The sequence below is a fragment of the Agarivorans sp. Toyoura001 genome (assembly GCF_005405585.1).
In the GTDB taxonomy this organism is placed as follows: domain Bacteria; phylum Pseudomonadota; class Gammaproteobacteria; order Enterobacterales; family Celerinatantimonadaceae; genus Agarivorans.
Window position 1 is genome coordinate 1 of record NZ_BJEQ01000002.1, and the last position, 57,671, is coordinate 57,671.

51 protein-coding genes and 1 pseudogene are annotated in these 57,671 nt (G+C 43.3%); 20 read left to right on the forward strand and 32 right to left on the reverse strand.

Annotated elements, in window-relative coordinates; all coding sequences use genetic code 11:
- Positions 1-165: 165 nt before the first annotated feature.
- From cynS to FFR00_RS03325, 3 genes are read right to left on the reverse strand one after another with little or no spacing between them, the layout of a single operon-like run.
- Positions 166-615 (reverse strand): cyanase, encoded by a 450-nt coding sequence (cynS, locus tag FFR00_RS03315; protein WP_137671957.1) that lies wholly within the window; start codon positions 613-615, stop codon positions 166-168.
- A gap of 48 nt (positions 616-663) precedes the next feature.
- Entirely contained in the window at positions 664-2,385 is a 1,722-nt protein-coding gene (locus FFR00_RS03320; protein WP_137671958.1) for a bifunctional protein-serine/threonine kinase/phosphatase, read from the reverse strand.
- Between the two features lie 13 nt (positions 2,386-2,398).
- Positions 2,399-3,256: a formate/nitrite transporter family protein gene (locus FFR00_RS03325; RefSeq protein ID WP_137671959.1), complete on the reverse strand. Its 858-nt coding sequence runs from the start codon at positions 3,254-3,256 to the stop codon at positions 2,399-2,401.
- A 507-nt stretch (positions 3,257-3,763) separates the two neighbouring features.
- Here FFR00_RS03325 and FFR00_RS03330 point away from each other — a divergent pair.
- Positions 3,764-5,482, forward strand: coding sequence for a sulfotransferase (locus FFR00_RS03330; protein WP_137671960.1), 1,719 nt, complete (start codon positions 3,764-3,766; stop codon positions 5,480-5,482).
- Positions 5,483-5,559: 77 nt separating this feature from the next.
- On the opposite strand, the gene FFR00_RS03335 is transcribed toward FFR00_RS03330, so the two are convergent.
- Complete coding sequence (locus FFR00_RS03335) at positions 5,560-6,579, reverse strand: endonuclease/exonuclease/phosphatase family protein (RefSeq protein WP_137671961.1); 1,020 nt, start codon at positions 6,577-6,579, stop codon at positions 5,560-5,562.
- 167 nt (positions 6,580-6,746) lie between these two features.
- On the reverse strand, positions 6,747-7,316 hold the full coding sequence (locus FFR00_RS03340) for a phosphoribosyltransferase (protein ID WP_137671962.1): 570 nt from the start codon (positions 7,314-7,316) through the stop codon (positions 6,747-6,749).
- A gap of 89 nt (positions 7,317-7,405) precedes the next feature.
- On the opposite strand from FFR00_RS03340, the gene FFR00_RS03345 reads away from it, so the two are divergent.
- On the forward strand, positions 7,406-8,011 hold the full coding sequence (locus FFR00_RS03345) for a phosphoribosyltransferase (protein ID WP_137671963.1): 606 nt from the start codon (positions 7,406-7,408) through the stop codon (positions 8,009-8,011).
- A gap of 72 nt (positions 8,012-8,083) precedes the next feature.
- Here FFR00_RS03345 and FFR00_RS03350 read toward each other — a convergent pair whose 3' ends face one another.
- The 9 genes from FFR00_RS03350 to FFR00_RS03390 all read right to left on the reverse strand — a co-directional run bounded on the left by FFR00_RS03350 (position 8,084) and on the right by FFR00_RS03390 (position 22,993).
- Positions 8,084-9,175: a hypothetical protein gene (locus FFR00_RS03350; RefSeq protein ID WP_137671964.1), complete on the reverse strand. Its 1,092-nt coding sequence runs from the start codon at positions 9,173-9,175 to the stop codon at positions 8,084-8,086.
- Positions 9,176-9,317: 142 nt separating this feature from the next.
- Positions 9,318-11,045, reverse strand: a complete 1,728-nt coding sequence (locus FFR00_RS03355; protein WP_137671965.1) for a DEAD/DEAH box helicase — start codon at positions 11,043-11,045, stop codon at positions 9,318-9,320.
- Positions 11,046-11,133: 88 nt separating this feature from the next.
- A complete protein-coding gene (locus FFR00_RS03360; protein WP_137671966.1) occupies positions 11,134-12,066 on the reverse strand; it encodes a glycosyltransferase family A protein in 933 nt (310 codons plus the stop codon).
- A 318-nt stretch (positions 12,067-12,384) separates the two neighbouring features.
- Positions 12,385-15,207, reverse strand: coding sequence for a glycoside hydrolase family 9 protein (locus FFR00_RS03365; RefSeq protein ID WP_137671967.1), 2,823 nt, complete (start codon positions 15,205-15,207; stop codon positions 12,385-12,387).
- Between the two features lie 446 nt (positions 15,208-15,653).
- Positions 15,654-17,816, reverse strand: a complete 2,163-nt coding sequence (locus FFR00_RS03370; protein WP_235836149.1) for a cellulase family glycosylhydrolase — start codon at positions 17,814-17,816, stop codon at positions 15,654-15,656.
- Positions 17,817-17,878: 62 nt separating this feature from the next.
- Positions 17,879-20,812, reverse strand: a complete 2,934-nt coding sequence (locus FFR00_RS03375) for a glycoside hydrolase family 9 protein (RefSeq protein WP_235836150.1) — start codon at positions 20,810-20,812, stop codon at positions 17,879-17,881.
- Positions 20,813-21,102: 290 nt separating this feature from the next.
- Entirely contained in the window at positions 21,103-21,291 is a 189-nt protein-coding gene (locus tag FFR00_RS03380; RefSeq protein ID WP_137671968.1) for a hypothetical protein, read from the reverse strand.
- 253 nt (positions 21,292-21,544) lie between these two features.
- Positions 21,545-22,510, reverse strand: coding sequence for a sensor domain-containing diguanylate cyclase (locus tag FFR00_RS03385; protein ID WP_137671969.1), 966 nt, complete (start codon positions 22,508-22,510; stop codon positions 21,545-21,547).
- 264 nt (positions 22,511-22,774) lie between these two features.
- Entirely contained in the window at positions 22,775-22,993 is a 219-nt protein-coding gene (locus FFR00_RS03390; protein ID WP_137671970.1) for a hypothetical protein, read from the reverse strand.
- Between the two features lie 245 nt (positions 22,994-23,238).
- On the opposite strand from FFR00_RS03390, the gene FFR00_RS03395 reads away from it, so the two are divergent.
- Complete coding sequence (locus FFR00_RS03395) at positions 23,239-23,514, forward strand: nitrogen fixation protein NifW (RefSeq protein ID WP_137671971.1); 276 nt, start codon at positions 23,239-23,241, stop codon at positions 23,512-23,514.
- Positions 23,515-23,535: 21 nt separating this feature from the next.
- On the opposite strand, the gene FFR00_RS21615 is transcribed toward FFR00_RS03395, so the two are convergent.
- Genes FFR00_RS21615 through FFR00_RS03405 form a run of 3 tightly spaced genes read right to left on the reverse strand, consistent with a single transcriptional unit; the run spans position 23,536 to position 24,970 of the window.
- Complete coding sequence (locus FFR00_RS21615; RefSeq protein ID WP_154675869.1) at positions 23,536-23,685, reverse strand: hypothetical protein; 150 nt, start codon at positions 23,683-23,685, stop codon at positions 23,536-23,538.
- Complete coding sequence (locus tag FFR00_RS03400; protein ID WP_137671972.1) at positions 23,682-23,951, reverse strand: hypothetical protein; 270 nt, start codon at positions 23,949-23,951, stop codon at positions 23,682-23,684. The genes FFR00_RS21615 and FFR00_RS03400 overlap by 4 nt, the downstream gene beginning before the upstream one ends.
- On the reverse strand, positions 23,948-24,970 hold the full coding sequence (locus tag FFR00_RS03405) for a pentapeptide repeat-containing protein (protein WP_137671973.1): 1,023 nt from the start codon (positions 24,968-24,970) through the stop codon (positions 23,948-23,950). Before FFR00_RS03405 ends, FFR00_RS03400 begins: the two co-directional genes overlap by 4 nt.
- 302 nt (positions 24,971-25,272) lie before the next feature.
- Between FFR00_RS03405 and malE the strand changes: the two genes are divergently transcribed.
- A complete protein-coding gene (gene malE, locus FFR00_RS03410) occupies positions 25,273-26,451 on the forward strand; it encodes a maltose/maltodextrin ABC transporter substrate-binding protein MalE (protein ID WP_137671974.1) in 1,179 nt (392 codons plus the stop codon).
- Positions 26,452-26,516: 65 nt separating this feature from the next.
- Here the strand turns inward: malE and FFR00_RS03415 are convergent, their stop codons facing one another.
- From FFR00_RS03415 to FFR00_RS03430, 4 genes are all read right to left on the reverse strand, one after another.
- Positions 26,517-27,530: a M48 family metallopeptidase gene (locus tag FFR00_RS03415; protein WP_137671975.1), complete on the reverse strand. Its 1,014-nt coding sequence runs from the start codon at positions 27,528-27,530 to the stop codon at positions 26,517-26,519.
- Positions 27,531-27,535: 5 nt separating this feature from the next.
- Positions 27,536-28,732, reverse strand: coding sequence for a YjgN family protein (locus tag FFR00_RS03420; RefSeq protein WP_137671976.1), 1,197 nt, complete (start codon positions 28,730-28,732; stop codon positions 27,536-27,538).
- A gap of 264 nt (positions 28,733-28,996) precedes the next feature.
- Positions 28,997-29,815 carry a hypothetical protein gene (locus FFR00_RS03425; protein WP_137671977.1) on the reverse strand — a complete coding sequence of 273 codons (819 nt, stop codon included), beginning with the start codon at positions 29,813-29,815 and terminating at the stop codon, positions 28,997-28,999.
- A gap of 25 nt (positions 29,816-29,840) precedes the next feature.
- The gene (locus tag FFR00_RS03430) at positions 29,841-30,857 is read right to left on the reverse strand and encodes a DUF2860 family protein (RefSeq protein WP_137671978.1); all 1,017 of its coding nucleotides are present in this window, start codon (positions 30,855-30,857) and stop codon (positions 29,841-29,843) included.
- Positions 30,858-31,109: 252 nt separating this feature from the next.
- Between FFR00_RS03430 and FFR00_RS03435 the strand changes: the two genes are divergently transcribed.
- From FFR00_RS03435 to FFR00_RS03450, 4 genes are all read left to right on the forward strand, one after another.
- Positions 31,110-31,859: a response regulator transcription factor gene (locus FFR00_RS03435; protein WP_201798685.1), complete on the forward strand. Its 750-nt coding sequence runs from the start codon at positions 31,110-31,112 to the stop codon at positions 31,857-31,859.
- 15 nt (positions 31,860-31,874) lie between these two features.
- A complete protein-coding gene (locus FFR00_RS03440; RefSeq protein WP_137671979.1) occupies positions 31,875-33,197 on the forward strand; it encodes a cell wall metabolism sensor histidine kinase WalK in 1,323 nt (440 codons plus the stop codon).
- A 77-nt stretch (positions 33,198-33,274) separates the two neighbouring features.
- A complete protein-coding gene (locus tag FFR00_RS03445; protein ID WP_137671980.1) occupies positions 33,275-33,898 on the forward strand; it encodes a PolC-type DNA polymerase III in 624 nt (207 codons plus the stop codon).
- 110 nt (positions 33,899-34,008) lie between these two features.
- Positions 34,009-34,299 (forward strand): RNA-binding protein, encoded by a 291-nt coding sequence (locus tag FFR00_RS03450; protein ID WP_137671981.1) that lies wholly within the window; start codon positions 34,009-34,011, stop codon positions 34,297-34,299.
- A gap of 29 nt (positions 34,300-34,328) precedes the next feature.
- Here the strand turns inward: FFR00_RS03450 and FFR00_RS03455 are convergent, their stop codons facing one another.
- The 3 genes from FFR00_RS03455 to FFR00_RS03465 are packed head-to-tail and all read right to left on the reverse strand — an operon-like array spanning position 34,329 to position 38,781.
- Positions 34,329-34,616, reverse strand: coding sequence for a hypothetical protein (locus tag FFR00_RS03455; RefSeq protein ID WP_137671982.1), 288 nt, complete (start codon positions 34,614-34,616; stop codon positions 34,329-34,331).
- 8 nt (positions 34,617-34,624) lie between these two features.
- On the reverse strand, positions 34,625-37,750 hold the full coding sequence (locus tag FFR00_RS03460; RefSeq protein ID WP_137671983.1) for an efflux RND transporter permease subunit: 3,126 nt from the start codon (positions 37,748-37,750) through the stop codon (positions 34,625-34,627).
- Positions 37,750-38,781 (reverse strand): efflux RND transporter periplasmic adaptor subunit, encoded by a 1,032-nt coding sequence (locus FFR00_RS03465; RefSeq protein WP_137671984.1) that lies wholly within the window; start codon positions 38,779-38,781, stop codon positions 37,750-37,752. Before FFR00_RS03465 ends, FFR00_RS03460 begins: the two co-directional genes overlap by 1 nt.
- Positions 38,782-39,186: 405 nt before the next feature.
- On the opposite strand from FFR00_RS03465, the gene gltS reads away from it, so the two are divergent.
- The 6 genes from gltS (at position 39,187) to FFR00_RS03495 (ending at position 42,771) form a co-directional block, all read left to right on the forward strand.
- Positions 39,187-40,416, forward strand: coding sequence for a sodium/glutamate symporter (gltS, locus tag FFR00_RS03470; protein WP_201798686.1), 1,230 nt, complete (start codon positions 39,187-39,189; stop codon positions 40,414-40,416).
- Positions 40,417-40,598: 182 nt separating this feature from the next.
- Positions 40,599-40,907, forward strand: a complete 309-nt coding sequence (locus tag FFR00_RS03475; protein WP_137671985.1) for a hypothetical protein — start codon at positions 40,599-40,601, stop codon at positions 40,905-40,907.
- Positions 40,908-41,019: 112 nt separating this feature from the next.
- Positions 41,020-41,451, forward strand: coding sequence for a DUF3429 domain-containing protein (locus FFR00_RS03480; protein ID WP_161985081.1), 432 nt, complete (start codon positions 41,020-41,022; stop codon positions 41,449-41,451).
- Between the two features lie 12 nt (positions 41,452-41,463).
- Positions 41,464-41,865 carry a thiol-disulfide oxidoreductase DCC family protein gene (locus FFR00_RS03485; RefSeq protein ID WP_137671987.1) on the forward strand — a complete coding sequence of 134 codons (402 nt, stop codon included), beginning with the start codon at positions 41,464-41,466 and terminating at the stop codon, positions 41,863-41,865.
- Between the two features lie 28 nt (positions 41,866-41,893).
- Positions 41,894-42,148: a DUF3081 family protein gene (locus FFR00_RS03490; protein ID WP_137671988.1), complete on the forward strand. Its 255-nt coding sequence runs from the start codon at positions 41,894-41,896 to the stop codon at positions 42,146-42,148.
- 131 nt (positions 42,149-42,279) lie between these two features.
- The gene (locus tag FFR00_RS03495; protein WP_137671989.1) at positions 42,280-42,771 is read left to right on the forward strand and encodes a DUF962 domain-containing protein; all 492 of its coding nucleotides are present in this window, start codon (positions 42,280-42,282) and stop codon (positions 42,769-42,771) included.
- A gap of 233 nt (positions 42,772-43,004) precedes the next feature.
- Here the strand turns inward: FFR00_RS03495 and FFR00_RS03500 are convergent, their stop codons facing one another.
- The 3 genes from FFR00_RS03500 to FFR00_RS03510 form a co-directional block, all read right to left on the reverse strand.
- Positions 43,005-44,573: a polysaccharide lyase family 7 protein gene (locus tag FFR00_RS03500; RefSeq protein WP_137671990.1), complete on the reverse strand. Its 1,569-nt coding sequence runs from the start codon at positions 44,571-44,573 to the stop codon at positions 43,005-43,007.
- Between the two features lie 897 nt (positions 44,574-45,470).
- A complete protein-coding gene (locus tag FFR00_RS03505) occupies positions 45,471-45,650 on the reverse strand; it encodes a hypothetical protein (RefSeq protein WP_137671991.1) in 180 nt (59 codons plus the stop codon).
- A 91-nt stretch (positions 45,651-45,741) separates the two neighbouring features.
- A complete protein-coding gene (locus FFR00_RS03510) occupies positions 45,742-46,662 on the reverse strand; it encodes a hypothetical protein (protein ID WP_235836151.1) in 921 nt (306 codons plus the stop codon).
- Positions 46,663-46,799: 137 nt separating this feature from the next.
- On the opposite strand from FFR00_RS03510, the pseudogene FFR00_RS03515 reads away from it, so the two are divergent.
- The 6 genes and pseudogenes from FFR00_RS03515 to bluB form a co-directional block, all read left to right on the forward strand.
- Positions 46,800-47,000: pseudogene (locus FFR00_RS03515) on the forward strand (VF530 family DNA-binding protein); the annotation flags it as partial.
- 120 nt (positions 47,001-47,120) lie between these two features.
- Positions 47,121-48,056, forward strand: a complete 936-nt coding sequence (gene yegS, locus FFR00_RS03520; RefSeq protein ID WP_137671993.1) for a lipid kinase YegS — start codon at positions 47,121-47,123, stop codon at positions 48,054-48,056.
- 46 nt (positions 48,057-48,102) lie between these two features.
- A complete protein-coding gene (locus tag FFR00_RS03525; RefSeq protein WP_137671994.1) occupies positions 48,103-48,789 on the forward strand; it encodes an adenine nucleotide alpha hydrolase in 687 nt (228 codons plus the stop codon).
- Positions 48,790-49,024: 235 nt separating this feature from the next.
- Positions 49,025-49,648: an NAD(P)H-dependent oxidoreductase gene (locus FFR00_RS03530; protein WP_137671995.1), complete on the forward strand. Its 624-nt coding sequence runs from the start codon at positions 49,025-49,027 to the stop codon at positions 49,646-49,648.
- On the forward strand, positions 49,645-51,588 hold the full coding sequence (locus FFR00_RS03535) for a monovalent cation:proton antiporter-2 (CPA2) family protein (RefSeq protein ID WP_137671996.1): 1,944 nt from the start codon (positions 49,645-49,647) through the stop codon (positions 51,586-51,588). The genes FFR00_RS03530 and FFR00_RS03535 overlap by 4 nt, the downstream gene beginning before the upstream one ends.
- Before the next feature lie 143 nt (positions 51,589-51,731).
- A complete protein-coding gene (bluB, locus tag FFR00_RS03540) occupies positions 51,732-52,385 on the forward strand; it encodes a 5,6-dimethylbenzimidazole synthase (protein WP_137671997.1) in 654 nt (217 codons plus the stop codon).
- A gap of 697 nt (positions 52,386-53,082) precedes the next feature.
- On the opposite strand, the gene FFR00_RS03545 is transcribed toward bluB, so the two are convergent.
- From FFR00_RS03545 to FFR00_RS03565, 5 genes are all read right to left on the reverse strand, one after another.
- Positions 53,083-53,445 (reverse strand): YgiW/YdeI family stress tolerance OB fold protein, encoded by a 363-nt coding sequence (locus tag FFR00_RS03545; protein ID WP_137671998.1) that lies wholly within the window; start codon positions 53,443-53,445, stop codon positions 53,083-53,085.
- A gap of 248 nt (positions 53,446-53,693) precedes the next feature.
- Positions 53,694-54,935 carry a HAMP domain-containing sensor histidine kinase gene (locus FFR00_RS03550; RefSeq protein WP_137671999.1) on the reverse strand — a complete coding sequence of 414 codons (1,242 nt, stop codon included), beginning with the start codon at positions 54,933-54,935 and terminating at the stop codon, positions 53,694-53,696.
- Positions 54,904-55,575, reverse strand: a complete 672-nt coding sequence (locus tag FFR00_RS03555) for a response regulator transcription factor (protein WP_137672000.1) — start codon at positions 55,573-55,575, stop codon at positions 54,904-54,906. The genes FFR00_RS03550 and FFR00_RS03555 overlap by 32 nt, the downstream gene beginning before the upstream one ends.
- Before the next feature lie 80 nt (positions 55,576-55,655).
- Positions 55,656-56,018: a YgiW/YdeI family stress tolerance OB fold protein gene (locus FFR00_RS03560; RefSeq protein ID WP_137672001.1), complete on the reverse strand. Its 363-nt coding sequence runs from the start codon at positions 56,016-56,018 to the stop codon at positions 55,656-55,658.
- 153 nt (positions 56,019-56,171) lie between these two features.
- Positions 56,172-57,319 (reverse strand): IS3 family transposase gene (locus FFR00_RS03565; RefSeq protein ID WP_137672002.1). Its coding sequence is split into 2 segments (ribosomal slippage): positions 56,172-57,082 and positions 57,082-57,319, totalling 1,149 coding nucleotides; the frame shifts between segments, so codons are not numbered across the junction.
- Between the last annotated feature and the right edge of the window lie 352 nt (positions 57,320-57,671).

Genomic DNA, 57,671 nt, shown 5'->3' on the forward strand with positions numbered 1-57,671 from the left:
CTAAAGAGACTTGTAAAAGAATCGATAGCGATATACAACACGATGAGACCGCACCTGAGTTTAAATATGGAAACGCCCAATCAGGTGCATAATAGAAAAGGCCAGCTACTGGAGCTGGCCTAAAAACTGTCAACCTATTTTAGGACGGGTCATCTTAGATAGCGCTTAATAGGTTTTATAAGGTAAAAACTTACCCGATAACACGACGTTTACTCGGTCACCATTGGGATTTTCTTCACGCTTAATATCCATAGAAAAATCAATCGCGCTCATAATGCCATCGCCAAACTCTTCGTGAATAAGTTCTTTAATGGTGCTGCCATACACATTGACCACTTCGTACCAACGATAGATAAGCGGATCGGTTGGCACCGCAGTAGGCAGTGAGCCTTTATAAGGCGCTATTTGTAACCAAGCGATAGCTTCATCAGTTAGCTCGAACATATCGCCGACAGTCTCAGCCTGCGCTTTATCAAAAGTCATTTGCCCTAAACAAGCGGCAGTAGTCCACTCTTTAGACAAGCCAATAGCGGCCGCGACTTCACTCCACTTAATGCCTTTTCTTACCTTGGTTGCCACAATTAGCTGAGTGACGTCTTCTCTACTAGTAATCATTTGCGTTTCCTTCCCTTTTCAGTAAATGAAGTCTATTTTCACGACGCGCTAACGGCTTAACAAGTAAACCACTAGCGCAGCCAGAATGGCTGATATGCCCTGCCATACGGCCACTGGATTTCGCTCCACTAGCGGCGCGCGAGTTTTGTTTAAAAAAGCGTTATTGGGCTGGCGTAAATCACACAAAAACTCGGTAATTTGCTCATACCTCTTAAGGCGATTCACCTGCAACGCTTTTTCTAAAGCATCATCAATCCAAACGGGTATTTCACTGTCTGTGTCGAGTACCGACTGATAAACCAAGCGCCTTTGCGCGGCCTGGCTTTTTGCGCCCGCCACTTTGGTGCCGTACGGGTAGCGCCCACACAGCATGAAATAGGTAATAACGGCTAATGAAAACAGCTCGGCACGCGTGCTACCGCACTCACCCAAAAACAGCTCTGGTGCCGAATAAAGTGCAGTGCCGAGTAAATGCTGTTGAGTTAAATCATGGGTTTGCTCGGCTAAACCTGCCGCCCACACCGAGCCAAAGTCGATAATTTTTATGGTGCCGGTGTTATCTATCATGATGTTGTCGGGTTTAAGATCTTGGTGCAGCATATCCATGCGGTGAAAAGTGCGTAGCCCTTTAGCAATTTGCTCAACTATTTCTCTCACCCTGCTTAACTCAGGCTTTGGGTTGTCGGTTATCCACTGCGCTAGAGTTTGCCCTTCAACATACTCAAATACGGTATACAGGTAATTACGCTCCCGCGGGTCGAGATTGGCTTTTAGTACATAGGCGCTATTAATGCGGCGAGCTATCCATTCCTCAGTGAGAAAGCGCTCTAAGTATTCAGGGTCATCGCGTAAATCTATTGAGGGGGCTTTTAGTATTACCTGTTGCCCCGATTGTTCGTCTAAGGCTAAGTAAACATGGCTGCGGCTGCTGGCGTGAAGTTGGCGAACAATGGTGTAGCCATCAAACTGCATTCGCGCTTCTAACATGGGCGGAAAGGGCAGCCTATCTACTTGCTGCTTTAAGTGCTGAGCACTAGCCTTTGCCAATTGGTCAACGCGAATAATCTGTAAGCTTAAATTATCGTCGCTGCCTGCTTCATAAGCTAACTCTACTATCTTGTTGGCTGCGGCTTCTAATTCATTGGGATACTGTTCAATAGTGCTGTTGACTAGAGCTGCATCAATAAACTCATAAACCCCATCGGTGGCTAATAAAAAGATGTCACCTGGTTCTACGCGCAAGCTTTGGTAGTCAAATTCACAATATTCATCTATGCCTAAAGCTCGACTTAGGTAGCTTTTATTTTCATTCACCCATAGGCGGTGATCTTTAGTGAGTTGCTCTAAACCGTTTTGATTTAAACGGTAAACGCGGGTATCACCCACGTGAAAAATGTGTGCGGTATTGCCTTTTATGACTAAGGCACTAAAAGTACAAACGTAACCCTTGTCTTTGTCGTAATGGTAAGGGCTTTGCTGTGACTGGGAATACAGCCAAGCATTGGTGGCGTCTAATACTTTTTCGGCTGAGTGCTGAACCGACCAAACTTCAGATGTGCAGTAGTAATCGTCAAGAAAGCTTTTCACTGCGGTTTCGCTGGCCACTTGGCTCACTTCGCTGCTGCTAATGCCGTCGGCCATCACAGCAGCAAAACCTTTGTGGTTTAACTGCGAGCCTCGCGGAGTGGATACACCGTAACAGTCTTGATTAATGGCCTTGCGGCCTTTATCAGAACATTGACCAATGGAAACACTCAGCTGGCTCGTCATATAGTATCAGTGATTAAGCGTTAGCCGAAGCGGTTTTACTTGGTGCTTCTACAGCAGATTTAGCCACTTTACGCTTAGGTGCTGTTCTTACGTGTGTGGTGTAAAGAGTTAGACCAGTAAAGGCCAAACCACCCACTAAGTTACCTAATGCCGTTGGAATTTCATTCCATAGAAAGTAATCCATTACAGAGAAGTCACCACCCATAATTAAACCAAATGGGAATAAAAACATGTTCACTACTGAGTGTTCAAAACCCATGTAGAAGAACAAGAATATTGGCATCCACATAGCGATAACTTTACCGCTAACATTGGTAGAAATCATCGCGCCTACTACACCCATTGATACCATCCAGTTACACAACATGCCGCGAACAAAAATAGTAAACCAACCTGCCACACCGTGTTCTGCATAACCTACGGTACGCGCTTCACCAATGGCTGCTGCTTTAGCACCCACCGCACCAGCTTCGATGTTAAAGCCGTAAGTGAAAATGAAGGCCATCATCACCGCAACGGTTAAGGCTCCACCAAAGTTTCCTAAAAACACTAAGCCCCAGTTACGCAACAAGCCAGGTACATCTACGCCGGGCCGTTTATCTAACAGCGCCAACGGCACTAAAACAAACACTCCAGTTAATAAGTCAAAACCCATCAAATAAAGCATACAGAAACCCACAGGGAACAAGATGGCTCCAATTAAAAAGTTTCCGGTATTTACAGCAATGGTAATAGCAAAAATAGCGGCTAGGGCCAAAATGGCACCGGCCATAAATGCACGAATTACCGTATCGCGGGTAGACATGAATACTTTAGATTCACCCGCATCCACCATTTTTGTAACAAACTCTGAAGGAGCTAGATATGACATAATATTTCCCTATATTGCTTAGTAGTAAATTGAATCCTACGGCTTGGAGCAGTGTTATCGGCGGTAACTACCGCAGCGTACCTTTCACAAGTAGAGCTCTAGGCTCTTTGTCAACTTGCTGCTTGGGTCTGTCCTTGACCATCAATAGGGAAATAGCAATTGTTGCGCCAAACGACACACAAAAACACACAAAAACACACAAAGCCTTAACAAATAGGCAACCCAGCGCTATTTATCATTAATATTTAGCATGCTCTTTAACTGAGCCTCTTAAGGATTTGCACTGTATTAGTCTATAAATGCACCATTGCATAGCGCTTACAGTTATATGCATCAATTAAGGGCAACGACAAAGTGCCTAAGTAAAAAGGTAAATCCACCTTGCCTTAACGTTTTGTTATGAAACTACTGCGTTTTTTTGCAATGAGATAAATCACGCATCAAATCTCCCGGCCTTGCGATACAGTAAAGATTGGAAGAGGTATAAAGTGAGTAATAGGAAGTAGTATGAAGCCCGAGCAACGGCACAGCATTATGGAAAAAGCCGTAAAGGCCTTACAAGCTGGCAAGTATAGCCAAGCTATTTCTACCGTAAATAAAATTAACAAGCTTAAATCTCAACAAGACTATAAAAGCCTTGAGCTAGAAGCTTATGCGCTATTTCATATGCAAAAGTTAGAAAAATCACTAGAGAGTTACCAGCAACTGCTAGGGTTTTGCCAAGACAATGAACAGCGTAACAGCACCTATCGCAATATCGCTAAAACACAAAAAACACTGGGCTTAACTCGAGTTGCTATCAGCTCTTTTGAACAGTGTTTTTCACTAGATAACAGTATCAATAATGCGCCAATCGCGGCTCAGTTAGGTGAATGCTACCTAGATGAAGACTGCTATGGCGAACTCGACAAATTGACGGCGCTGATGCAAAGCTGGCCAGGGTATTACGCCCCCGCCCAAGCCCTATTGATTTCAGCTGCGAAAAAACAAGGTAACAAACAGCTTGCTCTAGAAAGAATTAACGCTTTTCTAGCGCATTCAAGCTTTATAGAAGAGTGGCAGCTGGAGTTTGCTATAGACACCTTGATGTTTATACGAGAACACCAGAGTGCAATTAAAATACTTAAACAAGCCGAAATAGACTTTGTTAACAAGCCTTGGATTCGTTACTACCAAGCAGAAGTAAAAGCGCGCCAAGGAGAACACGAGAGTGTAACGCTATTACTGAGTGATGAGCTTATAGAGCGCTTAGATTTTATGCGCCAAAAGGCCGCTTATAAGCTTCGAGCGGAAGCATTTGATAAACAACAGCGTTACTCCGACGCCTTTATTGATTTCACCGCTATGGCTAATTTGAATCACCAACGGGCTCAGGCGTCTAGTCATACAGACAATGTAGCCAGCTTACAAAAACTCGATTTGTCATTTCTACATAATGTAAAAAACATTCACACGAAAGAGCATCAACCAGTGTTTATGATGGGCTTTAATCGCTCTGGCACCACCTTATTAGAGAACATACTCGATACCCAAGAACAGGTTATTGCACTTAGCGAAACCCGCTCACTGTTTAACGTTACCGAAGCCTTTAGCTACAAACTTAACAAACGCTATCCGCAAGACTTACCTAAATTAAACGAGCAAGACTTAAACATATTGCACCAAGAGTACTTTGATTACTTTACGCATAACGGGATTCAGCTAAAAGATAACAGTGTCGTCGTCGATAAGTTTCCTTTATACACCATAGACTTGCCCTTAATACTAAGCTTATTCCCTAAAGCAAAAATCATCTTTTGCTTACGCCACCCAGCTGATACTTGTTTGAGTAACTTCCAGCAAAACTCAGCAAACAACCAACAACAAGCTAAATTGAACCGCTTGGAAGACTGCTTTAAACGCTACCAACAAGTCTTCACTCTATTTCAGCGCTACCAAACAGAATTAGATTTAAACATTCATTTTGTACGGTATGAGGACTTAGTCAGCGATCTTGAAAAAGAAGCGAAGAAGGTATTTGAGTTTTTAGAGATTGATGCCAACAACGATTATCTAAATTTTAATCAACATGCTAAACAAAAAGTGGTGATGTCTGCTTCCAGCAACCAAGTGGTTAAACCTATTTACACCGAGTCATGTTACAAATGGCGCAACTACCAAGAGTTTATAACCCCACACCTTGCTATGGTTAAGCCCTTTATCAAAGCCTTTGGCTACAGCGACTAATAACTTACCTGATGGTGGATAAGCGAGAGTGCCCACTCTCACTTATCCGTAACTCACAAGCTGCAATGCAGTTAGCTTTAATCAAAAGGCCGATAAACAAAGTTCGCTTTAATAATGCCGTGATCAGTAGCACCCAACGACTCGTAGTGTTCATCGTTTAAATGGTCGTTAATCACCTCTAAGCCTTTAAAGGCCCAAACCCTATCTCGGCTTCTGTCATAGAACTGCTCACTCACTAAAATGTGGTCTAAAGACTCTAAATGGTTATTGTGAATATGGGTGTAATACACGTCGCGCCTGCTACGATATTGCTGCATCACTCCCGCAGAATATAAAGCGTTATCCGCCCCTCCTCTGGCATCGCCATCTAACAAAAAGCGCGGCTGCTCGGTAAGAATGTTTAAAGTATTACTGCCTTGACCATCATTAAAATCACCCAATACAATCACAGGCGTATCAGTGTGCTTCATTTGTTCGGTGAGTATCATTCGCAATGCCACTGCCTCAGCGGTGCGGCGCAACGTGGAAATAGCATAACCCAGAGCATTTGCATGTACCTTATGTTGCGCTGGGTCGTACCAATCTTCTCGGCCGATCCAAGTGGGACGTTTTGATTTAAAATGACATACATAAACATGCACATTTTCTTCATCGGCATGAGGCTTGATTTGAAAATGTAAAATAGGTCGAGAGAAACTATCGATATCTAAGTCTAACGCGCCAGTTTGCGCGTCGTCACCTTGGCTAGCAAGCTTGAAACTACCGGGGAAATTTTTGATCCACTCAGGCTGCCCTACCATCAGCTCACTACGTACCGCAGCTGCACAAGCAATTTTACCTTGGTGGCCACTTGGCACTAACAATTGGTATTGATTGTCTAAGCCTGCGAGTTCAAACACATCTTGCAAGGCTTGCTCGTGCCAGAGCTCTTGAAAGCCCCACACATCGGCTTGTACTGCATTTAGTTGACTAACCAACCACTTTACTTTTTGATCGTATTCATTGGGTAGCCACCCATCTCGATTACGATACATAGGCAAATTGGGTCGATTAAGATTGAGGGTGTTTGCTGTCGCAATCGAGAGTTTTACCGCCATAACTTGCTCCGCTTAATTATTGGTCACTCATTAAGCAAGTATGGTTCAAATTGACTATTTTATTATTGTAAATTTATGACTAGTCATCGCCCAGTTTATTTCAATGTAATCCAGTGGTGTTCGCTCAAGTTACAGCATGCATATTAAAATGAGCGACCAACATACGCCTACTTAGGCAGGTGCGCTTTAATGATGTGGTAAAGCTCTGGTCTATGTTCAGCAATCTCTGCCGGACTTAGGCCTTCTAGTGAATGCGGATACTTTAACCATTGTGTTGTTTCATGCAAAAAGTAATCAGGCTCCCGGCTAGTTTTGTTTCGCTCTGGCTTGAAATACGGCACAGCGACACGAATATCACTGGGCGTATTTAGTCTGGCTAAGCGGCTTAATTCATTAATTATCGCTTCAATAGAACGGCCAGTATCAAATACGTCATCAACAATCAGCAATCTGTCGTGTTGCTGCACATGTTTAACTAAGTAATTCAGCCCAAATACTTGTACTTGCTTGGCTTGCTGGTCAATGCCTGCGGCATAGGAGGCGGTGCGTATTGCAATGTTGTCAGTATCTATTCCGTGATAAGCCAAAAACTCCTGTACCGCAATACCAATAGGTGCGCCACCACGCCAAACAGCTATGATAAACGTAGGTTTAAAGCCGCTTACCAATACCTTTTCTGCGAGGCGAAATGAGTCTTCTAACAACTCCTGCCCAGTGATATAACGTTTATCACTCATTGATCCCCCCCTTAGCATTGCCGAGCTCTTCATAATAGATATAGTATAAAATTAACACTGTAGAAGCCTTTAACTCAAGGATGTTGTTTATGCCAATGAGCCAGCCTACCGCACAACTTAAAAAGCACTATTTAGATGAAGATGCGCTTATTCAAGACTCGTTTCGTTTAGCGGTAAATATTTTTGAAAGCGGCTTTCGCCCTAGCTTTATTGTTGGGCTATGGCGTGGTGGCAGTGCAGTGGGTATTTATGTGCAAGAGTGTTTACAAACCTTAGGCGTGAAAACCGACCATATCTCACTGCGTACCTCCTACCAAGGACAAGCTAACTATCATCAAATACTCGAAGCACCAGAATCGATTCGAGTACACGGCATTCAATATCTATTAGAAAACCTAAATGTCGATGACAGCCTGCTAATTGTTGATGACGTATTTAGTAGCGGTCACAACATTGAAGCAGTGTTAACTCGCTTACAAAGCAAGCTAAAACGCAATATGCCTAGCCAAGTAAAAATAGCCACACTATGGCAGAGACCGGCGTTTAATCAAACTCAGCTAGAACCTGATTATTGCCTTCACCAAACCGAAGATTGGTTAGTATTCCCCTATGAGTTAACTGGATTAAGTTATGAAGAAATACAGCAACATAAGAGCTTTGTGGCGCCGTTGGTCACACCACCATCACAAGGCTAATTTCACTTAAAAGATGAAATTAGAAAAGCTTGTAACAATACAAGCCTTTTACAGTTTCGAATATAAAAAGCCTTAGTTTCTATCGAGCATGTCGTAGTTTTCAGGTACATCAAAATTACTGTTATGCGCCAGCTTATTCTCTACCGTTTTCACTTCGTAGATATAACGTATACGAGCATCTCTCATCCACTCATCAACTTTTTCGTCAATCATGTCATCAGCGGCATTTTTAACGATATTCCCCAACAAATTAGTTGCAGCGTCTTCTAAGCCACCAGAAAAGTCGATGCTAGTATCGCGCTTCTCTTTCTTTTTGTTATCAGCACATGCTTGCATGTTCTGAAACCATTCCAGCTTTATCGACAAAGGATAACCTTTAATTTTTGCCAGTTCTTGCTGAAACGCGTTTAAGCCTAGGTGATCAGCTTGTTCAGTATCACCAGTAAATGCACTGATCGTTTTAAACCCTTCTCGCCCTAGAAGACGTACTAGAGGGTTATTCTCGCCAACCGAATCCAAGTATTTATTAGTTGCAATTTCATGCACACGCCATGCTTCTTTCATTTCAGCATTAGGATCAGCGGTCCAGAATACAAACTGAAGTAAGTTTAGATCTTTTTTGCCTTTCTCATCAGTGAATTCAGTTGACCATTTTACCTTATACTCTTCACTTGCTTGGCCACCAATTTGACGTTTATGACCTGTAGACAATACTTCAAACTCATTTTTGGTAAGCTCGACTTTACAACCTAAGTCTTCGTAGCTTTCATACTCTTCTGAACCTTCATCTGATTCAAGCATATCGGCATAGCCACTTACGCAGCCTGATAAAGCACATTCTTGGTATGTTTTATTTTTATGGTCCAGTTGCCATAGCAAATTTTTGTCCATACGAAAAATACCGCTAGCATCAATACTCGCCCACTTCATATAAAAGCTATCAGGCTTCAATCTGTCATGAATAGTTCGCATATTTTCACGAGTATATACAACTTGTTCACCTTGAGCATCTGGCACATACAGACCATTTAGGACAACTTTTGCCGTGACAACAGCGGTTTGCTCTTTAGGCGTTTCATCTACCGGAGTGGATGCGCATGCACCTAACAATAATGCGCTAGACAGCAAGGTTAACTTAGGGTTTATTGAATAACAGCGTTTCACAATGAATCCTTTCACCAAAAAACAAACGAGTCTATCAATAAAGCACCGCCATAGATACAAACAAAACTATAAATAACAACGGTAAGCCACTGTTTTTGATAAGTAGTTTCACCTTAATGAGCCTTCAGAACTTTCAGCCTAACTAATACTGCTGATTGGCTTTGCGGTAATTCCCCTGATAATCAAAAATATGATGCTCAACTTGCCAGTAGTGCTTTTGTTTTTTGGCAATCACAAAGTCTGGGGCAACAATTTGTTGGATAGTTTTTTCAGCTTGTTTGGCGTTAGTGACTTCAACGTTATTTCCTTCAACTCTGCGAGCGAACACAGTATTAAATTGCTGCTTAGCTTTTGAATAAGCAAAGTTAAAATGTTCACTAAGCTCAGCGCCATCTTCATCGTGGTAGATGAGCTTTAGTTTGTCACCCTCACAACTTGCCGACATACCACTGCACCTCAGTACTTTTCGATCTTTTAGCTGCAAGGCATCTTTCAGTTGGTTGTCAGGGTCAATTAACTGATAACCACAACTATGGCATTGCCGAGCCGCAATATCATTCTCAGCGTTACATTGTTGGCACTGCTTATATTTATAGCGGTAACTGCATTGCACTTGCTTGGTTTGGTCATTTGGGTCTTCAACCAAACCTTGGCACCGACGACCATAATGTTCGAGAATGTCACCGTCTTTATCGGTGATTCCCCAAAACATGTTGGCAAATTCACATTGCGGGCAACTCACTTGTACTAAAGTGCTATTGGGGTTGGGTTTAGTTTCGCCAATTTCTGGTTGGTATAGGTCGTAATTACTACCCGCGTAGTCAACAATTAAGCAATCGGTTTTCCCCTCATACAGTCGTAGTCCACGGCCAGCAATTTGTTGATATAAACTGACCGAGGCAGTGCGTCGTAATATCGCAATTAAATCCACATGGGGAGCGTCAAAGCCAGTAGTTAATACTGATACATTCACCAAAAATTTAAGCTGTTGGCGCTTAAACTGTTCAATTAGCGAGTCACGCTGTTGGTTAGGCGTTTCAGCCGTCACTACTGCTGTTTGGTCATCTGGTAAGTAGTGAGCTATCTCTTGAGCGTGCTTTACCGTTGCTGCAAACACCATCACGCCTTTACGGTCTTCTGCTAGCTGAACTAACTGCTTACATATGGCCTGAGTCACTCGTGGGCAGCCCGCTAAAAATTGGTCTAGCTGCGCCTCACTGTACTGAGTCGGCAACTCATCAAACTGATAACGCGCAGCAGGGGCATCTACCAGCAAAGGCTGAGTAAGATGGCCTTTACAAATCAGGTGGCGTAAAGGCAGTTCGTAAATACATTTTTTAAACCAAGCATCTTCTTTACCTCGCGCATAACCGTGGTAATGCTGCTGATAAATCCAACCCTTATCTAAGCGATAAGGCGTGGCGGTTAAACCGAGTACTTTTAGCTGAGGGTTTTGCTGCTTTAGGTGATTAATAATCACCTGATATTGGCTATCACTATCATCATTTACGCGGTGGCATTCGTCAATTACTACCAAAGAATAGAAGCCCGAAAACTGGTCAAGATTACGGCTGAGCGATTGCACGCTAGCAAAGGTGACTGAATATTGGTTTTGTTTAAGCCCTAAGCCTGCAGCAAATACGCCTGACTCAAAACCATAGGTAGTAAATTTACTTTGGTTTTGCTCCACTAACTCTTTTACATGGGCTAATACCAAAATGGGGTATTTAGCTAAACGCGCTAGTTCAGCAATGACTATGCTTTTACCGGCCCCTGTGGGTAATACAACTACTGCAGCGTCATCACTTTGTCGAAAGTGTGCCAATACGGAATCAACCGAAGCTTGCTGGTAATCTCGCAGCTGTAACATGTTTATCCAATAAAATAGTAACTCTAATAGCTACATATATTATCTCATAGGATTGATGTTACAACGCGAGTTCCTATCGATAACAGTGTTAACTATTTATTTTTCTTTTAGTTTGCTGCATAAAATTCCAAACGCAGTTTGGAATTAACTTAAAAAGCCACCCCTTAAACCATAGCTTTCTATTGGATAGCACACTGTGGGCTTTAAGATAAGTTTCACCCGCTAATTGATAAAAACCCGAAAATACATAAGAACTTGCATACCTAGTATGTAACGTCTGAGTTATCAGTGACCAATCTGCTGACTTGTTATACCTATCTGCCAAAGCCTCTATTTTATCAAGGCAAACTAACTCAGCAGCATGCATTTTTTTATCGTTCAGAGAGTAATTATCACCATGAAACACGTGAATAGCTAAAGGCTCAGCCACAAACTCAAACTTCGCGACTAACGCAACTTTTAACCAAAGATGCCAATCATCAACCCCCATAAGAGCTCTATCAGGATCAAAGCCCCCTATTTTGGAGAGTGCTTCTCTTCGCACCACAGCTGTACAGCACGTAAGCATATTTTCTTGAACTAAACTGTCGAAAACCCAACCTTTTTTATTCCTAGAAAAATCAGGATTCACCGTCTTATTTAAATCGGTGTAATGAGCAAAAGAACCACAATAAACTAATCCTATTTGAGGCTCAGCAAACAATGGCACTTGCTTCTCTAATTTCTCAGTCAACCACAAATCATCTTGATCGCAGAAAGCAATAAGTTCACCTGAAGAATTCTTAATACCTACATTCCGAGCTGCAGCGACTCCCCCGTTAGCACAGTGCAGAGCTATTACTCTTGGGTCACTATCTGCCATAAGATTGATTAGCTCTTTAGATTCATCTATCGAGCCATCATTGATTAATACCAATTCAAGGTTTTCATATGACTGAGATAGAATAGCATCGACGGTTTTATTTAAATAAGTTGCACCGTTGTAGACTGGCACAATTACGGAGACTAGCGGCTTAGACACAGTTACATCCTTTTACAACCAAGTTTAGTTTGTCAATCAGTGTTAGAGGTAAGTGAGTATCTTGAGAAAGAGCACGATATCATCTGACTGGGAATAACACTTAGCTTCCTGCTAATCATACAGGTTATTTAATTTAGTGATTACTGTCTAATTTTTTATCCACTTATTGGCAATAAACCAGATATTTATTAGAAATATTAGACACTCTACTTTTGACAATTTCATTGTTCTGAAACCAAATATTCTGTCTTAGTGCTTCTTTATAGATGCTGCATTATAAAAAGGCGACCGAAGTCGCCTTAAATATTTATGGATTACTTATGGAAGCACTTCACACGTAGGTGCTTCAAAGTTGCCACTGTAGCCACCTTGCATACCAAACGAAGTACTCGCATTCGGACCTAAGTTACCGTTATATACTTCATTTACAGCAGTAAGTCCTAAGCCATCACTAGCTGCTTGATACTTAGCGTTCCAACCGTTTACCAAACTAATCGGTTGAGGGAAGCTTAAATGAACCTTCCACCCGCTTACATCTTCGCCACCAGCATTAGTCACTTTAATATTGCCTAATACAAAGCCGCTATTCCACACGTTAGCTTCACCTACGGTACAAGTAAGCTCAGACTCGCCGCCAACTGGAGGTTGTTCACCCGCTTTAACGGTTAAGGCTAAAACAGCTTCAGCAGACAACTCTGCCGCTTGCTCATCTGTAGCAATAACCAGTACCACTACTTCACCTTCACTCTCAGGCATAGTGATACTTACATTGCCGCTACCTACTCGGCTCGTCACTAAAGCGCCATCAAGGTAAACATTTGCGCCATAAGCGTTGGCTAAGTCTAAGCGAACTTGTACGTCGCTAGCTGGGCTAACTTCACTGCCATTTGCAGGCGAACTGATCGCCACTGCAGGAACAATAGGCGCCGCTACATTCACGGTTACTTTTGCTTCAGTGGAGTTTGCACCTTGGTTATCGGTAGCGAAATAAGTGAAGCTATCAACACCAAACGAACCAGTATTAGGTACATAGTCCGCTACGCTGCCATTTAAGCTAACAATACCGTTAGCTGGCTGACTCGCGATAGTGAAACTAGTGACTTGACCGTCGGAATCTGTTGCGGTTAATTCAATAGATACAGGCGTATCAGAAGCCGTGTTTACACTTTGATTTTGCGCCACAGGTGCACAGTTAATGCCTGTATCTGCGCCACATGCCGCACTTGGCTCAGTTCCCCACACTAACTCGCCGTTATCGTATAATGCGATTTTACCCGCAAGCTTGTAGGCATTGTTGTAGTTATCCCACGACGGGTCGTTAGCATTATCCCAATCGGGGTTGTTGGTATTGGTTGGTAATGATAAACGGAACTGCACTTCCTTTTTAGAGGCCGATTGACCACCAGGGTAAATATCTATGCCATCAAAACTAATTTCTGCGTAATAGATGTTATCCGCTTCGTCACCCCAAGCATGTAAACCACTAAAACCGGAACCTTGGCTGTAAGCGGTTGATAACTTTACATCATTTAGCGAGTAACCCGCCTCAAACACTTCACTCAAATCAACCCAGTAACGATAGCTTAGTTGATCAGTTACGCGAGATGGCCAAGCCGTATGGTTATGTACTCTAGTCGCTAACTCAATATGGCGTGTACCTTGCGAGTTGATTTTAGCTTCTACAAATAACTCGGTATCACGTTGCTCTTTAGCCGGGAAACTAGCCTCGGCAATAGGATCTCCGCCATGGTCGAGCCACAAGCGCGCTAACGCCGAAGTAAAGCCTGCGTTGTAGTCGGTAGCCACTTCGTTTTTAACGTAATCGCCGCGATCATCGACCCAAGAATCATCTAACCCAGGGCCGCCCACCAATGCGCCTACCAATAAGTGGCGGTTTTCTACAGGGTCACCCGAATTATCATTCCATGTTCCGTGAGCGGTGCGGTGATGAGGCTTAGTTGGGTGGTAATCACCGTAGCCAATTTGGTAAGAAATATTTAACGGATTATCTCCCAAAATATAATCTAACTGGCCTTTAGCAAAGTTATAGTAAATTTCAGCCTTAGCATCTTTATCGGTATTTTCTCTTAAGTAATCTGAGTACACCAAGGCTAAGAACGAGGTATTAGAACTGTAACGGGCTGCGCCCCATGTATCTAAAAAGGCTAAACCACCGGGCGTATAACGAATTTTTTCACCGTTGTAACCTACCGTCCAGTAATCAAGCCAACGCTCTGCGTCAGCTTGGTAGCTAGCCTCACCGGTAAGGCTAGCCATTAATACATAAGCGCCGTAAGACTTATCATCCCAGGCTTGGCCCCACTTGTAAGAGCGTGTATCCGTTTGCGGTTCAGTGCCTAAAGAGCCATATTCCGTTTTAGCTTTATTCAAATAGCTAGCGTCTTCAGTGGCGCGGTACAACCAAATGGCACCCCACACTAACTCATCTTGATAACCACTCCATGAGTTATAAAACGCTTTGGCATCGGTAATGGCGTCTGAATATTTACCACGGTATTTATCGGCAAATGAATATAGCTCTTTGGCGTGCTCAAGTAGCATTGCTGCATAACTTGGGTCGCTGTCTTTAAACACCATAGAAATAGCGGCTAATGCTGCAGCAGTTTCACCAGCCAAATCAGAGCCTGGGTTAGCGGAATCAACCTTGTAAGAAGGGCGCTCCATTTGCATTACTTCAGCCGATCCCCACCAAGCGTGGTCTACCGAGCCTTTACCTACTTGGCCATAAAGCTCGTTTGGTGCGGTGTGAGCGCTAACAAAGTAGTCTGCCACAAAACGCAGGTTATTTTTGATGTGAGTTAGTTGGTTGGTTTGCTCGTAAGCTTGCGGATAATCTACTACGCCCCACGCTAACATGGTGGCGGTGGCTGCCATTGGGAAGCCAAATTTAACGTGGTCGCCGGCATCATACCAGCCGCCAGTTAAATCAACATTGTTGTCAGCGCCGTCTTGTAATGCCGAGTCACCTCGCCACTCATTTCGGTTCCAACTAGGAATTACGCCCGATTGTTGGGCTTCGTAAAAATAAATAGATTTTTGTAAGGCTTCGCCATAATTTGCGGCTTGCGCCGACATTGCACTGGTAATTACTGCGGTCGCGAGTAAAGTTTTCCTTAACATCTTTGCTGTCTCATCATTTAGTCAAAAGTATTAAGCCTCCTTCTGCCATTCTATGTAGCGGTAAGAAGTACTGCTGTTTACAGAAACAGACACTCTTTACAAAAGATCCCAACCGCGTTGTGCAAGTCCACGTTGGTAACTTTCAAGTCTTTGCTTCCTGCGATGGCCGCTATAAATAACACATCCACCAGTAAACGAGCGCAAGCTTACCTTAGTTCTGATAAAACTGTTTATTAATAAGTGACAATTTTACCAAAAAGGACTTAACCTTTGATATACATAACAAAAATGGAATTATTTACTAAAGTAAACATTACCAATCGGCACTAACAGAGAAATAATCTAAATCGAAGTAGCAGATTGCCACAAAAACAAAAAGCCCTTAATAAAGTGTATTAAGGGCTTTACAGTTAAGCGCGTTCTTAGCGCGATGACTTATTTATAAATTAGCGCATAGTACATGTAGGTGCGCCAAAGTTACCTGAATGCCCCCCTTGCAGACCAAAAGACAGACTGCTACCTGGGGCAATGTCGGTATTATAAGCTTCATTGCTCACTTCAATACTCTGGGCTGTCGCAGTAAATACGCCCCCCCAACCGCCCACTAAGCTAACCGCACTAGGAAAATCAAGTACTGCCGTCCAACCAGAGATGGTTTCGGTACCCGTATTGCTAACCGTAATGCTGTTAATCACAAAACCACTGCCCCATGAATCTGCAGGCCCAACCGTACAACTTAAGTTAGCTGCTGCCGGCTCAACAACATTAAGCGCCACACTGTCTGAAACACTCAGGTTTTGGCCTTGTTCGTCTTGCGCTGTCACTTTCAAGGTGTAGGCGCCAACTACACTAGGCGCTGTTAGTTCGGCACTGGTGCCAGTAAACGACAGCACTTGTCCCGCTAAGTTGGTTTCAAAACCTGCGGCATCTTTAAGGTTCACGCTTACCGCAAAGGTACTAGCAGCTTCTATACGGCTATTGGCATTTGGCGAGCTTACGCTAATTTCAGGCTGCAACGGTACTTCGTTTAACGCACTGAGCGCAATACTATCGCTCACCGCCATTTCACTACCGGCACTATTTACTGCCACGAGAGAAACGGTAAAGTCACCTTCAGCGCTTGGCGCGGTTAAGTTCACGCCACCTGAAACCGGCCCGGTTTTCACAAAACTACCATCTAGATAAACGTTCACCGATGCCGCTTTGTTCACCGAATAACTTACGCTAAAACTTGAACCAGTTAGCACGATGCTATTTGCGGCAGGTGAGCTAATACTTACCGACGGATTCAAACCTTGGTAGTAATCATTCAGGCTAATACCGGTAGCACTGTTAGCGCCCCCTAATGCCACTTCGTGATCCAAGCTAATAAATTTACCTGCATCATTGGCCCAAAGAGATGGTAGAAATAAGGCGTATTTCTCTTCATCCCAAGTCGTCCAGTCGTGACCGAGTAAGCCACCTGTATCACCCGAGTTAGGATTAATACACCAGAAGGTGTGGTGTAGTTGGTGTTCGATAATCAAGTCACGAATCGCCACCATCCAGGCCTCATTGGGTCCGCCATCCATAAAGCCGCCCCACTCGCCAATCAATAGCGGAGATATGCCTTCTTCATGAATAAACATCCAGTTATCTTTCCACACATCTTGATACAAGGTGTCTTTATTAAAGCCTGGGTAAAACCAATCTTGAGCAAATACTAATGGGCCATAATCATGCGGTGAGTACATAAACTGCTGCTGGCGCGCCCCTAAATCGATAGGGAATTCGCGCACGCCGCGCAAGTTTCCGCCCCACCAGTTAAAGTGAAAATCGTCTTTGCCTTTGCTTTCCCAGTTTTTACCCTCTACCGGATAGGCTTCAATCCCTTCACACATCACCAACATATTGGGGTTAATATCTAACACGCGGTTAGACACCACCTCACAAGCATGTTTCCAGTTGTTCTCGTCGGTTGAGTTATCCCATTTAGCAAACTCACCAGCAGCGCTTTGTTTAGGGTTGCCATGTGGTTCATTTTCTAAATCAAATGCGATAATAGTGTCATCGTTTTTGTAACGCTCAGTCACCCACTCCCAAGTAGAGAAGAAGTCTTCTGAGGTAATGTCGCCTTTGTACCAAAGTGGCGCGATGTGCCCCATGTTATCCGCTTCAGCGCCGTGCACATCTAGTAGGATTTTCATGCCACTGGCCTTGGCGGCAGCGATCATTGCATCAAATACTTCTAAGGAAGTGGCCGAGGCTAAATCAGGATTAGCCGAAGCATTCACTTGAATCGCCACAAACTGGCCATTTTTCCATTCTTTTAGCAGTTCGGTTGAAATCGGCACTCGCAGTAGGTTCACCCCACGCGAGGCGATATCTTGAATAGTATTTTCCAAATTCACCGACCACAAACCATGTAATACCCGCTCGGTAGTATTAAAGCCAAACCAATTTGCGCCGGTTAGCCACACGGTATTGCCTTGCATATCTTTAATTTGGTTACCTTCAACATGTAACCAATCATCTCCCGGTAAGGGAGCGGCCATTAAACTAGTGCTTACCAGCGAAGCAGCGGTAAACCCTAAACATTTAGCGAGAAAGCTTTTTTTAGTATTCATCATAATTCTCCGTACATATTCCCTATGAAAAAAGCGGCCGAAGCCGCTTTAAATGGAGTTAAGTATTAAGGTAAAACCACACAAGTTGGTGCTACAAAGTTGCCTGAATGCTCGCCTTGTAAGCCAAACGAAGCACTAGCACTCGGCGCTAGTTGCCCGTTATGAACCACATTGCTAGCACTAATACCTAAGCCATCACTGGCGAGATTTAGCTCTGCATTCCAGCCATTGGCCAAAGATACTGCTTCGCTGAATGCTAGGTTAACTTTCCAACCGGTTACCGCTTCAGTCCCACCGTTCGTCACCGTGATAGCGTTGATAACAAAACCGGTAGACCATGAGTCAGCTTTACCAACTTCACAAGTAAGGTCTCCAACAGGAGTCACCGCACCTTGCTTAACCACCAAGCTTAAACTGGCTTCGGCACTTATTTCTGTACCTTGTTCATCAGTGGCAATCACCGCGATGGCAACCGTGCCTTCGGTATCCGGCATGGTTAAGGTCACTGCTCCGCTACCGACACGGCTAGTGGCAAGCGTGCCATCTAAGTACACATTGGCTCCATGAGCGTTTGCAACATCGAGCTGCAAGTTCACATCGCTTGATGGACTCACTTCAGTGCCATTGGTTGGCGAACTAATGGTTACTGCGGGAATGATCGGTGCTGCTACATCTACGGTTACCGTAGCCGCTTGCGATACTGCTGCTTGATCGTCACTGGCGGTAAAGCTAAAGCTGTCACTACCAAAGTAACCAGCGGTAGGCACGTAACTGGCAACATCACCGCTTAAGGTGACAGAGCCATGTGCTGGCTGGCTAGCAATGGCATAGCTGGCAATAGTGCCATCGCTATCAGTTGCGGCAAGAGTAATTGAAGCAGGGGTATCAAACGGTGTAGCCACTGTTTGACTTTGCGCGATTGGCGCACAATTTATACCGGTCGCTCCGCCACACTCAGCACTAGGTTCCGCTCCCCATACCAATAAACCTGCGTCGTACATGGCAATTTTAGGTGCAAGTTCATGCGCATTACTGTAGCTATCCCAAGAAGGGTCGTTAGCGTTATCCCAATCAGGATTGTTGGTATTGGTTGGCAATGCCAAACGGAACTGCACTTCTTTTTTCGAAGGAGACTGGCCGCCAGGGTAAATATCTACACCATCAAAACTAATCTCGGCGTAGTAAATGTTATCGCCTTCATTACCCCATGGGTGTAAACCACTAAAACCAGTACCTTGTGAATATGCCGTGCTTACTGTTACGTCATTTGCGGTATAACCTGCAGCAACAACTTCAGTTAAATCAACCCAGTAACGTAGGCTAAGCTTATCGGTAACACGTGATGGCCAAGCAGTATGGTTATGCACACGCGCACTAATTTCTATATGGCGCGGCCCTTCGGAGTTAACTTTGGCGTCTATGTAGAGTTCGGTATCGCGTACTTCTTTAGGCGGGAAATCCGCTTCAGCAATCGGTGCACCGCCATGATCTAACCACAAGCGGGCCAAGGCTGAAGTAAAGCCAGCGTTGTAATCGGTGGCCACTTCATTTTTGTAGTAATCACCGCGATCGTCTGCGTATGAATCATCTTTACCTGGCCCACCCACTAGCGCACCAATCAGTAAGTGACGATTCTCAACGGGATGGCTGGATAAACTGTCTGCCCAAGCACCATGTGCGGTACGGTGATGCGGCTTAGTCGGGTGGTAAGAACCATAGCCAATTTGGTAAGAAATGTTGAGTGGGTTATCCCCTAAAATGTAATCTAGCTGACTTTTCGCAAAATCGTAGTAAGTAGCAGCCTTGGTTGGTGCCAATGCATTCGCTTTAAGAAAATCAGAATAGATAAGCGCTAAGAATGAAGTATTAGAAGTGTAACGGGCTGCGCCCCATACATCTAAAAAGGCTAAGCCGCCTGGTGTGTAGGCAATTTTCTCGCCATTAAAGCCAGTGGTCCAGTAATCCAACCAGCGCTCGGCATCATCTTGATAGACTTGCTCACCAGTAAGTTTGGCCAACAATACATAAGAGCCATAAGATTTATCATCCCAAGCTTGGCCCCATTTGTAGGCACGGTACTCCGTTTGACCTTCGTTACCGAGGTTAGGGTATTCAAGCTTAGCTTTATCCAAATACGCAACATCATTAGTGGCGCGGTATAACCAAATTGCCCCCCACACTAACTCATCTTGATAGCCACTCCAGGAGTTGTAAAAGGCTTTAGCGTCGGTAATGGCATCTGAATATTTGCCGCGATAATTGTCAGCAAAACTATAAAGCTGCTTAGCGTGATCTAACAACGTGGCCGAATATACTGGGTCACTTTCTGCAAATACCATTGAAATGGCGGCCAGCGCTGCAGCGGTTTCACCGGCTAAATCTGAACCAGGATTGGCTGCATCAATTTTGTAAGAAGGACGCTCCATTTGCATCACTTCTGCAGATCCCCACCAAGCATGGTCGATGCTACCACCGCCCACTTGGCCATATAATTCATTAGGTGCGGTATGCGCTTTTAGAAAATAATCGGCCACAAAGCGCAGGTTATTTTTAATATGTTCAAGCTGATTAGTTTGAGAATAGGCTTCTGGATACTCAATAACCCCCCACGCCAACATGGTCGCAGTAGAGGCCATTGGGAAGCCAAATTTAACGTGGTCACCGGCGTCATACCAACCACCAGTGAGATCTACATTGTTATCGCTACCATCATTTAAGGCTGAATCGCCGCGCCATTCGGTACGGTTCCAATCAGGAATGACACCCGATTGCTGAGCTTCGTAAAAGTAGATGGATTTTTGCAAGGCTTCACCATAATTGGCCGCTTGCGCCGACATTGCACTCGTTACTATCGCCGTGGCGAGAAGTGTTTTCCTTAACATCATGTCTTGTCTCTCTTTGTTTGCAAAATTAGCTATTTTCTTCCTCGCCATCTTTGTAGCGGTAGAAAGTACACTGGCGTATTTACCAATTACAAACAGAGAACTTGACCATGCCATGCTAACTCGTGGCGGTTCTCATTAGGCCATACACCTTTTTGGTAAACCTTCTATTGAGGTTTGACTCATTTAAGAAACTAGCAAGCCCGTTTAAGTTCTCAAGGCGATTATTGACAAACTTGAAACCAATCAAGAAAAATATTTTAATGATGAAACTAACAGGAAACTTTGAGAGCGTTTTCATAAGAAAAACTGCTCAAGGTCGCTAATAGGATCTGCTAAGACCAGCGACCTTTTACCGATAAAATAGCTAATTGTGCTTGAAAGTGAGGCTTTCAAGCATAATCAAATCAGGCACTTAAAGCCTCGATAGAGGCTGTATCACGATACTTGAGGCGTTTATACACCAATACCGACACCATGGTGAGATTGGCGGCTAACACTAGAGAAGTAGTAACAGATAACAGTGGGTCACCCACTACAAACACCGTATAAGTCCATGCAAGTACGGCATTACACTGGAACATAATCCAGCTCATAAATGAGATATCTTTTGCCGGTCCTTTGATTCGCATTAAGCGGATAATCTGCGGGCTGAAAGACAAAATAGAAATAAGCCAACTGAAGGGATATAAAAATTGTATAAACTGTTCCAAGTAGTTCTCCGATAGCCAAAACGCGCCATCCGAGGCGAACAGTCATACCTTTAGTGCAGGCGAAAAAGTAAGCAAGTTAAAATCTGCGGCGATGATACACCAGCCTTGTGTACCGGTCAAAACTTAAGCAGCTATTTTAAGGTGTTTTATGCTGATACATATCTTGATCGGCTAAAGCAAGTATGTTTTCTACTTCCATGGTTAAATCTACGTCAGCGTAACCAATGGTCACTGTGTACAAAGGCAGGTCTGATTCCGAATATTGGGCAAACTGCTCGGTAAAGCGAGTGGCTATCGCCTCAAAATCAGAATCTTGCTCAATCAAGACTAATGCAACAAACTCATCGCCGCCCATTCGGCCAATAACGTCGGAGCTGCGCACGCAATGGCGCATTGCTTTAGCCACATCAATTAACACATTGTCTCCAACTGCATGGCCATGGGTATCATTGATTTGCTTGAACTTATCAATATCTAAGTAAAATACACCTAAGCGTGACCCCATTCGTTTGGCCAAACGGATCCTTTGCTGAGCTAACGAGCTGAAACCTCTACGATTATTTAATTCTGTAAGAGGATCGGTTACTGCCAGCTTTTGCATTTGTAAGTACAATTCAAGCAAGGACAAGTCCGCTTCTAGGATATCTCTTAACTGCTCTATCAGCTCAAAGTAAGTATCGTCGTAATTGGTCTCACGGTAATCTAATACACAAAAGGTACCAAAGGCTTTCCCGTTAGGCCAAAACACTGGAACACCGAGATAAGACCGAAAGCCATCCTTATGCACTTCAGGGTTTGAGTCCCAACAGGGGTCTATCGTAGCGTTAGCTACATAAAGGCTTTGGCGAGTTTCAACTATTTTGCGGCAAAATATATTCGCTTCTGGCTCTACCACCATACCCGCGCTGTAGGGATTGCTTTGCTGCTCACTGGCAATAGCAACTTGGTAACCCGAAGAAGTATGTTGGACTAAAAAACCTGCTGGAGCGTCAAACAATTTAGCTAACAGGTTTACCGTGCGCTGCCACTTAGTAAGTGAAATGAGATCGTTGGGGCTATCCAGAATCCATTGTTCAGGATCAATTGCAGGTTTTAGTGGCATCTGCACCTCCATGCTAGACTTTATGTCTTCAAGCCTTACTCACAGCCATCATACAAATTCTAAGAAAGAAGTACTTGTAGCGCTCGTTATCAATTGCCGCCATCAAATGCATACTAAGATTTTAAGTGGCAACAATTATTTACTTAACCTCACCTCACTAACGTTAATCGGCTAACCCTATCGAGCAAAATAGATTTAGCTTTATAGCTCACTAATAGTTTAAAAATCTGCAGAAATCAGCTTAAACCTAAAGCTTAGACAAACTTAATGACCACCACCGCAACTCATGTTTTGCCACATATAAAGCTGCTCTGCAGTTAAACCGGATTTTTTAGTCGAATCGGAAGACTGCTGAATAGACGCCAGTAAATCGTCATCTGTAGCGCCGGCTTGTTCTATGTTTGTTGGTGCAGAACTAACGATAGGTTGATTAGAACAAGCGACTAAATAAACAGCCGCAAATAATACCGATATGGTTTTCATCACTCACACCCCAGAAATGCAACATAATGATAACAACTTAGTATTATTTACGTTAAATGTCACTCGCTAACTGAGTTAAAGCCCGCAGGATGAAGACGCGTATACAAACACGCCCCATACCGAATCGGCATCAAGCCAATACTCTACCGCTTAACAGTATCAAAAATTGGCACCTTGGCTACGTTATATCAATATGGAAACTACAAAGCTTTGCTAGCCTCTAGCTAACGTTCAAGAGGCGATTTATGAGTAAAACAGACATACATGCGGTGATACAAAGCTTTACCTGTATGGAAGAAGCGCTGCGCTATTTTGAGATTGATTTTGATAATGGCTTTATCGACGAATATCGAGAACTGCTCACTAAACGCTTTGGTGGTAACTTGATCATGAGCAAAGCCAATGATTGGTTCTCTGCGCGTCGCGCATTAAAAAATGCCTACTGCAAAACCCAACGAGAACGTTTAGACAAACACACTCGCTCGGCCTGCCGAGGTTGTACGTCTTGCGAGCGACGCTAAAAATAGTCCTAACTACTCTTTTTATTGCCCCACCCAAGAACCATTTACGCATTTATAGCTACCAATGGTCGCCCCTTCCGGGTAAACATTGCCGCCATGCACGCAATCGGCAATGCTTGGCAAACTAAGAGCAAGCCCAATAATAGCCACTAACATCGGTAATTTTTTCATTGCTCTGCTCCTAAAGCATGCTGCTCACTGTTGTCTGTTTGTGGTGTTAATGATGCGCTTACATGGATGCCATTTCGGCTTACCAAATCACCCTCACCATTAGGCGTAGTTGTACTTCGGCTGGCTTTATCCGCCGATGTAAAACTTCCATTTAGGCAAACTAAATTACCTAATTTCGCACCTTCATCGTAAATATCTCCCTGTAAGGTACAGTTAGCATTTACCGATACACTGAAAGGCAAAAGACAAATCAACCATTTGTTCATTTTTCGCACCATCGTTTAAGTTTTGCTTCCCACGCTTTTTTCCAACTGTGCTCTAGCGCTACCTTTTTAGCCTGCTCTCTATAATCTTTTCTGCGTTGTACTAAATCCGCTTTCGCCACAGAGTCGAGCACGAGTAAATGTTCTAAATCGACTAATCGCTTAAACTGTTCCGTATCCTTTTGGCTCATGTATTGCCGCAAATCATCATCGATCACCGAACCATAAAGCGTATTCGTTTTAAATAGCATTTCAGACAATTGACCTAACTCAACTTGCCTCTGCGCCTTTAACTCATTCACAGTTAAAGACTCAGCTTGTGAGTTAGATTTATTGATACGTAAACCGCTTAGATTAGAAAATATAAAACTTGATCGTGAAAAGGTATCAGCACGCTCGTCTTTAGTACCAGACAACTCAATAGATACATCTTTGAAGTTACCCCAATACGCTCGCGCGCCATGAAACAGACTTTGACTAAAGTTAACGTTTCGAAAATTCACGTAACTAGACTCTGGCATATCAAACGCCACTTTAGCCAAATAGCTGTTTTCCAGATTGACGCAATACAACGTGGTTGTTTGAAAAGTAATGTCTTTAAGCTCTACTCCACTTAAATCTTTACCCGCCAACGAAAGCGACTTTTTACTCACAAAGCTGCGTGTAGTGTCGAACAAATACGTTAGCTCGTTACTTGCTAAAAACTGAATAACTTGGGCAACCAAAGAAGGGTAATTTAAACTTTCAAACAGCAGTTGAGAGCGAGAGACTATAAAACGTTCTAAGCGCGCCTCATCAGTATTAGATAAAACAATGGCATCACTCACAGCCGATACAAAATAAGCAACATTCGCCACCTGCGCAGCACGCTTTTGTTCATCTAGTTGTCTAGTGAAATTGTCAGCTGAACTCTTAAGCGATACGTACGCTAAAACAACCGCAATGATAGTGGCAGCAGAACTCAATACACCATGGTGTGATGATACCCAATCCCATGCTTTCTTAAGCCAGATAATTAACATTGCACTGCCACGCTGTTGCCCACGCTAGTGATAAATCAATCTAATGACTTAATGCATAACGAGTACCTAAAATGACAAACATAATAAAATCAAGCTGTTCAATATTTAAGCAAAAGCGCTTGTGTGAAAAATGTAAAGAAAAGCGACATTTTTAAGCGAAATACAAGTGATTACGTTTTGTATCTCATTTATTAAAAACGCCTGAGATTGATTGTGATAAACCTCAATTGCCCAAAGTCGCTTGCTTGCAAAGCACTGTCATTTTCTCAATGCTACATTCGCAAGTAATAGGGAATTAAAAAATGATAACTAGAATAAGCAGCCTCGCGGCCACGTTATTAGTGCTGGGTATAGCCTGCGCAAAGGCCGATCAAGTCGATGCGCCTAGCATTACCATATGGACAGGTAAAAGCCATGCTCAAATGCAACAAATTGCGCAGGATTTCACCACCGATACAGGGGTAAGCGTTGAAGTAAAGCGCCCCGTTGATATAACCGGAAATTTTGAAATACAAGCCCGAAATGGCGAAGGTCCAGATGTTATTTTTTGGCCACATGACCGAATAGGTGATTGGGCTAAAGCAGGGTTGATCAGTGAATTAAAACCCAGTGAGTCACTAAAAGCTTCTGCGGTAGATTATGCTTGGGATGCCGTGAGCGTAGAAGGGAAAACCTACGGTTACCCAATTGGAATAGAAGCCATTAGCCTTATTTATAACAAGGCTTTAATTAGCCAAGTACCGACTTCTTTTGAAGAGATTTTTCAATTAGATCAACAGTTACAAGAGCAACACAAAGCCAAGGCCATTTTGTGGGACTACAACAATACCTATTACACTTGGCCGTTGTTAGCGGCCGACGGCGCTTACGTTTTCGCTAAACAAAACCAGCGTTATAACGTTAAAGATACTGGAGTAAACCACCCTAGCGCCATGTATGCCGCAAACTTGCTAAAACGGATGCTTGATGAGCAAGTGATGCCCCGCAACGCCGATTATTCAATTATGGATGTACAGTTTATTAAAGGCGAAGTGGCCATGGTGATAAATGGCCCGTGGTATTGGGATGAGCTTAACAGTGTAGGGATGGATTTTGGGGTTGCTCCACTCCCTAGCGTGAATGGCAAGCCGGCAAAAGCCTTTGTTGGCATTTGGAGCGCAGTGGTCAATAGCGCCACTAAACATCCAGCCCTAGTGGACGAGTTTTTAAACTATTACCTAATGACGGTAGAAAACCAACGTTTGCTATTCAGCAGTGGCGACATTGGCGCAATGGCTAACCTCGAACTAGAAAAAGAACTCGCAAACGACCCAAAAGTTCAAGCTGTATACGCAAGTGCAGCACAAGGTGAACCCATGCCAAACGCTGCCGCCATGGGCAAGTTTTGGGCTGCAATGGCGACCACACTAACTAACATCACCACCGGAAGGCAACCAGTAGAAAAAGCGCTTAATGCTGCCGCTAAGCGAATTACACGTTAATAACAAAAAAGCCGAAGAGTAACTTCGGCTTTTTATTTTCTTGATTTTACTCTAATAAGCAACCTTTACTCAGTAGAGGCTGAGCACTGAATTAGCTGCTCTAACCGCTCTTCATCTCCTGGATGGCTACTTATCCAAGAAGGAATATCTGCTTTGGCATACTCAAAAAGATGTTGGTAACCACTTAATAGGTGCTGCTCAGATAAACCCAGTTTTTGGCTCCATTGGCAGGCAAAGAGATCTGCGCTTGCTTCTGCTTCTCTGGAGTATCCCATACTTAGTCCTAACACAGCTGCGCTCACCAAGCCATCCACCAGCAAGCTACTGTCACCTACCAGCAAAACCACAGCGGTACTAACAAGTGCCGAACGCACTAGCCCTGCCATTACATCGTTATGTGCAACATGAGCGAGTTCGTGCAGTAATATGCCATTCAACTGTTCAGGTTGTTGCATCAATTCGACCAATTTATCGGTCACTATGATGGAACCATTCGCCAATGCAAAAGCGTTAGCTTGGTCGGACAGTTTGTAGAACAGCAATTGCGGGCTTGGGTGTAAGTCGTCAATACTACTAACCAACTGCTGGAAATTACCCTGAATAAGCTGCTGAGTTTCTGTGTCAATCTCGGTGGGTTCAAAGCCTACAGATTCGAGCTGCTCTAACGTTCGTTCTTCGAGCTCCACCGCAACCACATCGGGAATGTGTTTTGCTAACGACTGAGACAAGCGAGGCAAGCCTTGCTCTATGCTCACGTATACCACCATGGCACTGACCAAAATGGCCACAGCAATAACCAAAAAGTTTTTCTCAAAGCTTTTAAGCAGCGATGATTGGCCGTGCTTGTCTAACCAAGCATTTAATTCCAATGGCTGATCCGCAACAAAGCGATCACCGTTACTGAAACTAATAGCTCGCGGCTGGTTGCCTATCGCGGCTGAAATATCCAGTTCATCAAACCTAGCGCGGGTAGCCCCCTGTTCATCACTCAGTTCTAACCAGCCCTCGTCAGAGCAGTGCAAACGCGCTGCTCTAGACAAAGAGCCATTGGCTACAAATACTTTGCCCTTAAAGTTCATATGGTTTAAATAACACCCACCTCAATACTAAAGGCGTCGGCCACTTCATCAGAAATAGCCGTAGTACTATCACTCACTTGGTTTTGGTTAGCCACCGTGTCAATTTCGCCCATTACCGCAGTGGCATCGGCCATAAAATTAGCCATACGGACTTTAGCCAACGGAATAGCTAAACCAAGAGAAAAAACAGTGAGCAGCATATTGCTTAACATCACCCCTAAAAAGGCCATTGGTTTAACGTTTGAATCCATATATAGCTTGCTTTCTAAATCAGTTTGGCCGAATTGATAGTTTCTTATGCATGCTTGTAAATAAGCAGTAACAAACCAACCAAGTAAGAAAAAGCTCAAATATATAACGCCAATAACACCAAAGATTAATCCTTTAGCAGCAAAGTCTTGCAAGCCACCCTCACCTATATTGGCAAACATCATGGCTATTTGGCCTAGGTCAGTACTAAAGGCAACAAATGCAATCACAGCAAGTATTAGCATTAAGCCAATAAATCCGCCTAACCCCATAGCGGCTACTTTTAAGAATATTTTGAATACTGCGCGCGAGTCGATGTCGGCAGAAAACTGTAATTTACCCCAGCGGTAATTGTTTAGAATGTAAGTGCTCATTTGAGTAGCAATCATTGCATTTACATAGGTAATGCCTAAACCAAACAACACCACACTAATAATGCCGCCCAATACGCTAGAGATAAGTGTAAATACGTAACTTACGACAACTAAAATTAAGATAAAACTCAGCATGTAAACAAACGGCAATACTAAAAACGTTTTGTAAGCCTCACCGTAAGAGCCGGCAAAATCAAAGCGCACATTACGATAACGAGTGACTCTAGAGTCAAAGCGCAAGTTTTTCACCATTAATACCGGCATTAGGGCGACAAACGCCAAGCCCAGTATTGCGCTAGCGGCTTCGCTCACGGCCGGCAACGCTACCCAAGCAATGACACATACCAGTGCAATAACTCGACCAATAAGAATCTGTAAAGGCTTAGCCAAATACTCGAAGTTTTCTCCGGCTAGCTCGGTGTTGCCATAAAAATACTGTTTGTTACGAACCTTAGCCCAGGCGGAATATATGCCTAGAGTAAGAATGGTGAGAAGTACATTTACAATCCAAATACCAAAGAACTCTCCGGCTCTTCCATTAAAGCTAAAAGGATTATTTTGCGGTTTATAGTCTTCCATGTTAACGCTTCCTAATTTGTGCTAATTAATTGATATTACTAATGTGTTATTATTTTTTGGCTATAATAACCAAATAATTATTAGATTTGTTAGTAAAAGTTAAAATATTGCGTTAATTCAGGAAGAAAGTGATGCGATAGCGCTTTCAATCACGCTTTTAGAAATGATACAAACAAAAAGAATAACAATAGCAAAGTGCTAGCATCATTCTTTTTATAAATAAAATGTGTTTTGTTAATTAACACTTTCACTCATTAAGTGGGCCTAAAACAAATACTGCTGCATATTCACTTTAAAACTGTCGCCGTCATCAACCCCTGACTGCTCAACGATAAACGCCCCCAACTTATCTTTACTCACCCATATTTCAGTATTCGAGGTATTATTAGCTAACTCGAAACCATGGCTAACATATACTCGCTTAGCGGCACTTAAGGGTTTTTCACCTAAGTATTTAACCTGATACGAAATAATATCGAACTCATCTAAATCCAGTACTTTCAGGGTATGAGTATTTTTGTGGTCAATGGATGTAACTAAGTGATCCGCTAAACTGGCGGAATCAGTATCAAAATCAATTTGCTGAACAATCGCATCAGGTGCATCAGAAAAAGCACTTAATGCTAATGGGATCCCACTATCAGCCCCTTTTCGGTCAATAGACTTCGCTAGCTGTTTTACCCTAGCGGGGTTCTGCTCAGCCTTGTGCTCTACGGCATTAATGTGTAAACCTTGTTCAAGCTTATCACTACCAAAAATCAGGTATTGCGCCTCCTCATCGCTGACCTTATAGGCGAAGTGCTTTAGCTTTCCGCCTTCCAACATTACTTTACCGTTTCGTTGATACTGCTCGTTAAACCATAAAAAGCTAAAATCGAGATTCACTTGCTCTTGAATAGTCATCGCGGTTGGCTGCGAATCGTTAACCATTCGTGTAAGTTGATAACTACCAACCACATCCCCCTCCACTTCTATTTGGTAAATTACCGTTCTAGATTGATGCGCTGCTAAAGCAACGTTAGCCACAAACATGCTCGATAACGCCAACAGCACCACTACTCTTATGCTCATAGACACCGACATAGCAAACCTCCTTAAGCCTTAAGCCCTAAAACTCGTAAGCAACACCCACTAACACGCCCAAAGACTTACTCTCGTAAAACGAAATGTTACTACTGCCTTTCTCGTAAGACGCCATCACATACAGCGAGCTATTATCAAAATCAAAAGGGCGCATATAGCCATAAATGGCATTTATACCTACATCATCATCATCTTGAGTCTGACTAAAAATCGGGTTCCGCCCTTTATAATCGCGCTTGGCGTAATTCATAAACAAGCTGGTAAAGTGGCGCTCAGCAAATGAATAAGTGGTTTCCAGGCCAACACCATAGCCATCAAAGGCCATCGCATCACCGTCAGTATCTGCTTTGGTGTAGGTCAATTGTGGGGTAATCATTAACCCGCCTTCGTCATAAACCATGACCTCAGCCGCCAATCGGTGATACGAACCGTCACGCTGCATTAACTGTTGTTCAGCGGCATCTAAACCAAAGGCCACGCCACTGCGTTCGTTTTCAATATCCGCTTTAGCAAAGCCATAACGTAAAGTAACTGGCGTATCAAAAATATAGCGCCAAGCCATTCTAAAGCCGCTGCTATCGGCATCGGTTTTTTGACGTGCTGAGCCAGTTAAGTAAGGATCTTGCCAAGTTTCACTAAAACCGGGAATACGCGGAAAGTAGGCTAACTCAAGCTCTGAGTACTCACCCACCATTTGGGTTATGCCTAGCTCAATTTGGTCTTGACCTCGAACAATGTTTTCATCTTGTTGGCCTAAGAAAATCTGAGTTTTACGGTTGGCAAAAGTGTAATTAAGCTCACCTAATACGGCTGGGCCTACACCAGAGCTTTTATTCCCTGAGTTGTTTAAATCTGCGGTAGTGGCGTTGTCATCATCGGTATCAAACTGCGATTGCTGTTGGCCTACGGTAGCGCCTAATAGCAGTTCGAAGCCAAACCCTGCTTCATCATCAATGTAACCCGTCGCATTTGCATGGCTAACTGCGCCTAATAAAGTAGTAATAGCGGCAGCTATTGAAACGGCCTGTGGAGATTTTTTCATCCTGTTCCCTGTCCTATATAACGCTAGCGAAAGCGATTAGTGCTCATCGCTCAATCAGTTGTTGAGAAGATTGTAAAATGCGACAAATTCTCAATCAGTCAGTCTTTCGTCAGGGATAGTCAATCTTTCGCAGAATCCTTAACCAGAACGTGAGGTAAAATTTACAATTAAATGATATTTGTCGTATTTTTGTAAGAGGTAATTGCATCGTCTTAGGCGCTCTCTAAAATGAGCCAGCTAGGGGAGTTGTCTATGCAGGGAAACAAATTGAGCCAAGAACATAAAAGAATCGTATTAATCGAGGATGATTCACGTCAACAACAGTTGGTGGCAACATTTTTGCGTAGTGAAGGTTTTGAAGTTATTTCTAGTGAGCGTGGAGACCAAGCACCCGCGCTTATCGCTAAACATTCCCCAGATGCAGTATTGTTAGATTTAATGCTACCAGGTATGGATGGCATTCAAGTATGCCAAGTAGTGCGTGACTTTTATTCCGGCCCTATTCTTATGGTTACCGCCCAAGGCGACGATGTAACCGAAGTGTCGGCGTTGAATTTGGGCGTGGATGACTTTTTGAGTAAACCATTACGCCCGCATGTTTTGCTTGCGCGCTTACGCTCGGCGCTGCGGCGCAGTGACCGCACTTCAGCATTAGACAATCAGCACACTAATCAAACTGAACAGCCGCGCAATGCTCACCGAATTATTTGCCAAGACTTAGATGCAGACAAAACCCAACGCCGTATTTGGTTAGGCGAACAATTATTAGAGCTTACTGACGCAGAGTTTGATTTGCTTTACTTCTTAATGGACAACGCTGGCCATGTATTACCTCGCGACGTATTGTTTAAAGAAATGCGAGGGATTGACTACGATGGATTAGATCGCTCACTCGATATGCGTGTATCCACTATTCGTAAAAAGCTTAACGACAATACCCCGCCCTACCGCTACATTAAGTCGGTACGTGGTAAAGGCTATTTATTTGTTAAAGCCGCTTAGGTCAGCAACGCAACCATGATTACGCTATTTCTACGATTATTCCTGTCGTCGGTGTTTGCTATTGTGGCGGCCACTTTTATTTATGGAGTCATCATTGAAGAGCGTGTTCAACAAATTGAGCGAGACCAAATAGGCACAATAACCCTACCAATATATTACTTGTTAGAACGCGACTTATTACACGCCGAAAACCCAGATGTAGACGCAGTACTCACTCGCTACCAAGAAGAATTCCCCTTCTTTATTCGCATTTATCCCATCACTGAAATGGACGCCGAAAACCGGTTACATGTTATGCGGCATGGCCAACATATTGCCGTACACTCTAACTTTTTGGATGATGACGACATCACCCTTTTTTACCAATGGCCAAATCAACAAGTGTTGGAGCTAGATCTCGATGAAGAGTTTATTGACCACGGCGATTGGCTATTCTGGTATATGGTTGCTCTTATTGGAGGGTGTTTAGCCGCAACGGTAATGTGGTTCTCGTTCTCGATTACTCGCCATACCTACCGCCTTGCTAAGGTCACAAAATCTTTGGGTGAAGGTAACTTTGATGTAAGCGCAAACGAAAAAGCCCCTTCGCCAATCAACCACATGGCCCGCAGCCTAAATGCGATGGCCTATAAACTTAAAACGCTAATTCAAGAACAAGACGCCATGACAATGGCCGCCTCACACGAGCTAAAGACGCCAATAAACAACCTGCGTTTTGCGTTAGACATGACCCGTTCAATTACCGATATGCAAACCATGCATGAGCACATTCAAGAAATGGATGAAGATTTGGACAGCTTGGAAGATCTTACTCACGAGCTAATTACCTTTTCTCAGCTCACTAAGGCTACCGGTATTCATCCCGAATCACTCAATCCCTACCCGCTGCTTTACAATATGTGTGAACGTTTATCTAAACTAAGTCCTAACTTAAAACTACAAATCGAATGTCCAGTGGGTTTATCGCTAATGGCCGATGAAAAACTGCTGCGCCGCGCCTTAAATAACCTGATAGTGAATGCTCAAAAATATGCTGAAAAGCTGATCCTTATTCGCGCTTACTTATCCAATAAGTCAGTATTTTTTGAAGTGCATGATGACGGTATCGGTGTGCCAGAACAGTATCGCGAATCCATATTCTTACCTTTTGCTCGAGTAGACGACAGCCGCAGCAGGCAGAGTGGCGGTCACGGTTTAGGCTTATCTATTGTAGAGCGTATTGTGGCGAACCATGGCGGCAACGCACAGGTAAGCGATAGCCCAATTGGTGGTGCATTGTTCACCTTAGAGCTACCACTGTTTCAACATCAAGATGAAAAAAGCAAAACCAATAAATAACAGTTGAACACTTGGCCTAATTGCCACACAGCGGTATTATTGGCCCCTTGATGTAATCCTTAAAAAGAACCTGGCTTTTGAACCCTTCCTCCCCCGCTAATACTGTTATTGTTCTCGATTTCGAAACCACTGGCTTGTCACCGAACCAAGGTGACCGAGCGATAGAAATAGGGGCAGTACTCCTAGAAAATGGTCAAGCCACTCAGCGCTTTCAAGAATTAATGAATCCGGGGTTTAGGGTTAACTCGTTTATTGAAAACTACACTGGCATTAGTAACACCATGTTACGCGACGCCCCTCCTTGTGAAGAGGTGATGGAACGTTTCTATCAATTTGTGGGGTCTCATAACCTTGTGGCGCACAACGCCTCATTTGATCAACGTTTTTTAGAGGCCGAATTTGCCCAAATAGGCCGAAGGCTTCAAGGCCAATTTGCCTGCTCTATGTTGCTGTCACGCCGTATATTTCCCGACGCCCCCAACCATAAACTGGGGAGTTTAGTGGCTTACAACAATATTGATAACGACGGTGTATTTCACCGAGCGTTAGCCGATTCAGAGATGACGGCCAAGCTATGGAACTGTCTGCTAGAGCAACTCGCTAATCAATACCATCTAGACCAACCAAGCTTTAGCTTAATGCAACAGATAAGCAATAAGAGTAAAGCAAATGTCGCGAGCTTTTTACGTAAAATTGCGTAACAATGAGTGATATAAAATAAAAGCTATTGAATAGCTGATTTCCGGTGGTATGCCTCAAGATGATATGGCACAATCGCCGCCCTTTTTTCTCCGCCAACAGTGGGTACACCATGAAATTATTAGTCCGCAACCTAACTCGCACCATTACCGAAACCGAGTTATCAGCCTTATTTGAAGCCCACGGAGAAGTACAGAGTTGCGACTTAGTGATGGATCAAGAAAGTGGCAAATCAAAAGGTTTTGGCTTTGTTGAAATGGCCGACGATAGCGCCGCTCAAGCAGCGATTGACGCACTCAACGGCACTAAGCAAGCGGGTAACAAAATTCGCGTAAAAATGGCCGACGAAAAGCCGCAAGCGCCAGCTGAAGAGCAAATATGGCCAGAGCAAGAAGGCGAATAGTTTTGCACCGTTTTAGTAGCGACTAATCTCTACTCTTCGCTACTAAAACGAACTTGTCGTTTAAGGTTATTCAACTGAATACCTTTAACATTTAACTCTAGGTTAATTTGTTCTGTAATGTTTTTCAGCTCGCCCGCCCGTTCCGCACTCTTTAGTGCATCTTGGTGAACGTAAACACACTGCACTTCTAAACTATCGGGAAAGCGCTGATAGTTCACTTGATGACTAATCCAACTAAAGTCCGCGTTATCTAGCTTAGCCGCCTCGCACACCGTTGTTAAAGCCGCCACGATATCCTTATCGCGCTTTTTATCCATTTTTCGCATTAGTTCTCACATCTGTTGTCGCGATTTGATATTGCGCTATTTCCTTGTAACTGTTGATTAAGTTGTTCGGCACGCGCTTCCGGTGAGCCACTTAAGCCCCCCAATAAATGATACAAACACGGTACCACAAACAGCGTCACAAAAGTGGCTAGTAACATGCCACTAAATATTACAATACCAATCGCAAAGCGGGTTTCCGAACCGGCGCCAGTAGCAAGCAACATAGGCACTGCACCTAGCAAGGTGGTCATGGCCGTCATAATAATCGGCCGTAAGCGATTGGTAGACGCTTTAATAATGGCCTCTTTCACTGCCAAGCCTTGGTCGCGTAATTGATTGGCAAACTCTACAATTAGAATACCGTTTTTGGTTGCCATACCTATAAGCATTAATAAACCTAACTGGCTGTATATATTAAAAGTTTCACCAGTAATAAGGATGCCGAGCAATCCTCCTAGCAACCCCAGCGGTACGGTTAGCATGACAATGGCGGGGCTAATAAAGCTTTCAAACTGCGCTGTTAACACCAAATAACAAACCAATAAAGCCATGGCAAACAACAACCAGATTTCTCGCTGGTTATCGTAAAACTCTTTTGATTCTCCAGCGTAATCTACGGTATAGCCGCTGGGCAAAATTTCGCTAGAAGCCTGGTTCAAAAAGCTCAGTGCTTCGCCCAAGCTCACATCGTCACTTAAGTTAGCTTTAAGGTTTATCGACTTTTTCCGTTGGTAATGAAACAAGCCTCGAGCCGATGCCACATCATTCGCTTCCACCAAGGTGTCTAAAGACACTAAGGCGCCACTGGCACTGCGCAGATACACCTTGCTCAAATCACTGGGCGATTGGAACTGACTTTCATCGGCTTTTAAGTAAACGTCATACTCTTCACCAAACTCTTCGAATCGGGTCTGAGCTCGTCCTCCAAGCAGTACTTCTAAGGTGCTGGCAATATCGTCGATACTAATACCCAGCTCGCGGGCAGCTAAGCGATTTACCTGTAGCAGTATCTCCGGCGTAGTGGGATTGTAATCAAGCTGAACCCCGTGCATTAAGCCGCTATCATTGGCTTCTTTCTCTAGCATTTGAGCGTATTGATAAAGACTTTCATAATCATCGCCCTGCAATACAAATTGCACTGGTTCACCCATTCCACCGCCAAAGCCGGGTTGATAGGGGTAGACTTTTACGTCACTGACATCATGAGCAGCATCGCGGATCATCTCTACTACTTCAGCGGCATTTTGAGTTCGCTGGTTCCAATCTTTTAAACGAACAATGAAAAAGCCCTGGTGGTCGGCCCAACTGCCAAAAGCAGGGGCAGAATAATTAAGGGTGTCGATAGGGCCGTCTTGATCCATCATTGGCAATAAGCGCTGCTCAATTTGCGCCATGCTTTCTACCATGCGGTCGTAACTGGTCGCCTCCACGCCACCAACATAGACGTTAACAACCCCACGGTCTTCTTTAGGTGCAAAGGCCGGATTTTGCTGCTGATAAGCCCACACAAGCAAGGCCATACACGCCACAACAACCAGCACAGCGCTCACTTTAAAATGCACCACCTTTTCCAACAAAGCCGCATATCTGTTCTGCAGCGCAGTCATTGCTCGGCCTACCGAGCGATTGAGCCAGGTCACCTTAGTGGGATCTTTCTCAAATAGCTTACCCGCCATTACGGGTGCAAGAGTCAGCGCCACTAAAGAAGAGAAAATCACCGCAGCCGACAGCAATACCGCAAATTCGCTAAACAAGTCGCCAATTTTTCCCTGCATAAATACCAGCGGCAAAAACACCATGACCAATACAACGGTGGTAGCAATAACAGCAAAGTTTAGCTCTTTAGCACCACGAAACGCCGCAACCAAAGGCGGTGCGCCCGCGGCTCTATGGCGAATGATATTCTCCACCACCACAATCGCATCATCTACCACCAAACCAATGGCTAAAATGAGGGCCATCAGAGTCACTAAATTGATGCTGTAACCCAGCATATAAGCCACCGAGAAAGCAGCCACTAAAGATACTGGTACGGTTACCGCAGGAATAATGGTGGCGCTTAGTCGTCCCAAAAATAAATACAACACTGCCACCACTAACAAGGCACAAATCGCTAGGGTGGAATACACCTCGTTAATCGCCTGGCGGATAAAAATAGTGCTATCGTAATCAACACTTAACTCAGCGCCTTCATGCAAAAAACGCTGCAGAGAAGCCAGTTCTTTGTTAACCGTATCAGCTACTTCCAAAGGATTAGCTTTAGACATAGCAACAATGCCCAAGCCCATGCTGTCTACGCCGTTGCTTTTAAAGGTAGTGGTGTCTTTTTTAGCACCAATGTAGATGTGGGCAATGTCATCTAGGGTAACGCTGTCGCCATTTAGGTTAGCAATTTGTAGCTCAGCAAAATCGTCGGCTTGCTGATACATGCGCTCCATGCGCACCACGATATTTAGGCTGTCATTTCGAACATAACCGGCCGGCAACTGCAGGTTTTCTCGATTAAGCGCATCAATAACGTCGTTGGTGGTAAGCCCGCGCCCTGCCATGGCTATTGGGTCCAATTCCACATACATTACTCGCTCAACCAAACCAGAGGTATTTACCGCACTCACCCCGGGCAGCAAACTTAAACGCTCAATCAGTATCCGTTCGGCAAAGTCACTTAACTCAACGCGGTCTTGCAAAGTAGCAGTAAGGTTTAGCCACATAAATGGCGCTTCTTCACTGTCGTTTTTACGCACCACCGGTTCATCTACATCATCAGGCAGGCGATTACGCGCACGGCTTACCGCATCTCGCACATCGCTCACCGCCGCCAGCATGTCAGAGCCTTGCTTGAAGGTGATAGTAATGCCAGACCAGCCATCCCAAGACGATGACCAGATGTAATCAATACCATCAATGCCGCTAAGTTCATCTTCTATCGGGTTGGTGATTTGTGATTCGACGATGGAGGAAGCACTGCCGCGATATGGCGTACCAATAGAGACTACTGGGCTTTCAATATCAGGCATTTCGCGCACCGGCAGTTGGCTGTAACCAACAACCCCAAATAGCATCAACAATATGCTTAGTACTATCGCCGCTACCGGGCGATACATCGACAGGTCTGAAATTTTCATTAGTTTAGTACGTCAACCTCAATCCCATCGTGAAGCTTCACTAATCCGCGATACACCACTTTATCGCCAGCTTCCAAACCATTTAGTACTTCCACTACATTATCGCCACGCACGCCCAGCTCTAGTTCAACTTTGTCCACCTGCTGCTGGTTAATTCGGTAAGCAAAACGGCGGTCACCATCGTAGGCCACCGCTTGCAGAGGCAGCAGTAAACGCTCTGGCGCGCTTAGAGCTAACTCGCCAGTAACCAGAGCACCCGGTGCCAAACCCGCTTGTTGATTATCAATAGACAACTGAATGTAAACATTGAGGCTTTCGCCACGCACTCGGCTATCAATACTACTCACCGTGGCATCAAACACTTGATGTTGAAGCCCAGCTTGATGCACTTGCGCTTGTTGGCCAACGGCAACTCGCCCTAAATAGCGGGCTGCCACCGGTACATTGAGGCGTAAAGTATCAGCATTATCTAACGTCGTAAGGGTGGTATCGGTATTCACCAATTGGCCGGGACTTAAATCAACTAACCCCAGTTTGCCGCTAAAAGGCGCTCGAATAGCTCTATCTTGCAAAGCTGCCGTGGCAATCGCTAATTCAGCTTGCTGCATCGCTACTTGTGACTCATAACGATCCACTTCAGCCTGAGTAGTGGCACCTTTGGGTAACAGTTGTAGTAAGTTTTTATGTTGGCGAAGAATGTCGTCTAAACGGGCTTGTTCTCGCTGTAACACCGCCTGTTGATGGCGGTTATCAAGCTGCACCAATAACTGGCCTTTGCTAACTGCTTGGCTAGATTTAACTGCCACAGTGGCAATACGGCCATCAACCTCAGGGTTAATATTCACCGAGCTGGCGGAGAATACGTTGCCTAACAAATGCACTTGTTCGCGCAGCTGGCCTTTCTCTATAGTCACCACTTCTACGGTAACGGGTTTATTCGGAATGGCTGCCGAATCAGCAGCGTCGTTACTGTAAAACATCCATGTAGCAACAGTAATCAACGCCGCCATAATTAAAATGATGCGTCGCATTATTGCTTACCTTTACAAACTGAACACCGACTCTATCGCAAGCCAAGCTAAATGGTCTATCTTTAGTTTGTGACAGAAGTGATAAATGCGAATTTGGCAGGATTAGTTCCTAAAAAAACATGATTGGCGAGATTAACAGCCTATAAATAGCCCTTTGATACTAACAAGCTCTGCTGAATGATTTTATTTCCTTAGGCTTTTCTCCAAGCAACAAACCTCACCTAAGCCCCATGGCCTACTGCGTTTACACACCTTGGTTTACTCTGATTAGAACTATCTCTACACTAAATAGCGAAATATTTTCAGCATTCACTGCAACTATTTCGCCACTTATCACCCTAAGTAGGATGGATCCTACTCAGCAAGCCCAGCTTGCTTAATAACATTTAGCTAATAGGAAATTGTATGGGCATTGAGTTCAATGACGGAGTTTTAGTATTTGACTCCTTTTTTACCGCCACCATCGGCATATTGGTGTTGTTTATTGGCCGACGAATTAACAGAGCGGTTAATTTTTTAAGAGAGTTCAGTATTCCTGAACCCGTTACCGGAGGCATTTTGTTCTCGGTAATCATTGGTCTTATTTACGCCCTCACCTCAGTAGAGATTGAGTTCACCTTAATCGCTCGCGATATTTTACTGGTCTACTTCTTCACCACCATTGGTATCAACTCCAGTTTAAAAGATTTGCTAAAAGGTGGGATGCCCTTAGTGATTTTACTCGGCATTACCATTGGTTACATGATTCTTCAAAATCTCACCGGTATCACTGTGGCGAAAATTTTCGGTCTAGACTCTGCCGTGGGCCTCTTAGGCGGAAGTGTATCGTTAATTGGTGGGCACGGTACGGCCATTGCGTGGGCACCACGAATTGCCGAAGATTTTGGCGTAACAAACGCCATGGAAATTGGTATTGCCAGTGCAACCTTCGGGCTAATACTTGCCAGTTTAATGGGTGGCCCAATTGCTCAATTCTTAGTGAACCGACATAACCTAAGCCCTAAAAAAGATGAGCCGCTAGACGTTGGTGTAGCAGAAGAGAACAAAGATAAAGGGATCACTGGTTTTGACTTTTTAGATGCCATTTTAGCGATTCACATCTGTGTCATTTTAGGCTTCATACTGAATGAAATCATTGCCAACGTGGGCTTACAGCTACCGCTATTTGTAACCTGTTTATTTGCCGGTATTGTAATGACCAACTTGGTACCGTCTTCGCTACCGCGTATAACGGGTACCCAATGGCCAACCCGCAAACCCGCCATTGCATTAATTGCCGATATTTCCCTAGGTACTTTTTTAGCGATGTCGCTAATGAGCATGCAATTGTGGACGCTAATTGATTTAGCGGGTCCTATTTTTGCCATCCTAAGCGCCCAGTTTGTGATTGCCATTCTAGTGAACATTTTCATCGTATTCCCAGCAATGGGCAAAAGCTACGACGCCGCAGTAATTTGTTCAGGCTTTGGTGGTATATCGCTAGGCTCTACACCTACTGCAATGGCAAATATGTCAGCGGTATCGCAGCGCTATGGTAACTCACACCTCGCCTTTATTATTGTGCCTTTGGTCTGTGCCTTCTTCATTGATTTGGTGAATGCCTTATTGATTCCATTCTTCTTAGCTAACTTCTAGCATTACTCAGAGGGGATGCATTTACTGCATTCCCTCTAAATAGTAAGCCTCTGTTTTATCTCGTCATTTACAGCAAAAAAAACAAACTGACATAAATACTTATAAAAAAAAGACTGTTACATCTGCTATACCTTAACTATTCAAATGACTAAAAAACACTCAACATTTAGGAGGCGCTTGCAATGACTATGATCAGCGCTAAACAGTTTTCAGAATGGTTATGCGACCGTTTCGCCGAAGACAAAAAAGGGGTTTGTTTGTCGCGAGAAGACATTAACCACCTTACTGGCCGCCAAAGCTTTTCACTGGGTTTTGTGCACGATATTCACTATGAACTCATGCCTCGTGGTATGGCGTTTGTTACCGACACTAGCCGTGAAACCTTTTATTTGGTTCCCATTCAGAAACGCAATTGGCGTGATCACCTAGAAAAACAATACGAGCGAGAGCTATTTTGCAATGTACTACCCTTGGATAAATCGGGTACCTAAGGCTTTACTTAGTTGTAACCATATACCCCACTAAGCTTGCACCTTTAACAAGGTCGATCCAAATGCCTGCTTACTACGTTTAATAAAGTAGTAAATCGTTAAGGACGGTATTTTGGACAAACTACAGCGCACAATCACTTTTTTAGGATTCGCAGGGTTAAGTGTTTTCATCGCTTTATGTTTGGCCACACTAATGCAAATAAAGTTGTTCACACACAGCCCTCAGCAATTGTTTGTTGGATATAGCGCAGTCATCTCAAGCTTTCTTTGTGGAAGCTTGTGGGCGCAAGCATTAAACGGCGAAAGCCATAGCAGTAAGCAACTAATTATTAGCAACTTACTGAGTGTACTCAGCTTTGTATGTTTAATGCTAAATTCCACCAGCAGTGCACTCACTTTACTGGCTGGTGCTTATATAGTTGTTTATTACCGTGAATGGCATAGCCAACCACCTAGCCGCTTTAGTCCGTCTTACCAACGTTTACGATTAATTTTAACCTGCGTAGTGGTGAGCACTCACCTACTAATACTTGCCTACCAATAAACCGGAGTACTTATGCAATTACGAATTTTTTATGATGGCCAATGCCCTTTATGTGCAGAAGAAATGCGTCAACTTAAGTTTTTTGATCACCGAGAGCTAATTGAATTACAAGACATCAACCAAGCTGAGTTTACCGACAAATTTCCACACATAAACCGAACAGAAGCCAGCGATATACTACATGCAGAAACCGAAACTGGGACATTGTTACTAGGCTTAGATGTTACCGCTCAAGCTTGGGGGCTGGTGAATCAAAAGCCATGGATACAACTGCTACGCACCCCGCTATTACGTGGAGTATCTGACAAAGCCTATTTGGTGTTTGCTAAAAATCGCTTCAAAATATCACGTTTGTTAACTGGCAAAGCCCGTTGCGATGAACAAAGTTGTGGCGTAGGTAAGCAGTTTGACTAAACCATGCTAAACATTTTAGGAGAAATTGATGCAACGCGTTGTTGATGTAAACCTAGCGCTTCGAGTATATGAAAAAATTACCCGCTTAGGCATAAAGCAGGGTGAAGGCTACCTGTATCAAGGTTTACAGGCTAGCTCCGATTGGGATGGTTACACCATTGTGCTCAGTAACCAACAATTGGATCTTAGTGTATTTTTTCACAATAAATACCAGTTTTCGGTGCATGACGATAAAGCGATAGATAGCTTTATAAAACAACTCAAACACCTCGACCAAGGCTAATTACTTGGCCACGGTATACGCTTCTCCATTGCCACATGAGATCTTGATCTCAAGTTCTAGTCTTCGGCTAACTGGTCAGAGCTGCAACTGTTATGGTAACAAACTGTTAACACTTAGCAGGATGCCAAGTTATGCCAAAACCCGTGCAGCAATGGTTTAATGAATATGCCGTGAGCCATAAAAACCCTACCAACAAAGCCATTCACTGGTTTATGGTGCCTGCCATCTATTTCAGTATTGTTGGCCTTTTATGGTCTCTGCCTTTATCAGCATTTGTCAGTGATCAACAACTTTCCCCTTGGATAAATGTCGCCAGCCTTTTAGCTCTGCCTATTCATTGGTTTTACTTACGCTTATCCAAAGCACTCGCGTTGGCGATGGCTTTATTCACCCTGTCGTGTTTTCTATTATGCGATTTGATCAGTACATTGAGCCCAATTCCTCTTTGGCAATGCAGTATCTGGATATTTGTAGTGGCCTGGATTGGTCAGTTTATTGGCCATAAAATTGAAGGGAAAAAGCCCTCATTTTTTGAAGACATTCAATACTTACTGATTGGCCCTTTATGGTTAATGGGCTTTGTCTTTGACTACTTAAACATTGAATATAAAGCAAAAAAATAAGCGGTAACTGCAGCTTAGTCTACCTAGTCGTTAATACTTATTGCTCCACCGAGTTCTGAGCGGTTTGCTGGAATAGCTTGTTCCTTGGTTGCAGCTGAATGAGAAAGAGGAGGAAAGAGCAAGCCCACTTAACGAAGAAGAGTGATTAAGAAAGCCGCTAAATTTAAATCCTAATAAAGAAAAACCCCGCTCTGAGCGGGGTTCTTTTTTACAAACAGAGTGATAACTAAAGCTTATTTCTCTGTGTATGTATCATGAGAGGCTTCAAGCTTGTAGAAGGTAGCTTGAGCGTAATCGTCTAAATCACCAGAGATGTTTTGATTGTAAACACCAGCTTTAAAGTACATGTACTTGCCGCCAACATCGTAGCCACTGTCACTCATGTCAACTACCTGAACGGCGTCTTCTTTGCCTTCACGCATAACACTAACTGTCATCATGTTGCCAACCACTTCAATACGGTAGCTGAAGATCTCACCTAGAGCGATACCATCCTCACCAACCTCAGCTGTCAAGCCACCCACTAGCGGATAAAAATCCTCTTTTGTGGCATCTTGGCTTTCATGTGCAAAGTAAACAGCACCTGTTGCTTGGTTTGGCAGTTTACGGTAGTACAAACGAATTGGCTCATCGTTTTGGTCGTGGATTTGACCAATGATAAAGCGACCTACTTCATTAGCTTTACCGGTAGTCGTAGCGTGGTCAATTTTCAGGGTTGCTTCTAAAACGCCATCAATACCGCCAGCCGCTTTTAAGTCTGCTTCAGGAGCGCTTGAGAATACCCAGTTGTTTTTGTTCACACCTTTAGTGCTATGTGACATGTTACCGCGACGTAGCATCTCACGAAGCTCGGTACGAGCATACTTGGTATTTTTAGAGGTACGAACACCTTTCACGTAAGATTTAAATACTAGGCCACCATCATCAGCGGTGTAGAAAATCTCGGGGTGTTGGTAACCGTTTGCTAAGTTCCATTCAGACACGTCGTCTGGACGTTCATTTTTATCATGGTCGAAAGGCTGAGATAGGTACCAGTATGACAAATCAAAGTTTTCGCTCGGTGCATTACCTGCTAGAGGGGTTGCTGGCAAGCTTGGTGTTGGCGGAAGCTCACTACGCGAACAATTTACCGTAGTATCACATGGGTATACTGCTGGCTCACCAAAATCACCTGAACGAAGGTTTTTACGCGATTCTTTATACGCTTTCTCTGCCGCTTTCATTTCGGCAATCATTGATGCTTCAGCAGCAACAACTGCTGACGTAATGATGTGGCTTGAAGGACAAGCATTAATGTCACAGTTCACGGCGGCTAGTTCAGTAACACTGTTCCAACCATTTTTAGTATTGCCGTGCCCAACGTATTTTACGTAACGTGCATTTACCGCAGGCTCAAACTGAAAGCGCTCTAGACCAAGGGCTTTACCCGAACTCATTTGGCTTTCGAGTACAGTAGTCCAGTTTTCACCATCAACACTCATTTGGATATCAAATTTAGATTGGCGCTGGTTACCTTTACTAAATGCAGCTTGAACGGCATCAAATTCTTGAACAGAACCAAAGTCCAACATTGCCCATTCACCGTCACCCGCTGAAGACCAACGCGTTGTAAGATCTTGGTCCAATAAACGGTCAGGGCCGTTACCATCGTGGCTACTTGCTGTAACTGCTACTGGCGTTAATAAAGCTTCACCCGTTTCCTTGTTATTAACGAACTCATTAACAGGATCAGAGGTTGATGTACAACCTACAGCTAAAAAAACAGACGTTGCTAACAAGCTTTTAAGATAGATATGTTTCATTTACCCATTCACCTAATGTTGTATAAATCGATGATGCATTTTGTAGTACAAAACCAATTTAGCGCTGTGTATTGATGTGGAAATAACAGCTATATCCTTTTCCACATTATCTAAAACCCTATACAATAGTGTTTTCAAACTCTAACGAACATCAATTGTAATATAATTTAATAATACAAATGTGACTAAGTATTGATAAATGCGATTAAGGTCTAATACCGTCGTCCGAATAGTGATCAATGTTCAAAAAATACAGCTTACATCGAAGCTTTTCTTAAAATGCTCATGCTTAAACTACCAATAGATACCAGCCTTTATATCGAAGGTGATGCCCTATTAATGTCCAAACTAAAGATAAAATAAGCGTATTGTCAGCCTTAGCGACAAAATTTTTACCTCAATGAATAGTGTGGTTGATAGGATTCTCAATCTTTGTACAAACTGTGTCGCTCCATTCTTTTCGGCGCCATAATTCGCAAGCTAAACGCTTCAATAATGGCAAGGCTCGCCATCTTGAGTATTGGTCTAGGTCAACATTCCAAAGCACTCGAACGCGCTTGCAGCTCCCTACCCAAGTAATTTGACTAGCGCTTAATTAATCTTCTAACCATGGTGTTGAGTCAATACAACTTGGAGTTCAATGCCGCCGGTACATTAGGTTTATCCAAGCTCTTAGCGCTTGCTATGCTCAAGTTTACTTTAAGCGGCTTTTTGCTCTGTAATGTCATCAACACACTAAGCTCGATTCCAATTTAGTCATGCACTGGGATGACTTTTATTATGATGGAGTACTTCAACCTGTTGAACACATATAGAGGGGGGAGCTATTGGAAAGTATTCAATATGGCACATTGAATAAAAAGCAAAAAAATAAGCCGCTACTGCGGCTTAGTCTACTTACACTTTAATGTTTATTGTTTCGCCTAGTCCCGGTCGGCTCGCTGGCGCGGCCTCAGGAACATCAGCTGCGGCAACTAATTCTTGTACAGCTTTACCGTCTTGCTCTTGTTGGCTTTTAGCCAACTTGGCTGAAATCACTTCCATTGATTGAGAAGTGCTTGCACCATTGATTTCCATTCTACCTCCTGATTCCTGGTCATCGCTTCTGTAGCGGCTTTATTGAGAATAACTTTAGCTTTCTCGACCACAAAAGATCTTTTTTATGCTGCTACTCTTCACAAGTTTCGGTCGTCAGCTGGTGTTCACCAGCATCCTCACCTTCGGCAATAATAAAGTCGCTAAGTAATTGATAACAAATCGCTTGGCCCTGTTTATCAATGGATTTTATGGTGATCAAACCACTGTTACCAGAACGGCGGTTACTCCATTGCTCTTTCGCATCCTGCTTGGGGGCTTTCATCAATTTTTTCATCGCCTTGGCGTACTGTTCTCGGTCGGTTTCAGTGAGGCTGTCGGCATTTTTGAAGCCCAAACGCTCAGTGGTGTTTTCACCTATTTTACCAATGAGATTAAATGGCGAAGTAAGAATGCCGCCTACAAAGCCTGATACCAAACCACGGCTTGCTTCTTTTCCGGCTTCTTCAGCCTTACCTACTAGCTCATCGGCACTGGCGATCATCTCTGGTATCTCTACTCGTAAGGCTTCACTTTCAGCCAAAATAAGCGGTACTTGAGGCACCACTTTAGCTATTTGTTGGTTAGTGCCTCTCACCGTTGTATTAGTGTCATCAACTCGCTTTAATACTGCGGGTAGTTCACCACGCCACGCATCCGATTCAGCCAAAATTGGCTCTATTGCTTGGCTAATCGTGGTAACTTCATCAATGATTATGGGCAACTGTTGGTTAATAACATCAATACGCTCTAGTACTTCTGGAATCAACGCTTGGTAACCAGCGCTTTGCTCAATGATTTGTGGAATGAAAGTTTTAAGCTCGGCGACCTCTGCCACTATCGGGTCTACTCGTTGTGCTGTAGCGTCTACTTTTTCCAACAACATGGGTAACTGCTCACGAAACTGGCGTAACTCTAAAGTAAAAAAAACAATCGCCGCAGCCAAAGCAAACAAACCAATACTTGTTAGTATTCGCACTAAACGAAGCAAACCTTCCATAAAACATCTGTCCATCGTAAAAAATCCACTTCCAGCTTACCCTATAAAACCCGTTTAAGGGTGAGCCTATTAAGTAAAACTTTGTCGTTTTACTTTTCCCGCCATAAATAGGAGCTGTTACAATAAGCAAGAATTTACTATTGGCTACCAGCATGACCCAAGAAAACAACCCTCTGCACGGCAAAACCCTTGAAAGCATTCTAAAAGAACTGGTCGATTTTTATGGCTGGGACGAATTAGGCGCGCGGATCAATGTTCGCTGCTTTACTCACGACCCAAGCATTAAATCTAGCCTGAAATTTTTGCGTAAAACTCAATGGGCCCGCGATAAAGTAGAAAACTTATACTTGCGAATGAAAGGGCAAGCGTAAACAGATTGTTTGTTCACAAATCGCCGACAATACTAGCAACATTTGCGCAGGCTACTTATAGTGGAAGTAACCACTAAGATGTTGATTAAATAAGGGCTATTTGTGGAACTTAGACTAATACTCAACGGCAAGAAAGCACACCTTCCAGATATTCGTGAGGCAGTCTCTCAGCTGCGCCAGCAAGGGCACAACATTCAAGTGAGAGTCACCTGGGAAGGTGGCGACGTAGAGCGGCTAGTCGCCGAAGCACACCAACAAGGTTGGAACTCGCCAGAGAAAAAACTAATGATTGGCGGCGGTGATGGCTCGGTACAAGAAGTGGTATCAGCCTTAATGCTCTATCCTGCAGAGCAGCGCCCTAGCCTAGCCATTTTGCCCCTCGGTACCGCCAATGACTTTGCTACCGCTTGCCAGATTCCTACTAATCCTTTAAATGCCATCACCTTTGCCTTGGAACATTCTGCGCAAATGGTGGATGTAATAAGCGCTAAAGATTTAGAGAATCAACAACAGTACTATTTTATGAACGTACTCACCGCCGGTTTTGGCGCACAAATCACCGCCGAAACACCGGTAGAGCTAAAAAACTTTTTAGGTGGTGGCGCTTATACCCTCTCTGGAATAGTACAAGCCTTGAACTTTAAGCCTTATGTGGGAGAACTTAGTAGCCCTGATAAAAACTTTAACGGTGGTTTAATCATTGGTGCGCTTTGTAATGGCAAGCAGGCCGGCGGCGGTCAAATACTGGGGCCAAATGCTTACTTAAACGACGGTTTGATGGACATATGCATTGTGCGGGATTTCCCCGCTACCGCCTTAAGCCAAGTACTGCAAGAAGCCGCTGCTTTTGGCAATGGCGACATCCAAAACGGCGAGTATATTGTGACTTGGCAAACTCCTTGGTTAGAGACTAAATCAGAACAGTTTATACCCACAAACTTAGACGGCGAACCGCATAAGTTTAATCATGCCCGTTTTGAAGTTGTACCAAATGCGCTGCCGCTAATCATTGCACAAAACAGCCCATGTTTATGCTGAATAAACTCCATCGCCTTTGGGCTGTTTTCACTGTTAGGCTTACACCATGAGAAAGAACGTTGTTATTAGTTGGTCATCAGGTAAAGACTCTACGCTCACTCTTTTGCGGCTGCTTAAAGACCCAACATATAAGGTTACCGCCTTATACACCACACATGTGAAAAACGACGTTCCATTTCAAGCAACCCCTTTAAACGTTGTGCAAATGCAAGCAGACCTTATTGGTTTGCCTCTCATCACCATAGAGCTTCCAGAGGTTTTTCCCAGTAATCACATTTACCAAAGTACCGTGATTAATGGGCTGAAAAAATCGGGTGTTGCGATAGATGCAATAGCCTTTGGAGACATGTTTTGTAACGGTATTGTTGATTATCGAAGAAGTTATATAGAACCCGCAGGATGGGAATGTGTTTTCCCCTTGTTAGGCGAAGCTTCAGAATCACTGGCTGCAGATATTCTTAGTAGCGGTATTAAGACATTTTTAATCACTGTTGATAGTGAACGCTTACCAAGAGAATACTGTGGCCGAGAATACAACGAGGAACTGCTTAGTGAACTGCCACCAGATATTGACCCTTGTGGTGAAAATGGAGAGTTTCATACCTTAGTGGTGCAAGCGCCTTACTTTAACGGACAAATAAACTTAGAGCTGTTACATGTAGAGCATCTGCAACGTTTCAGCCATCAAAGATACAAGGCGACTTCGGTAACCAACACCAGTAAATCAAACTAAGTGCACAACTAAGCACCATGACTAAAGAAGGGATCAACTAGCGCTATTTACGGCACTATTTACGCACAATACGCTGCCCATGAAAAAACCGATGTAAATGTCTGCTATAACTCACTATGGTGAGTATTGTTACTCAGGCCTTGGTTTGTTGCAGCTTTGTCACTCGTTCGCAAATATACCAATATTAGAAGCCGTTTTAATGCTGCCCTTTATCTAGGCTTAAAAGGAATTATCAATGCCCCAGCAAAATCAAAAAGTATTAGTGTTATTTGCTCACCCCTCGCAAGACCGCTCAGAAATAAATCGGCCTATGTTTAAGCTAGCTAGCAACATTGAAGGGGTAACAGCGGTAGATTTATACCGCGAGTACCCTACTTTTCGCATTAATGTAGATAAAGAACAACAGCGCTTATTGGAACACGACATAGTGATTATGCAGTTCCCTTTATATTGGTATTCTACTCCCGCTATTTTAAAAGAATGGCAAGACTTAGTACTGGAATATGGCTTTGCTTATGGGCACGACGGCAAAATGCTACATGGCAAAAGTTTACTCTGTGCCATCACCGCTGGCGGTGCCGAAAACGCCTACTGCGATAAAGGCTATAACCACTTCACTATTCGCGAACTATTACACCCGCTAGAACAAACCGCATCACTCATTGGCATGCGTTACTTAGCGCCCTTTGCTTTATTTGCCTCGCGAACGGCTGCAGAAGAGCAACGAGTGGGTGTTCATCTAAATAATTGGAAAAAGCTATTGGTTAATCTTGTTGAAAACAAGGTGGATTTAGAACTGGCCAGCCGCTTAGACAAGCTCACTCAGCTTCCTAATAACTTGTTCAAGGAGGCCTTATGACCGGTTATTTTCTACAAGCCTTTGTCTATCTTATTGCTGCTGTATTAGCGGTTCCTTTAGCTAAAAAACTCGGTTTGGGCTCGGTGCTGGGTTATTTAATTGCTGGTGTCATTATTGGGCCAGTAATCGGTTTAGTTGGCACCGAAACCGCCACCATTCAGCACTTTGCAGAGTTTGGCGTGGTGATGATGCTGTTTGTGGTGGGACTAGAATTAGAACCCCGCATGTTATGGGATATGCGCCACAAGCTCATTGGTTTAGGCGGTCTGCAAGTATCGTTAACTACCATTGTGGTGATGGGTATCGCCCTAGCCTTTGATTTACAGTGGACCATTGCGCTCGCCATTGGCCTAATCTTTTCGCTGTCTTCTACCGCAATTGTGCTGCAAACCTTTAATGAAAAAGGCCTAAATAAAACTGATGGCGGCCGTTCGTCGTTTTCGGTGTTGCTGTTCCAAGATATCGCCGTAATTCCCATGCTGGCGCTTATTCCGCTGCTCGCATTACCAGAGTTAATTGAAAAAGCCGAGCAACTGGGCCAAGCCGCTGCCGAACATGGTGACAGCTTAAATCTAGTGGCTCACCTCCCCGGTTGGGCCTATGCCCTGGTGGTTGTGCTAGCCATTGCAGCCTTAGTGATAGGCGGCCATTATCTTAGTCGCCCCCTGTTTCGTTATGTAGCAAGCTCTGGCCTGCGTGAGATCTTCACTGCCGCTACTTTAATGCTGGTAATTGGCATAGCAGCGTTAATGGGCTTGATTGGTTTATCGCCGGCATTAGGCGCGTTTTTGGCTGGGGTAGTATTGGCCAACAGTGAGTTTAGGCACGAGTTAGAATCCACCATCGAGCCCTTTAAAGGGCTGCTGTTGGGGCTATTTTTTATCACCGTTGGCGCAGGCGTAGATTTTGGGGTACTACAAGTTCATTGGCCTAAAGTTATCGCCATGGCCTTAGCGGTTATGCTAATTAAAGCCTCAGTACTGTTTGTACTGGCCATCATCTTTAAAATTAAAAACAGCGACCGTTGGTTGTTTGCACTTAGTTTGGCGCAAGCGGGTGAATTTGGCTTCGTATTACTTAGCTATACCGTCCAAAACCACGTTATCCCTCAAGACATTGCGCAAATACTGTCTTTGGTTGTGGCCTTCTCCATGTTCTTAACCCCTAGCCTGTTTATTCTTTACGACAAAGTGATATTGCCGCGTTACGAAGAAGCCGAGAACCATCAAGAACCCGATGAAATTGACGAAAAAGGCACGGTAATCATTGCCGGTATTGGTCGTTTTGGGCAAATTGTAAACCGCTTCCTAGTGGCCAATGGCATAAAAACCGTGGTGCTCGACCACCAAGTTGCTCAAGTAGAATTGATGCGCAAAATTAACATCAAAAGCTACTTTGGAGACGCCACACAACCCGAGTTATTGCACACTGCAGGCATTGAAGAAGCCAAGCTCATGGTAGTCACCATTGATGATAAAGAGCGGGTAAGAGACATTGTTAAGTACGTAAAACATAACTTTCCACATGTGCGCTTAATGGTACGTGCCTTTGACCGTGGCCACGCTTACGAGCTTCGTAGCTTAGGAGCAGACCACATTATTACCGAAGCCTACTACTCGGCGCTGGAGATGGGCGGTCGAGCACTGTCTGAACTAGGCTTTCATCCGTTTAAGGCTGAACAGCTTAAAAATGCTTTCGACCAAATTGAAAAAGACAACAAAGAGAAGCTTTATCAAACTTGGCTGGCGAGCAGCGAAGATAACCGCTTTAGTAATGACTATCGCGATCTGTTTTTGCAACTAGAAGATCTGTTAGGCAAAGCCATGAACAAAGACCGAAGTGACGGCCACTCTCTAACCGATAGAGGCTGGACGCCACCGCCTAAAAACTATTTAGACGATTTTGAGCAAGACCAGCCAAAGGCTGATGATAAACCTTAAACTTAGGTTTTAATGAACTAACAAACAGGCCAAAGTATTGGCCTGTTTTTGTTTTCATACCCTGTTTCGGCCGCCCTGAATAAGTTGAACCCCGCAGCCCACTCAGGTTTAATGTGGCCAAATAAGCAATAATAAAGAACAGTATGAACATCAGCCAAGCCGAAAGAGATGCACTTTACAAAGTGATTTATTCGCGCAGAGACGTGCGTAAAGACTTCATCAACAAAGCCATTCCACAAGATGTTGTTCAACGAATTCTGGCGGCGGCGCATCATGCACCAAGTGTCGGTTTTAGCCAACCTTGGGATTTTATCTTAGTGACCCAAGAGCAAACTAAACAGGCGATTAAACGCGGCTATCAAGCCGCCAGTGCCGAATCGGCCAAGCTTTTCTCTCAAGAAAAACGCGATACCTACCAACGCTTTAAACTAGAAGGCATATTAGAAGCCCCACTTGGCATTTGTGTTACCTGCGACAGAGAACGCAATGGCCCAGTAGTGATTGGCCGCACCATAAAACCAGAAATGGATTTATACAGCACCGTATGCGCTATTCAAAACATGTGGCTGGCCGCTCGTGCCGAAAATCTCGGCCTAGGCTGGGTAAGCATTATTCATGATCAAGTATTACGCGACACCCTTGCCATTCCCGAGCGTTTAGAAATTATTGGCTACCTGTGCCTGGGCTATGTGTCGAGCTTTAGCGAAAAACCAGAGCTAGAACAGTTTGGCTGGCTACCTAGAGAACAACTAGACCAACTGGTTCACAATGAAAAGTGGACAGATAAATCTAAGTAAACGAAGCAGTGGTCAATCTGGTGTAATGCCACAACACATAAGCTAAGGCTCACTGCCATACTCGTTCGATTGATTTGACTCAGCCCTATTCTGGCCTAACACGGATTTGCCCCAAAGTGAGTTAGGTACGTTTTGAAATTGTGACCAATTTTCTATTGACCGACACATTGAAATGTTGAACTTTCATTTTCTCGTTGAGATGAAAGAGATAAAAATGGAAAATATTTAGCAAAGCATATTTTCCATTTTATGTAGAAGGATGCTTATTCTACTTTTACTCAGTACTCTCACCTTCTTCAGCATCAATTTCATTAATGCTTTTAATACTATCTTGAATTTGTAAATATGTACTCTCAACCGCGGACTTAACATTACTTTTAAATTGCTCTGCGTGGCCTTGAATTGTCTCGTTAGTTTTACTCATTGCCGATACAACATCGCCTTGAATTTCAATGATGTTGCCTTAAATAGTTTTTTCTGTATTTTCTACTACAGATTCAATGTTGGTATGTACATTCTCGATTTGGGTCTGAATGCTTTTTAAAGATTCATCCTCTAATGCGTTATAAATATAACTACTATAAGTAACTAGTGCATATATAGTCAGACCGATAAGCCCAGATAAACATACAGCTACGGATGCGAAAGTCTTAATTATCATCTTCTTATCAATAATTTTCATTCGTTTAGCTAGCATTTATTGATTGATTAATAACGAGTCAGCATCAATCGAAATCTGTTTCCATTCTTTATCTACTTCACCAACGATGGTAATTATTGTTTCTGGGGTCACTGTTTGCCCCTGAAATAAATGATTGTCAATTTCAACTTGAATCTCACCTGTTTCATCTTTAAACAGGTAATTTTCATCTCCTTGCGTCGAAACAATATGGCCCGTGATTGAAACCAAGGTTTCGTCTTGTGCATCTTGAACTTGTAAAACTGTTAATTGGGGAGCAGAACTAGGGCCTTTAAATCCACCTTGTTGAATAGGTAAAATGGCTGCAAAGCTAATGCTAGAAAACATAACAAGTGGTAATACACATAATTTCTTAAACATAATTTTTCCTCACAAAATAAGTCGCTCAATAAAGGCAGGTTGTTAACTTACTCATTACGACCAAGTAAATTATTATGTGGGCATTATGCAGGTAAAGGTGTGAAGAGAACGTGAAGGTATTTTTTATATTCAAATTAAGTTTAAAATAATTCAGCAGAGTAGATTCACTCAATTTAAGGAAGGTTATATGTTTGAAGGACAGGATGCTAACAACAAAATATTAGCTAATATTTTACTGTAGGAACAACTTAAAATTGTACAAAGGCTATAAACTCTTCTCCCGTATCTTTACTAGTAAATATCCATCCCATTCGTTCGCACACGCGCTCAACAATCACCAAACCACAACCATAGCCTGCTTGATAAGTTTCGTTTCCTTGATGACGATTCGTGATGGTCAACTGTCGCTGTTGTAGGCTGACTTGAATATCTGCAACGCTGTAACTAAATGCATTTTTAATGAGGTTATTAATCACGATAGAAACAAAGGAAGATGGACACTTTATTGTGGCTGGTTGATGTAGATGTAAAGAGTAATCTAATCCTTGTTTTAAAAATAAAACCTGCAATTCATTGAGCTGTTTTCTAACTGCATCTTCTAGCTGAACATCTTTAAAATGCGCTTCTTCGATTGATTCCTTACCTAATAATAAAAAAGCTTCTGATAATACCTCCATGTCTTCGCAGGCCTGTTGTACGCGTTTAATTGCTTTTTGTGCAACAGGCAGCTGGTTGGGAATTTTTGCTAATAACTCAGCAGAGCCTTTGATCACCATGATTGGTGTGCGTAACTCATGAGATGAAAAGCGACTAAACTCGGTTTCTCGTTGGAAAAAGCCTTCAATATCCTTTTTATTATTAATAAAGGTTTGTTCTATATGGCGTGTTTCACGATATTTTGTTTGTAGTTTAGACATTTGTTGGTTAGGTTTCATTAGCGTGATTTTTTGCTCTATGGCGAGTAATGGCGAAGATATTAAACGCATAAAATAGAAACTGTAAATCACCACGCCCAATCCAATAAATAAACCGAGGAATATAATATAGGTATGTAGACTTTCTTCATATATATCTAAAAAATCATCGGCATCTTTTTTAAAGACAATATACATCAACCCCTTACCTGAAGGGTGGTTTGCGATAATAAAGTGTTTGTCCTCTGAGTCTAATAAGTGCTCATTAAAACCAATCTGCTGGAATGGAGCTAACCAATCAGGTACTTCACGTTCTGTCCAATAAGTATCAAATTCAGCGGTGTTGGGCAACTTGGTAGCTAAACCATAGATGGCATATTCTTTCTCGTAACGATCTAATTCAGTATCTAGCCAATGATGCAAACTAATCATTTCAAGTTTGCTTTCAGCAAGATAAACAGTTGAGCCGAAAAAACAGAAAATAACCAACAATGAGATGCTTAAATGGCGTCTTATGTGGCGATAAATGCTCGGATATTGTTTGTTATTCTGATTTAAGTCGGAAGCCTTGCCCATGAATAGTCTCTAGTCGGGATTCATTTTGCCCTTCAGCAAGTTTAGTGCGCAAGCTATATACATGACTTCGCAGTGCATCACTAGAAGGACTTTCATCTCCCCATATTGCTTGTATGACTTCTTGTCGACTCGCAATATTGGGAGCTTTTTTAAGTAACACTTTAAGAATGGTTAATTGAATTGGACTCACTTTAATCATTTTACCAGCGCAATTCACTTCTCCACTTTTAACATCAACACTGATATCCGCAAAGCTTAATTGACCAATGTTTTGACGTACACCACGATGGGAAAGAGCATGTAAACGTAAACTCAATTCTTCTAATGCAAAGGGCTTTACTAAATAGTCATCACCTCCAGCTTTGAAAGAAGCTATTTTATCTTCAAGCTGATCCTTAGCAGTTAAGAACAAAATAGGTACATCACAAAATAATTCTTCTCTTAACTTTTTGACCGCAGTAATGCCATCCATTTTGGGCATCATAATGTCCATGATAATGGCATCATAGTGATTATCTTGTACTAATTGTAAGGCTGTTTCCCCATGATAAGCAAAATCAATGGTCATGCCTTCAAGTTCAAGATAATCAGCAATTGTTTCTGCGACACTATGGGTATCATCCACAATTAATATATGCATTTAGCACCTTCGTAATACGAACTTATAAAGTTGAATGATAAATAGTTACCTTACGATAGATGCTGGCTTGAATCAATCTATTATAAATTAATTGTTAATGCATCTACATCCACTGAACTATCGCTCCAATCATTATCGACTTCACCAACAATTGTCACTAACATTTCAGGCGTTACAGTCTGGTTTTTAAATACATGGTTATCAATTTCAACTAGGATACGGCCAGTTTTATCTTCAAACCAGTAATCGTCTCCACCATTTGAAAGTACAATATGACCAGTTAAAGAAACAGTCGTATCATCTTTTACTTCTAACGCTTGTTTAACTGACAATTCAACATCTGTATTTGGTCCTGAAAAACCACCTTGTTGTGCAGATTCATAATTAGCAAAACTAAGGCTAGAAAATACAATAAGAGGTAACACGATTAACTTTTTAAACATGGTTTTTCCTTAATAAATAAAGTGGGTAGTACAAATATTTATATTAAGTAACAGAGTTTTAAGTCTCGTGCTGCTCAATGTGTAGCTACTATATCTATTAAGGTGTGAAGAGAGTGTGAAGGAAAATCTGATATTTGAATAGCCACCACATCACTAGACGCTAGTTAGCCTTCTTTCATATTGCTTTTCATACTCTACAGGCGACAGTTGATTATTGGAACCATGTCTTCGATTCACGTTGTAGAACATTCCGATATACTCGAAGATATCAGTTCGAGCATCCTCTCTCGCTGAGTAGATCTTTCGCTTAACTCTTTCTCTTTTTAAGAGTTGGAAAAAGCTTTCTGCGACAGCATTATCATGGCAATTCCCACGACGACTCATACTTCCTTCCAATCCATGTTGCTTTAAAAAGGAACTCCAGTCATGGCTTGTATATTGGCTACCCTGGTCTGAATGCACTAGCACATTGTATATCGGAGAGCGCCGCCAGATCGCCATCAGAAGAGCGTCTAATGCGAGCTCTTTGGTCATTCTGCTCTTCATGGACCAACCGAGCACCCTGCGTGAATATAAGTTTACGACCACAGCAAGATAGAGCCAACCCTCATGAGTTTTGATGTAAGTAATATCGGTTACCCAAGATTGATTTGGAGCTTGTGGATCGAAGTTTCTATCCAGTTTGTTTGGGGTAACAATGTCCTCAGCCCCCGATCTGGCTCTTGGCTTTCGGTATCCTCTTTGGGATTGCAGTCCTTCTCGTTTCATCAAATGATGAACTTGATTGATACCACAAGTTTCGCCCTCATCTCGCAAGTCACAATGTATCTTTCGATACCCATAAACACAGCCAGATTCGAGCCAAAACTGCTTAATTAGTCCGAGAAGATACTTACGTCGCCTTTCTTGTTTGCATTCTGGATGCTTCAACCATGCGTAAAAACCACTTGGATGGACGTCAAGCACGCTGCACATTCGTCGTACAGCCCAGATAGGCATATTGGCTTTGATAAAGGCATACCTCAGTCGGACTGACTTGCGAAGTACACCGCGGCTTTTTTTAGGATGTCACGCTCTTCAGTCATCCGTTGCAATTCTTTTTTTAGTCGACGGAACTCTGCGTTTTCATCGGACTTGGTTTGATGAAGAGAAGAGTCTGGGCCATACCGTTTGATCCAGGCATAGAGACTATGAGTAGTTGTCCCTAAACGAGCGGCAACTTCAGCCACACTGTGACCTTTTTCAGTCACTTGTTTAACGGCTTCAATTTTAAATTCTTCAGGATATCTTTTACTGTTCATAAGCACCTCTTGGTTAGTTATTTTGTCTAACTAAAAGGCGTCTATCAAGTCAGTGGTTATTCAATTTGTATGCTGATTTGAAGAGCTTAAATTAAAGGAACATAATATGTGCGGTCGTGTAAACTTTAATTTATTACCGTACTTCCTATAATCTCATAACTCATTTTTAACCCTTTTGTACTAACTCACTTCTGTCCAAAAGTGAGTTGAGGTGGTTTGACGCATTTTTGCCCCGCCGCGACAGCCGCCGCATAGTTTAACTAATGCTTAAGTTAGTGCTACTTGTTTGCTCAGGCTTTGTTTATTATTGGCCAGCATTAGCTAATTGAGGAAACACGGTGACACCCGAATC

Bases quoted from the DNA above. Each gene is read 5' to 3' on its own strand.
- cynS (WP_137671957.1), bottom strand. From the start codon at position 615: ATGATTACTAGTAGAGAAGACGTCACTCAGCTAATTGTGGCAACCAAG.
- FFR00_RS03320 (WP_137671958.1), bottom strand. From the start codon at position 2,385: ATGACGAGCCAGCTGAGTGTTTCCATTGGTCAATGTTCTGATAAAGGC.
- FFR00_RS03325 (WP_137671959.1), bottom strand. From the start codon at position 3,256: ATGTCATATCTAGCTCCTTCAGAGTTTGTTACAAAAATGGTGGATGCG.
- FFR00_RS03330 (WP_137671960.1), top strand. From the start codon at position 3,764: ATGAAGCCCGAGCAACGGCACAGCATTATGGAAAAAGCCGTAAAGGCC.
- FFR00_RS03335 (WP_137671961.1), bottom strand. From the start codon at position 6,579: ATGGCGGTAAAACTCTCGATTGCGACAGCAAACACCCTCAATCTTAAT.
- FFR00_RS03340 (WP_137671962.1), bottom strand. From the start codon at position 7,316: ATGAGTGATAAACGTTATATCACTGGGCAGGAGTTGTTAGAAGACTCA.
- FFR00_RS03345 (WP_137671963.1), top strand. From the start codon at position 7,406: ATGCCAATGAGCCAGCCTACCGCACAACTTAAAAAGCACTATTTAGAT.
- FFR00_RS03355 (WP_137671965.1), bottom strand. From the start codon at position 11,045: ATGTTACAGCTGCGAGATTACCAGCAAGCTTCGGTTGATTCCGTATTG.
- FFR00_RS03365 (WP_137671967.1), bottom strand. From the start codon at position 15,207: ATGTTAAGGAAAACTTTACTCGCGACCGCAGTAATTACCAGTGCAATG.
- FFR00_RS03370 (WP_235836149.1), bottom strand. From the start codon at position 17,816: ATGATGAATACTAAAAAAAGCTTTCTCGCTAAATGTTTAGGGTTTACC.
- FFR00_RS03375 (WP_235836150.1), bottom strand. From the start codon at position 20,812: ATGGCATGGTCAAGTTCTCTGTTTGTAATTGGTAAATACGCCAGTGTA.
- FFR00_RS03380 (WP_137671968.1), bottom strand. From the start codon at position 21,291: ATGAGCTGGATTATGTTCCAGTGTAATGCCGTACTTGCATGGACTTAT.
- FFR00_RS03385 (WP_137671969.1), bottom strand. From the start codon at position 22,510: ATGCCACTAAAACCTGCAATTGATCCTGAACAATGGATTCTGGATAGC.
- FFR00_RS03390 (WP_137671970.1), bottom strand. From the start codon at position 22,993: ATGAAAACCATATCGGTATTATTTGCGGCTGTTTATTTAGTCGCTTGT.
- FFR00_RS03395 (WP_137671971.1), top strand. From the start codon at position 23,239: ATGAGTAAAACAGACATACATGCGGTGATACAAAGCTTTACCTGTATG.
- FFR00_RS21615 (WP_154675869.1), bottom strand. From the start codon at position 23,685: ATGAAAAAATTACCGATGTTAGTGGCTATTATTGGGCTTGCTCTTAGT.
- FFR00_RS03400 (WP_137671972.1), bottom strand. From the start codon at position 23,951: ATGAACAAATGGTTGATTTGTCTTTTGCCTTTCAGTGTATCGGTAAAT.
- FFR00_RS03405 (WP_137671973.1), bottom strand. From the start codon at position 24,970: ATGTTAATTATCTGGCTTAAGAAAGCATGGGATTGGGTATCATCACAC.
- malE (WP_137671974.1), top strand. From the start codon at position 25,273: ATGATAACTAGAATAAGCAGCCTCGCGGCCACGTTATTAGTGCTGGGT.
- FFR00_RS03415 (WP_137671975.1), bottom strand. From the start codon at position 27,530: ATGAACTTTAAGGGCAAAGTATTTGTAGCCAATGGCTCTTTGTCTAGA.
- FFR00_RS03420 (WP_137671976.1), bottom strand. From the start codon at position 28,732: ATGGAAGACTATAAACCGCAAAATAATCCTTTTAGCTTTAATGGAAGA.
- FFR00_RS03425 (WP_137671977.1), bottom strand. From the start codon at position 29,815: ATGTCGGTGTCTATGAGCATAAGAGTAGTGGTGCTGTTGGCGTTATCG.
- FFR00_RS03430 (WP_137671978.1), bottom strand. From the start codon at position 30,857: ATGAAAAAATCTCCACAGGCCGTTTCAATAGCTGCCGCTATTACTACT.
- FFR00_RS03435 (WP_201798685.1), top strand. From the start codon at position 31,110: ATGCAGGGAAACAAATTGAGCCAAGAACATAAAAGAATCGTATTAATC.
- FFR00_RS03440 (WP_137671979.1), top strand. From the start codon at position 31,875: ATGATTACGCTATTTCTACGATTATTCCTGTCGTCGGTGTTTGCTATT.
- FFR00_RS03450 (WP_137671981.1), top strand. From the start codon at position 34,009: ATGAAATTATTAGTCCGCAACCTAACTCGCACCATTACCGAAACCGAG.
- FFR00_RS03455 (WP_137671982.1), bottom strand. From the start codon at position 34,616: ATGGATAAAAAGCGCGATAAGGATATCGTGGCGGCTTTAACAACGGTG.
- FFR00_RS03460 (WP_137671983.1), bottom strand. From the start codon at position 37,750: ATGAAAATTTCAGACCTGTCGATGTATCGCCCGGTAGCGGCGATAGTA.
- FFR00_RS03465 (WP_137671984.1), bottom strand. From the start codon at position 38,781: ATGCGACGCATCATTTTAATTATGGCGGCGTTGATTACTGTTGCTACA.
- gltS (WP_201798686.1), top strand. From the start codon at position 39,187: ATGGGCATTGAGTTCAATGACGGAGTTTTAGTATTTGACTCCTTTTTT.
- FFR00_RS03475 (WP_137671985.1), top strand. From the start codon at position 40,599: ATGACTATGATCAGCGCTAAACAGTTTTCAGAATGGTTATGCGACCGT.
- FFR00_RS03485 (WP_137671987.1), top strand. From the start codon at position 41,464: ATGCAATTACGAATTTTTTATGATGGCCAATGCCCTTTATGTGCAGAA.
- FFR00_RS03490 (WP_137671988.1), top strand. From the start codon at position 41,894: ATGCAACGCGTTGTTGATGTAAACCTAGCGCTTCGAGTATATGAAAAA.
- FFR00_RS03495 (WP_137671989.1), top strand. From the start codon at position 42,280: ATGCCAAAACCCGTGCAGCAATGGTTTAATGAATATGCCGTGAGCCAT.
- FFR00_RS03500 (WP_137671990.1), bottom strand. From the start codon at position 44,573: ATGAAACATATCTATCTTAAAAGCTTGTTAGCAACGTCTGTTTTTTTA.
- FFR00_RS03505 (WP_137671991.1), bottom strand. From the start codon at position 45,650: ATGGAAATCAATGGTGCAAGCACTTCTCAATCAATGGAAGTGATTTCA.
- FFR00_RS03510 (WP_235836151.1), bottom strand. From the start codon at position 46,662: ATGGACAGATGTTTTATGGAAGGTTTGCTTCGTTTAGTGCGAATACTA.
- FFR00_RS03525 (WP_137671994.1), top strand. From the start codon at position 48,103: ATGAGAAAGAACGTTGTTATTAGTTGGTCATCAGGTAAAGACTCTACG.
- FFR00_RS03530 (WP_137671995.1), top strand. From the start codon at position 49,025: ATGCCCCAGCAAAATCAAAAAGTATTAGTGTTATTTGCTCACCCCTCG.
- FFR00_RS03535 (WP_137671996.1), top strand. From the start codon at position 49,645: ATGACCGGTTATTTTCTACAAGCCTTTGTCTATCTTATTGCTGCTGTA.
- bluB (WP_137671997.1), top strand. From the start codon at position 51,732: ATGAACATCAGCCAAGCCGAAAGAGATGCACTTTACAAAGTGATTTAT.
- FFR00_RS03545 (WP_137671998.1), bottom strand. From the start codon at position 53,445: ATGTTTAAGAAATTATGTGTATTACCACTTGTTATGTTTTCTAGCATT.
- FFR00_RS03550 (WP_137671999.1), bottom strand. From the start codon at position 54,935: ATGGGCAAGGCTTCCGACTTAAATCAGAATAACAAACAATATCCGAGC.
- FFR00_RS03555 (WP_137672000.1), bottom strand. From the start codon at position 55,575: ATGCATATATTAATTGTGGATGATACCCATAGTGTCGCAGAAACAATT.
- FFR00_RS03560 (WP_137672001.1), bottom strand. From the start codon at position 56,018: ATGTTTAAAAAGTTAATCGTGTTACCTCTTATTGTATTTTCTAGCCTT.